This is a genomic window from Terriglobus sp. TAA 43 (genome assembly GCF_000800015.1).
Taxonomy (GTDB): Bacteria; Acidobacteriota; Terriglobia; order Terriglobales; family Acidobacteriaceae; genus Terriglobus.
Genome location: NZ_JUGR01000001.1, coordinates 3,399,595 through 3,457,265, shown reverse-complemented (window position 1 = coordinate 3,457,265; position 57,671 = coordinate 3,399,595). Strand labels below are relative to the sequence as shown.

General features: G+C 57.6%; 40 protein-coding genes, 2 tRNA genes and 3 rRNA genes. 24 read left to right on the top strand and 21 right to left on the bottom strand.

Translation table 11 applies throughout. The annotated features are described in order from the left end of the window. The first annotated feature begins 248 nt into the window (after positions 1 to 248). The 6 genes from M504_RS14640 to M504_RS14615 all read left to right on the top strand — a co-directional run bounded on the left by M504_RS14640 (position 249) and on the right by M504_RS14615 (position 5,118). The gene (locus M504_RS14640) at positions 249 to 1,283 is read left to right on the top strand and encodes an alpha/beta hydrolase (RefSeq protein ID WP_047492719.1); all 1,035 of its coding nucleotides are present in this window, start codon (positions 249 to 251) and stop codon (positions 1,281 to 1,283) included. Between the two features lie 46 nt (positions 1,284 to 1,329). Next, on the top strand, positions 1,330 to 2,007 hold the full coding sequence (tsaB, locus tag M504_RS21440; protein ID WP_052200749.1) for a tRNA (adenosine(37)-N6)-threonylcarbamoyltransferase complex dimerization subunit type 1 TsaB: 678 nt from the start codon (positions 1,330 to 1,332) through the stop codon (positions 2,005 to 2,007). Next, positions 2,007 to 2,480: a ribosomal protein S18-alanine N-acetyltransferase gene (gene rimI / locus M504_RS14630; protein ID WP_052200748.1), complete on the top strand. Its 474-nt coding sequence runs from the start codon at positions 2,007 to 2,009 to the stop codon at positions 2,478 to 2,480. Before tsaB ends, rimI begins: the two co-directional genes overlap by 1 nt. 52 nt (positions 2,481 to 2,532) lie before the next feature. Then, on the top strand, positions 2,533 to 3,168 hold the full coding sequence (locus M504_RS14625; protein WP_047492716.1) for a phosphatidylserine decarboxylase family protein: 636 nt from the start codon (positions 2,533 to 2,535) through the stop codon (positions 3,166 to 3,168). Position 3,169: 1 nt separating this feature from the next. Continuing rightward, on the top strand, positions 3,170 to 4,009 hold the full coding sequence (gene pssA / locus M504_RS14620) for a CDP-diacylglycerol--serine O-phosphatidyltransferase (RefSeq protein WP_047492713.1): 840 nt from the start codon (positions 3,170 to 3,172) through the stop codon (positions 4,007 to 4,009). Between the two features lie 113 nt (positions 4,010 to 4,122). Further along, entirely contained in the window at positions 4,123 to 5,118 is a 996-nt protein-coding gene (locus M504_RS14615; protein WP_047492711.1) for an Asd/ArgC dimerization domain-containing protein, read from the top strand. A 288-nt stretch (positions 5,119 to 5,406) separates the two neighbouring features. Here the strand turns inward: M504_RS14615 and M504_RS14610 are convergent, their stop codons facing one another. Next, positions 5,407 to 6,237, bottom strand: coding sequence for an alpha/beta fold hydrolase (locus tag M504_RS14610; protein ID WP_047495091.1), 831 nt, complete (start codon positions 6,235 to 6,237; stop codon positions 5,407 to 5,409). 307 nt (positions 6,238 to 6,544) lie between these two features. Between M504_RS14610 and M504_RS14605 the strand changes: the two genes are divergently transcribed. Then, positions 6,545 to 7,015: a hypothetical protein gene (locus M504_RS14605; RefSeq protein WP_156993797.1), complete on the top strand. Its 471-nt coding sequence runs from the start codon at positions 6,545 to 6,547 to the stop codon at positions 7,013 to 7,015. A 6-nt stretch (positions 7,016 to 7,021) separates the two neighbouring features. Here the strand turns inward: M504_RS14605 and M504_RS14600 are convergent, their stop codons facing one another. Beyond that, the gene (locus M504_RS14600) at positions 7,022 to 8,380 is read right to left on the bottom strand and encodes an SGNH/GDSL hydrolase family protein (RefSeq protein WP_047492705.1); all 1,359 of its coding nucleotides are present in this window, start codon (positions 8,378 to 8,380) and stop codon (positions 7,022 to 7,024) included. Positions 8,381 to 8,521: 141 nt separating this feature from the next. Between M504_RS14600 and M504_RS14595 the strand changes: the two genes are divergently transcribed. From M504_RS14595 to M504_RS14585, 3 genes are all read left to right on the top strand, one after another. Further along, the gene (locus M504_RS14595) at positions 8,522 to 9,850 is read left to right on the top strand and encodes a cell division protein FtsQ/DivIB (RefSeq protein WP_232296293.1); all 1,329 of its coding nucleotides are present in this window, start codon (positions 8,522 to 8,524) and stop codon (positions 9,848 to 9,850) included. Positions 9,851 to 9,934: 84 nt separating this feature from the next. After that, on the top strand, positions 9,935 to 11,164 hold the full coding sequence (gene ftsA / locus M504_RS14590) for a cell division protein FtsA (protein WP_047492698.1): 1,230 nt from the start codon (positions 9,935 to 9,937) through the stop codon (positions 11,162 to 11,164). A gap of 45 nt (positions 11,165 to 11,209) precedes the next feature. Next, positions 11,210 to 11,800 (top strand): hypothetical protein, encoded by a 591-nt coding sequence (locus tag M504_RS14585; RefSeq protein WP_047492695.1) that lies wholly within the window; start codon positions 11,210 to 11,212, stop codon positions 11,798 to 11,800. 70 nt (positions 11,801 to 11,870) lie between these two features. On the opposite strand, the gene M504_RS14580 is transcribed toward M504_RS14585, so the two are convergent. Beyond that, a complete protein-coding gene (locus M504_RS14580) occupies positions 11,871 to 13,196 on the bottom strand; it encodes a sugar porter family MFS transporter (RefSeq protein ID WP_047492692.1) in 1,326 nt (441 codons plus the stop codon). Between the two features lie 295 nt (positions 13,197 to 13,491). On the opposite strand from M504_RS14580, the gene ftsZ reads away from it, so the two are divergent. The 4 genes from ftsZ (at position 13,492) to M504_RS14560 (ending at position 19,038) form a co-directional block, all read left to right on the top strand. Next, entirely contained in the window at positions 13,492 to 15,099 is a 1,608-nt protein-coding gene (ftsZ, locus tag M504_RS14575; RefSeq protein ID WP_047492690.1) for a cell division protein FtsZ, read from the top strand. Between the two features lie 141 nt (positions 15,100 to 15,240). Continuing rightward, on the top strand, positions 15,241 to 16,626 hold the full coding sequence (locus tag M504_RS14570; RefSeq protein ID WP_084214356.1) for a penicillin-binding transpeptidase domain-containing protein: 1,386 nt from the start codon (positions 15,241 to 15,243) through the stop codon (positions 16,624 to 16,626). A 67-nt stretch (positions 16,627 to 16,693) separates the two neighbouring features. Further along, the gene (locus M504_RS14565; RefSeq protein ID WP_047492686.1) at positions 16,694 to 18,289 is read left to right on the top strand and encodes a bifunctional ADP-dependent NAD(P)H-hydrate dehydratase/NAD(P)H-hydrate epimerase; all 1,596 of its coding nucleotides are present in this window, start codon (positions 16,694 to 16,696) and stop codon (positions 18,287 to 18,289) included. Between the two features lie 32 nt (positions 18,290 to 18,321). Next, positions 18,322 to 19,038 carry a M15 family metallopeptidase gene (locus M504_RS14560; RefSeq protein WP_084214355.1) on the top strand — a complete coding sequence of 239 codons (717 nt, stop codon included), beginning with the start codon at positions 18,322 to 18,324 and terminating at the stop codon, positions 19,036 to 19,038. A 9-nt stretch (positions 19,039 to 19,047) separates the two neighbouring features. On the opposite strand, the gene M504_RS14555 is transcribed toward M504_RS14560, so the two are convergent. Next, positions 19,048 to 20,217, bottom strand: coding sequence for an FAD-dependent monooxygenase (locus M504_RS14555; protein ID WP_047492683.1), 1,170 nt, complete (start codon positions 20,215 to 20,217; stop codon positions 19,048 to 19,050). Positions 20,218 to 20,374: 157 nt separating this feature from the next. On the opposite strand from M504_RS14555, the gene M504_RS14550 reads away from it, so the two are divergent. Further along, the gene (locus M504_RS14550; RefSeq protein ID WP_156993795.1) at positions 20,375 to 20,881 is read left to right on the top strand and encodes a hypothetical protein; all 507 of its coding nucleotides are present in this window, start codon (positions 20,375 to 20,377) and stop codon (positions 20,879 to 20,881) included. Between the two features lie 15 nt (positions 20,882 to 20,896). On the opposite strand, the gene M504_RS14545 is transcribed toward M504_RS14550, so the two are convergent. Further along, positions 20,897 to 21,352 carry a peroxiredoxin gene (locus M504_RS14545; protein ID WP_047492677.1) on the bottom strand — a complete coding sequence of 152 codons (456 nt, stop codon included), beginning with the start codon at positions 21,350 to 21,352 and terminating at the stop codon, positions 20,897 to 20,899. A gap of 58 nt (positions 21,353 to 21,410) precedes the next feature. Between M504_RS14545 and M504_RS14540 the strand changes: the two genes are divergently transcribed. Both M504_RS14540 and M504_RS14535 read left to right on the top strand, forming a co-directional pair. Then, positions 21,411 to 23,120 (top strand): hypothetical protein, encoded by a 1,710-nt coding sequence (locus M504_RS14540; RefSeq protein WP_047492675.1) that lies wholly within the window; start codon positions 21,411 to 21,413, stop codon positions 23,118 to 23,120. 41 nt (positions 23,121 to 23,161) lie between these two features. Next, positions 23,162 to 23,836, top strand: a complete 675-nt coding sequence (locus tag M504_RS14535; RefSeq protein ID WP_047492673.1) for a ribonuclease HI family protein — start codon at positions 23,162 to 23,164, stop codon at positions 23,834 to 23,836. 352 nt (positions 23,837 to 24,188) lie between these two features. Here the strand turns inward: M504_RS14535 and rrf are convergent. The 6 genes from rrf to M504_RS14505 all read right to left on the bottom strand — a co-directional run bounded on the left by rrf (position 24,189) and on the right by M504_RS14505 (position 32,242). Beyond that, positions 24,189 to 24,305 (bottom strand): 5S ribosomal RNA (gene rrf, locus M504_RS14530). 147 nt (positions 24,306 to 24,452) lie between these two features. Then, a 23S ribosomal RNA gene (locus M504_RS14525) occupies positions 24,453 to 27,398 on the bottom strand. A gap of 280 nt (positions 27,399 to 27,678) precedes the next feature. After that, positions 27,679 to 27,754 (bottom strand) — tRNA-Ala (locus tag M504_RS14520). 53 nt (positions 27,755 to 27,807) lie between these two features. Then, positions 27,808 to 27,884: transfer RNA gene (locus M504_RS14515), tRNA-Ile, on the bottom strand. Positions 27,885 to 28,175: 291 nt separating this feature from the next. Beyond that, positions 28,176 to 29,675, bottom strand: a 16S ribosomal RNA gene (locus M504_RS14510). Together the 16S, 23S and 5S rRNA genes with 2 tRNA genes alongside form the textbook arrangement of a ribosomal RNA operon. 1,034 nt (positions 29,676 to 30,709) lie before the next feature. Beyond that, positions 30,710 to 32,242, bottom strand: coding sequence for a S10 family peptidase (locus M504_RS14505; RefSeq protein ID WP_047492670.1), 1,533 nt, complete (start codon positions 32,240 to 32,242; stop codon positions 30,710 to 30,712). Between the two features lie 102 nt (positions 32,243 to 32,344). Here M504_RS14505 and M504_RS14500 point away from each other — a divergent pair, with 102 nt between their 5' ends. The 3 genes from M504_RS14500 to M504_RS14490 all read left to right on the top strand — a co-directional run bounded on the left by M504_RS14500 (position 32,345) and on the right by M504_RS14490 (position 34,803). Further along, complete coding sequence (locus M504_RS14500; protein ID WP_047492666.1) at positions 32,345 to 32,956, top strand: DUF4126 domain-containing protein; 612 nt, start codon at positions 32,345 to 32,347, stop codon at positions 32,954 to 32,956. 63 nt (positions 32,957 to 33,019) lie between these two features. After that, on the top strand, positions 33,020 to 33,961 hold the full coding sequence (locus M504_RS14495) for a branched-chain amino acid transaminase (protein ID WP_047492663.1): 942 nt from the start codon (positions 33,020 to 33,022) through the stop codon (positions 33,959 to 33,961). A gap of 101 nt (positions 33,962 to 34,062) precedes the next feature. Continuing rightward, on the top strand, positions 34,063 to 34,803 hold the full coding sequence (locus tag M504_RS14490) for a class I SAM-dependent methyltransferase (protein WP_047492660.1): 741 nt from the start codon (positions 34,063 to 34,065) through the stop codon (positions 34,801 to 34,803). 34 nt (positions 34,804 to 34,837) lie between these two features. Here the strand turns inward: M504_RS14490 and M504_RS14485 are convergent, their stop codons facing one another. From M504_RS14485 to M504_RS14460, 6 genes are all read right to left on the bottom strand, one after another. Beyond that, positions 34,838 to 36,169, bottom strand: coding sequence for an NAD(P)/FAD-dependent oxidoreductase (locus tag M504_RS14485; RefSeq protein ID WP_047492657.1), 1,332 nt, complete (start codon positions 36,167 to 36,169; stop codon positions 34,838 to 34,840). A 68-nt stretch (positions 36,170 to 36,237) separates the two neighbouring features. After that, the gene (locus M504_RS14480) at positions 36,238 to 39,072 is read right to left on the bottom strand and encodes an IPT/TIG domain-containing protein (RefSeq protein ID WP_047492653.1); all 2,835 of its coding nucleotides are present in this window, start codon (positions 39,070 to 39,072) and stop codon (positions 36,238 to 36,240) included. After that, positions 39,069 to 39,677, bottom strand: coding sequence for a hypothetical protein (locus M504_RS14475; RefSeq protein ID WP_047492650.1), 609 nt, complete (start codon positions 39,675 to 39,677; stop codon positions 39,069 to 39,071). Before M504_RS14475 ends, M504_RS14480 begins: the two co-directional genes overlap by 4 nt. A 97-nt stretch (positions 39,678 to 39,774) precedes the next feature. Beyond that, entirely contained in the window at positions 39,775 to 41,220 is a 1,446-nt protein-coding gene (locus M504_RS14470) for a sodium:solute symporter (protein WP_047492648.1), read from the bottom strand. Between the two features lie 47 nt (positions 41,221 to 41,267). Then, the gene (locus tag M504_RS14465) at positions 41,268 to 42,317 is read right to left on the bottom strand and encodes a YihY/virulence factor BrkB family protein (protein ID WP_084214354.1); all 1,050 of its coding nucleotides are present in this window, start codon (positions 42,315 to 42,317) and stop codon (positions 41,268 to 41,270) included. A 116-nt stretch (positions 42,318 to 42,433) separates the two neighbouring features. Further along, a complete protein-coding gene (locus tag M504_RS14460; RefSeq protein WP_047492645.1) occupies positions 42,434 to 43,204 on the bottom strand; it encodes an ATP-binding cassette domain-containing protein in 771 nt (256 codons plus the stop codon). A 38-nt stretch (positions 43,205 to 43,242) separates the two neighbouring features. Between M504_RS14460 and M504_RS14455 the strand changes: the two genes are divergently transcribed. The 3 genes from M504_RS14455 to M504_RS14445 are packed head-to-tail and all read left to right on the top strand — an operon-like array spanning position 43,243 to position 45,668. After that, positions 43,243 to 43,620, top strand: a complete 378-nt coding sequence (locus tag M504_RS14455) for a CidA/LrgA family protein (protein ID WP_047492642.1) — start codon at positions 43,243 to 43,245, stop codon at positions 43,618 to 43,620. After that, positions 43,617 to 44,312 carry an LrgB family protein gene (locus M504_RS14450; RefSeq protein ID WP_047492639.1) on the top strand — a complete coding sequence of 232 codons (696 nt, stop codon included), beginning with the start codon at positions 43,617 to 43,619 and terminating at the stop codon, positions 44,310 to 44,312. Before M504_RS14455 ends, M504_RS14450 begins: the two co-directional genes overlap by 4 nt. Positions 44,313 to 44,366: 54 nt before the next feature. Further along, positions 44,367 to 45,668, top strand: a complete 1,302-nt coding sequence (locus tag M504_RS14445) for an MFS transporter (RefSeq protein ID WP_047492636.1) — start codon at positions 44,367 to 44,369, stop codon at positions 45,666 to 45,668. A gap of 3 nt (positions 45,669 to 45,671) precedes the next feature. Here the strand turns inward: M504_RS14445 and M504_RS14440 are convergent, their stop codons facing one another. Then, positions 45,672 to 47,525 (bottom strand): amidase, encoded by a 1,854-nt coding sequence (locus M504_RS14440; RefSeq protein WP_047492633.1) that lies wholly within the window; start codon positions 47,523 to 47,525, stop codon positions 45,672 to 45,674. A gap of 105 nt (positions 47,526 to 47,630) precedes the next feature. Here M504_RS14440 and M504_RS14435 point away from each other — a divergent pair, with 105 nt between their 5' ends. Then, complete coding sequence (locus M504_RS14435; RefSeq protein WP_232296292.1) at positions 47,631 to 48,908, top strand: glycoside hydrolase family 18 protein; 1,278 nt, start codon at positions 47,631 to 47,633, stop codon at positions 48,906 to 48,908. Between the two features lie 83 nt (positions 48,909 to 48,991). On the opposite strand, the gene M504_RS14430 is transcribed toward M504_RS14435, so the two are convergent. The 3 genes from M504_RS14430 to M504_RS21435 form a co-directional block, all read right to left on the bottom strand. Next, on the bottom strand, positions 48,992 to 52,513 hold the full coding sequence (locus M504_RS14430; RefSeq protein WP_084214353.1) for an efflux RND transporter permease subunit: 3,522 nt from the start codon (positions 52,511 to 52,513) through the stop codon (positions 48,992 to 48,994). A 60-nt stretch (positions 52,514 to 52,573) separates the two neighbouring features. Continuing rightward, on the bottom strand, positions 52,574 to 55,738 hold the full coding sequence (locus M504_RS14425) for a multidrug efflux RND transporter permease subunit (RefSeq protein ID WP_047492630.1): 3,165 nt from the start codon (positions 55,736 to 55,738) through the stop codon (positions 52,574 to 52,576). A 120-nt stretch (positions 55,739 to 55,858) separates the two neighbouring features. Beyond that, positions 55,859 to 57,607, bottom strand: coding sequence for an efflux RND transporter periplasmic adaptor subunit (locus M504_RS21435; protein WP_052200747.1), 1,749 nt, complete (start codon positions 57,605 to 57,607; stop codon positions 55,859 to 55,861). Between the last annotated feature and the right edge of the window lie 64 nt (positions 57,608 to 57,671).

The window sequence follows — 57,671 nt, the reverse complement described above, 5'->3', positions numbered from 1 at the left end:
ACGCGTCCCTATGGTCTTCAGTTGGAAGCGAACTGTTTATTCCATTCGCGGTGAGGCGTTGTCAAGAGCTTGTTTTGGGGTGTGATTACAGCCGGGATTCGTGACCGGAAGGGACGGGTGCAGGAACGAGACACGGAAAAGACCGAGCGAATGGCAGAGGTGAGCCGTCTTCTCTTGTGCATGCCTGTTGTTTATATGGTCCCTGGAACAGGGATGCGCTACGAAAGTGAGGTTTTGTGAGAAAGCTCTTGTTTCTTCTGCTTTTAACAGCGGGAGTTGCCGCCGCACAACTGCAGCAATTCAAGACTGTCGATTCGCCTCAGCCTGACGAGAACATCGATCAACCTTGCCGCTACGAGGCATCCTTCCCCGCCGGGAACAAGCCGGTGAAGGCGGCATGGGTTACATACGATCGAGGACCCGACATCACCGCGTTCTACTTCGATCCGGATGTGCTTGCTTTTGCGGCGAAGAACGATCTGGCGATGGTACTGGCTCACCAATGTCCAGCGACGCGAACGCCCGAGAAGGGCGAAATGGACATGTATCCCGAGCACGGTCTCGGGAGGTCGCTTTTCACCGCGCTTCACTCGCTCGGGGATGAGAGTGGGCATCCTGAGTTGGCGCAGGCCAAACTCATCGTCCTGGGGTTTTCCGGCACAGGCGCTTACTTCGGTCATTTTGTGGCGTATGCGCCGAAGCGTGTCCTGGCTGCGATTCTTACCAACCCCGGGCAAAGCGATCCTGACAACATTGACAAGATCAAGCTCGACGAAGATGGAGTGGCTGTGCCCGAACTCATCATCGCGGGCGGGCGGGACAACGTTGGCGGCGTGCTGAAGCCATACGCATTCTATGACCACCACCGCAGCGAAGGAGCGCCCTGGGTCTACCTGGTGCAGAACAACATCCCTCATTGCTGCATCAACAACACACGGGCTTTCATGCTCCATTGGCTCCAAGCGGTCATAGACCAGAGAAAACCTGACCCGCAACGACCTTTGTTGCCGATGGACCTCAAGTCCGGCTGGTACGGCTCCATTCAGCCATGCCCGACGCCATACAAGGACCATTGGGGGTTGCCTCTTTGGAATGTTTGCGAGGCGCACATTGAGCGCGCCGGGAAAACTTTGCCTAACAAAGAAATGCCTTCCGGTTACTTTCCGACAGAGGCCCTGGCACGCGAATGGCTAGCGTTTATCAAGCTGCCAGATCATCCAAAGACATCCTTCTCACGACCGAGCGACCCTAACTTTGGAGACCCAACCAAACTCAACCCTTAAATAGCGTGGACCGCGTTTCGCTACGACGGCTGGGTATCATCAGGGGATGGCCTGGTTGTTGCTTCTGGATACGTGTGGCGAAGGCGGCGGTGTTGGGCTGGCGCGTGTGGATGGGGCGACAGCTGCGCTGGTTGCCGAGCGTTCGTTGCCGGGGCGGGAGACTCAGGAGCGCCTGATGGTGGCTCTGGATGAAGTCTTTGGCGAGGCTGGCGTTACGGGTTCGGAGTTGGATGCCATTGCCGTGGTGCATGGGCCGGGGTCGTTTACCGGAGTTCGCATTGGGCTGGCGGCGGCGAAGGGGTTGGCGGATGCACTGGATGTGCCGTTGATTGCGATTTCGCGGCTGGAGTCGCTGGCTTCGCGATGGTTTGTGGAGTGCGACCCGGAATCATTGAATGAAACAGTGCAGGCCTGGCTGGATGCCGGTCGTGGCGATGTGTTTGTGGGGCGGTATCGCGGCAGTGTGTGCGAAGAGGAAGTGATGCTGCCGGGAGCGGCCGCTGTCGCTCGCGTGGGCGATGCGCCGGTGGTGGTGATGGAGGATCGGCTGGCGGAGTTGTTGTCGCGGGCGTTGCGGGTGAGCCCGGTGGGCGTTCGCGAGGCGTTGGGGATTGCCTTGCGCAAGTACGTGGCTGGCGAGTTTGCGGACACGGCACTGCTGGATGCGAACTATCTGCGGGTGCCGGATGCAGAGCTGGCGTTGCGGGCGCGACAGTGCGGGTAATGGTGCGCGCGGCTACGGCCGATGAGTTACAGCAGGTGTATGAGATCGCTCTGGCGAATCCTTCTGCACCGCAATGGACACCGGCGCAGTTTGGAGAAATTCTGTCGCCCGGCGAAAGCTCGGTGACGCGGGAATTGCTTGTAGCTATGGGAGATACGGCGGTGATAGGATTCGCCGTGATCTCCGCAGTGACAATTGTGTATCCGGTTGAAGCGGAGCTGGAGAGCATTGCCGTGGCTCCGGAATGGCACAGGCAGGGCGTGGGCAGTGCGTTGATGCAGGAAGTGTTGCGGTGGGCTGAATCTGTGGGCGCTGCGGAGTTGCGATTGGAAGTTCGTGTGAGCAACACCGGTGCTCAAAAATTGTATGAAGAGAGTGGCTTCCACTCCAGCGGAATGCGTCCAAGATATTACGCAAACCCCGTGGAAGATGCGGTTTGTATGATTCGCGGAACCAACGTCACAAAAGTGTAAGAGAGCCTAACTTCCGTACGGGAATCCGACGGCATAGGTATCATGGAGCAGTATGGTTCGTGATGGTATTTTCTACGCGCTTGGCCTAATCGTGGTCGCGCTTATCCTTTGGCGATTGACAGGATCTATTGGCATCAGCCTGATTCCAATACTGCTAGCGGTTTTCTTCTTGTGGTTTTTCCGCGATCCCGCGCGCCGCATTCCAACCGGACCGGGTGAGATTGTGTCGCCTGCCGATGGCAAGGTGACCGAGGCGGAGTGGATTGAGACGCCGGATGGCAGCCGCCTGCGGCTGAGCATCTTTCTGAACGTGTTTGATGTTCACGTGAATCGGTCGCCGATTGAAGGCACCGTGAAGCTGGTGAACTATAAGACCGGCCTCTATCTGAACGCGATGCGTGCGGACAGCAACGTGTTGAATGAACAGAACGTTGTGGTGATTGAGAACGAGAACTGCTCGATCCAGGTGAAGCAGATTGCCGGATTGCTGGCACGCCGCATTGTGTGCTGGGTGAAGCCGGGCGATACGTTGCAGCGTGGCGAGCGTTTTGGATTGATCAAGTTTGGTTCACGCGTGGATATCCTGATGCCGCCAGATGCGAATCTGCAGGTGAAGCGCGACGATCGCGTGAAGGGTGGAAGCACGGTGCTGGCAGTGGTTCCGACCAGAAACACGGTGGAAGGCTAACGTGGAGCCTCGCAAGGGAGGCCGGCCAAGACGCGGGTTGTATGTATTGCCGTCGATCTTTACTGGCGGCAATATTGCTCTTGGCTTCTACGCCATTACACAAAGCATGCGAGGGACGAGCGCGGATTACGCGGCGTTTGACCATGCTGCGCTGGCGATCGCGTTTGCGTTGCCGTTCGATGCACTGGATGGCCGCATTGCGCGCATGACGAACACGGAAAGTGACTTTGGTCGCGAACTGGATTCGTTGGCCGATGTGATCACGTTTGGTGTTGCGCCTGCGATTTTGGCATACACGTGGGGCTTCCGCATGTTGCCGCAGTTGACGTATCCGAAACTGCATCAGCGCCTGATTGCGTTTGGACTGGTCGCAGCGTTTCTGTTTTTGATCTGCGGTGCATGCCGGTTGGCACGGTTCAATGTATCGATCAACCCGAAGCCGAGCAATCCGGGGCGGCCGGGGCGCAGATACTTTGTCGGCATGCCGATTCCGGCAGCCGCTGGTGTGATTGCCAGTGTGGTGCATTGCTTCAACGGGTCACCGATTGATAATCCGTGGATTGCGCTGGTGTGGCTGTGCCTGCTGCTGTTCACCGGATTCCTGATGGTGAGCCGATGGCGCTTCTGGAGCGGCAAAGAGATCACGCTGGTGGATAAGCAACCGGTGCGATTGCTGGTTCTGCTGGTGCTGATGGCGGTACTGCTGGAGGAATTCTCAGAGTATCTGCTGATCAGCATGGCACTGGCGTATATGGTCAGCGGCATGTGGGCAAGGCTGATGTATGCGGCGCAGAGCCGACGGGCGCGTCGGATGGGAATGCCACTGCCGGGTACGAATTAGTACTTCGTACCGTTTTCGAAACGCTGCGCGTTTGAGCTTCACTAATCGACGCACGACGCATACGTTTTTGCTGATAGAGTCGCGTTTGGATTCCTGGCATCTGAGAGAGATATATGGCTAAGACGAATTACCGCATTGCGGTGGTAGGCGCAGGGTCGCTGTTGGGCAAGGAAATTGGCGACGAGATCGTTGAGAGCCCGCTGGCTTCTGCTGTGACGATCCTGCTGGATAACGAAGAGGCAAGCGGCACGCTGGAGTCGATGGGCGACGAGGCCGCGTTTCTGCAGACGATGGAGTCTGCGGCGCTGGAGAACATAGACGTGGCGATCTTTGCCGATACGAAGATGCTGCGTGAGTATGCCGGTACGGCGCGTGCCATGGGTGCGGCTGTGGTCGACGCGACAGGCACGGATACAGAGGCGCCGGTTCGGTTGCCACTGTTGCCCGATGCTGCTCCGCTGGATCTGGAGGCGGCGCAGGTGCGTGTGGCGCATCCGGTGACGACGATGTTGGCGCTGGCGTTGTTGCAGGCGGGGCGCGTGGCCTCGGTGAAGGCGGCGTATGCCACGGTGTTGCAGCCTGCGAGTGAGAATGGGCGCGCATCGCTGGATGAGTTGCAGCAGCAGAGCATTAATCTGTTGAACTTCCAGTCGGCACCGACCGAGGAGTTTGATACGCAGGTGGCGTTTAACCTGCTGCCCGCGCTGGGTGAGAGCGCGAAGAATCCGCTGGCGAAGACAGAAGAGCGCGTGGTGCGCGAGTTGCACTCGCTGCTGCCGGGCGGCCCCGTGCCAGTGCTGCAGTGGTTGCAGGCACCGGTGTTCCACGGATTTTCGGTATCGCTGTTTGTGGAGTTCGCACAGCCGGTGACGCTGGAGGCGTTGAGCGCGGCAATGACTTCCGAATCGATGGACCTGGTCAGCGAAGAGGGTGATCCGCCGAGCAATCTTTCGTCTGCCGGACAGGGGCAGGTGCTGGTGCAGGTAAAGGGCGAGGGGACTCGCTATGCGGTGTGGATGGCTGCGGACAATCTGAAGCTGACCGCGAGAACCGCCGTGGCGTGTGCGCTGGAACTGACGCGGTTACGACCGCTGGGCAAGGTGCAGTAAGAAAATTGCTACAGACATGCGAAAGCCCCGGATGCCGGGGCTTTTTGCTGTTTCATGATCCTCGTCCGCGTTAGCGAATGACGGGATGAAAGAAGATGAGGCAAAGAACGCCCACTACGCCGAGGCTGATAATAAACGGCTGCCAGAGGCGGTCCGGTAGGGACAGTTCTTCGTGATGGTGGTCGCTCATGAGATCTCCTTCGGGAACACTTTATATCGTACCCGATTTGTGGGCGGGCTTCGTACGCGTCATTTGAGTACGAAGCCCTTTTGCGGGCGATATTCGCGTTAGCTCTTGATGAATGCCAGGAGGTCCGGGTTGAGGACATCTGCGTGCACGGTCAACATGCCGTGCGGGAATCCGTCGTAAAGCTTCAGTGTGCTGTTCTGCAGCAGCTTTGCGGAAAGCGGGCCGGCGTCCTTGTAGGGAACGATCTGGTCATCTGTACCGTGCAAAACGAGTGTGGGCACGGTGATGGCCTTCAGGTCTTCGGTGAAGTCGGTTTCCGAGAAGGCCTTGATGCAGTCATAGTGCGCCTTCGCGCCGCCCATCATGCCCTGACGCCACCAGTTGTGGACTACAGCGTCGATCGTCTTGACGCCTTCGCGATTGAAACCATAGAAGGGACCGGAAGCTACGTCCTGGTAAAACTGCGCGCGGTTTGCGGCCAGTGCTGTACGCAACTGATCGAAGGCTTCGATGGGCAGGCCGCCGGGGTTGCTGTCAGACTTGACCATGATGGGCGGCACAGCGCTGACGAGAGCAGCCTTTGCCACGCGGCCGGGCTTGGAACGCGCCACGTAACGGGCGACTTCGCCACCGCCAGTGGAGTGGCCGATGTGCACCGCGTTCTTCAGGTCGAGAGCATCGGTGAGGGCGATCAGGTCTGCCGCATAGGTGTCCATGTCGTTACCGTCCCATGTCTGCGTGGAGCGGCCGTGGCCACGGCGATCATGAGCGATGACGCGGAATCCCTTGTCGAGGAAGTAGAGCATCTGGGTGTCCCAGTCGTCCGCGCTGAGAGGCCATCCGTGATGGAAGACGATGGGCTGTGCGTCCTTCGGGCCCCAGTCCTTGAAGTAAATGCTGACTCCGTCCTGCGTGGTGATCGTATCCATGGCGTTCATCTCCTTGTGATCGGTTAGAAAGAAGAGCATTGTGCCGCATTGAGGGCAGCGGTAGGGATCGCTTCTGGCAAGAGAATGACGCATCGGTTGCGCAACAGCCACAATCGATACATCCCTGCCGAGCATACCGAATGCGAATGAATAAGGTGTATCTGAAACTGCGCTAACCCGGAATATCGCTTTGGCCCGATGCGCCCTATGCTCGCGTGTCGCAGATTGGCAAAGCTCGCCAGGCGACGCATATGTCGCTTCCCGCGAAGTCAATCGCGTAGAGTAAACTTCCGTCTTGGAGGCGAATGTGAACCGGAACCCAATGCGATGGACCGTACTACCCGTGCTGCTTGGGGTCGCCACCACGCTCACCGCCGCTCAGCCCACGCCCTTCACGAACCAGTCGAAGCCGATGAAGGCGCACGTTCGCATTCTGGCTGTCAGCAGTTCGTCACACCAGAGCTTTGCGGGAGACCAGGACACCTACCTGGCTGACGTCAGCACCAAGGACAACGAGCACCAGTTTGTGAAGCTGGTTGACCAGTACCCCGGCTTTGGCCTGCCCATTCGTCCGGACCTGCTCCGTAATCAGCAGGTCTTCGAGATGGAAGTGACACGCGAACCGGAGTGCGATGCGCACGCCTCAGACATCTATCTTCGTCCGAGCGACTCGGTCCTCTACGACGGCAGCGTCCGCGACACGCTGAACACGCATGCCGCAGACGCGATTCCCTGCTACAAGACTCTGCACCAGACGATCAAGCTGGCCAAGAAGTAGCTTTAGCTACTTGCGGAACAGCTTCAGATCAATTCCTGCAGCCATCGCTGTGTAACCTGCGTCGGAAGGATGCAGGTGGTCGCCTGAGTCGTATTTCGGGTTGAACTGCAGCGGATGTTGCGGATCAGCAATGATCTTGTCGAAGTCGATGACACCGTCAAACAGCTTGCTGGTGCGGAAGAACGTGTTCACGTGTTCCCGGATCTGTTCGCCGTCTTCGCTGTAGTACTTCGCGCCTTGATCCGGCGTCATTGTCGCGGCGATGATCTTCAGGCCTGCGGCATGCGCCTTGTTGGCTAGTGTCGTATAGGCGTCGAGCATTTCTTTCTCGGTGATGGCGTCCACCGGCGCACGATGCATGTTGCCAATGTCGTTGATGCCGTCGAGGAGTACGACATACTTTGCACCGGGCTGCTTTACGACGTCGCGGTCAAAGCGATCGAGCGCGCTGGGGCCTGCGCCAAACTTGAGCACGCGGTTGCCGCTGATGCCGACGTTGAGAATGCCGAGTCGCTTGGTCTTCTTGTTGGCTGCGAGGAGTGGAGCTAGCTGATCAGGCCAGCGGCGATTTGTATCTGGAGTGGAGCGCGCGCCGTCGGTGATGGAGTCGCCGATGGTGACGATCGCGGCGGAGTGGCCCTCCTTATTCACCTCAACGTTCTTGAGGAAGTACCAGGAGCTGGTTTTGATGACACCGGGAGCGGCGGCGGTCTTGGTGTCTGCTCCGGGCTGGGGCTTCACGATGGGTTCCTGCACCGGCGATTCGCTGCGCGACAGGCTGCGCACGGGGGCGGACACGTCCGGGGGCTGAATGCCGGGAGGGACGGCTGCGGGTGTCTCAAACTCCGGCGCTGCCACGTCGCCGCCGGGAGCAAACCAGGTGGTCGTCATGCCGAGTGCGTGGTAGGTGATGGTGGGCATGGTCTGTGCCGGAATGGATGTCGTGATCACGACGTCGGAGAAGATAGGCACCGTCTCCTTGACGGCATCGGAGTAGGCAAACTGGCCGGGAGCGATGGTGATTTCGGGGCTGCCCGCGAAGGTGAGCGCCTTATCGGTTGCGGGCAGAATTCTTGATCCCGCAGCCAGAAACGCCACGTGTGCGGCGCGGATATGTAGCGGCGTGGTGCCGAACTCGTTGGTGAATGCGACGCGCAGGCGTTTGCCGCCCTGGCTGATGTGCACGACCTGCCGGACGGCTACATCGTCATAGCCCAGCGGCAGCTTCGCCTTGTCAGACGGCTGCGTGAGCGGCATGGCCGCGCTGGTCCAGGTGCCCACCCAGTCTGAGTCTTTCTGAGCAAATCCTGCGGCGGGAAGAAGGGAGGCCAGGACACACAACGGCACAGCAAAGGAAAGTCGCATGGGCGGAATTGTATTTGGTCGCAGCTACCGGCGGTCGAGGGATTGCCCAGGTAGGTTCCCGCAGACCATTGTTTCCGTGCGAATGCCGCATCACAGCACTGTAAGATGGCCGCAGGCGATTCTCCGCGGCCCTGCTCAGGCATGCGGAAGCTTCAAAAGAATGGCGGCGCGGTTGCTGCAGTCCTCGATGACGAGGACGACGTGGCGGCGCGTCCCGGGCCAGTCCCCTTCCGCCGACCAGCGGTCGAATCGGTGCGTCCGCGTCGTGAGATGGTGGACGACTTCACGGAAGACGCCGATACGGAAGCGTTCCTGCGCGCCAGTGGGCGCAATCGTCGCATTCGCCGTGGTCTGATCCCCAAGACTCGTAATGGATGGATCATTGCGGGCGTGTCTGTTGGCCTGTCGCTGGCTGCTGTCGCCGCGGGTTGCTATACCGCGATGCGCTACATGACGACGAGCGATACCTTCCGCATCACTTCGTCGCAGCAGATGGAATTGGATGGCAACAGCCACCTTTCGCGCGCACAGATGCTCAGCGTCTTTGGTGAGGATGTGGATCGCAATATCTTCCACGTTCCTTTGCAGGAGCGGCGCGCGCAGTTGGAGCAGATGCCCTGGGTGGAGCATGCAACGGTGATGCGACTGCTGCCGAATCGTTTGCGTGTGCATGTGACAGAACGCGTTCCCGTGGCGTATCTGCGGCAGGGTGGAGACATTGGCCTGATTGATGCCAGCGGTGTGGTTCTGGATATTCCACCGGATGCTCCGGGCAACTCGCGTTATACGTTCCCCGTGATCACGGGAATTAAAACGGCGGATGCAGCAACGTCGCGCCAGCAGAAGATGCAGCTTTTTGCGGCATTTCTGAAGGATCTGGATTCGGATGGCAAGAACACGTCGTCGCAATTAAGCGAAGTGGACTTGTCCGACCCTGAGGATGTGAAGGCGCTGATTCCCTACAGCAATCAGGACGTGATGGTGCACTTTGGCACGCAGGACTTCCTGAAGCGCTTCCATAAGTTTCAGGAACACATTGCTGAGTGGCACACCACGTATCCGCGTTTGAGCGGTGTGGACATGCGCTACGAACGGCAAGTGGTGCTGCAGATGCCGGCCAAGGATTCCACCGTGGTCAGTGGGCCTGCGGCTGTTGACGCTACCGTTGCACAGAATCCTGCGCCCTCGCAGAAGAGTGCACCAGTTCAATTGGCGAAAGCCAGCGCACCTGTGAAGACGCCCGCTCCTGTGACGAAGGTTAACGTTCCAGTGAAGGCTCCTGCTCCTGCGGCGAAAACGGTGGCGGTGAACACGCCTGCACGGCCAACGGCGCCTGCTGCGCATAAGCCGTCGACCAAGGCACAAGAAAAGGAAGCCGCAACGCGTAAACGAGTGGAAGCGATTAAGGCCTGGATGGCTAAGCGGGAGAAGGCTCGTAGCGCTGCGAAGGCAACGGCAAAGGCTGAGTAGTCGTCAGGGTGGATACCCCCTCCTGTAAAAGCCAAAAGGGGTTGCAACACCGCAGTATCATGCACGAAGGAGTCGTGGCGTTCTGTGAAAGAGAAGAACGACAATCTGATCACCGTACTGGACGCCGGTAGCCAGAAGAGCTGTGTGCTGGTGGCGGAGTTGCAGGACGGCGTGCTGCGTTATCGCGGCCACGGGATTGAACGCTCCAAAGGTATGCGCAAAGGACTGATTGCGGAGCTTGGCCCTGCGGCCGACGCCATCAATCGTGCTGCACTGACAGCGGAACGCATGACGCGCATTGGGATTGAAACAGCCGTGGTGGGCATTGGCGGCACGCATGTGAAGGGCATCAATTCACGCGGCGGTATCTCGATGGGTAGCCGCATGCGCGAGATTACGCGCGAAGAAGTTCGCGCCGCGGTGGATCGTGCACGTTCGGTCGCGCTGCCCGCAGACCGCGAGATTCTGCACCTGTTGCCGCAGGAATTCATCCTGGATGACCAGCCCGGCATTCACGATCCGATTGGGATGGTGGGCACCAAGCTGGAGGTGAATCTTCACCTGTCGACGTGCAGCGGTGGCGTGGCGCAGAGCGTCGTGACGTGCGCCAATCGCGCGGGATTGGAAGTGGTGGATACGGTCTACGAAGGCATCGCTTCCGCTGAGTCCGTTCTGAGTGCAGATGAGCGTGAGCTGGGCGTTTGCCTTGCGGATATAGGCGCCAGCACCACGGAAATGGTGGTGTTCTTTGAGGGATCCGTCGCGCATACGGCTGTGCTGCCCATCGGTGGCGATCACTTTACGAATGATCTTGCCGTGGGCCTGCATGTGAGCACGGAAGAGGCTGAGCAGTTGAAGTTGATCTATGGCAACTGCGTTGTGACCAGCGTGCCTTCGCTGAACGAGATTGAAGTGGGTGGCAACCTGTCTACGGGCGGATCAACCGCGCCACGCCTTGTCCGCCAACGTTTTCTGGCAGAGATTCTGGAACCGCGTGCGCGCGAGTTGTTCACCATGCTGCGCGACAATCTTCGCCAGGGCGGTGTTTTGGAAGCGCTTGGCACAGGTGCCGTGCTGACCGGTGGCGGCGCGAAACTGGCTGGCCTGCTGGATGTGGCAGAGAGCCTGTTGCGCACGCCCGCACGTATCGGATCGCCGGTACCGCTGTCGCGGATGCCGCAGGAACTGGCCGGACCGGAGTTCGCCACCGCCATTGGGATGCTGCTGTACACCCATCGCACCCAGGTGCGACGCGCCAGCGAAGAGATGGGCCTGAAACAGAAGCTGAAGTCGCTATTTGCAGGTAGCTTCTAAAGGACTCCCCGGTTCCTGCTGCCATGCAGGTAAACTCAATAGCATATGAAGTTGAAGTTCCTGCATCTGGTTCTGGCGGCAGTTGCCCTGCCACTCGTCACGATTCATGCAAATGCCCAGATAGGCGTCTACGGCACTGTTAACGTGGAACGTGCGTCGGGCGTGGCCTGCAAGGACGCTCCTCTGCCCTGCTCGTACAACGATGGCGTGGATCGCGCGATTGGCGGCGGAGGCGGCGCGTACTACCAGTGGAAGCAGATGGGACCGGCCCTGTTGGGTGTCGACGTGCGCGGAGACATTTACAAGAGCAACAAGTCCGCCTCGTATGTTCTGTCTGGCAAGAATGCATTCCGCATGGACGGCGCGCTGGGCGGCGTTCGGGCTAGCTTCTCCGCGGACAAGGGCTTCCTTACGCCCTACGGGGAAGTGCTCTTCGGATGGAATCGGCGTGATCGCATCGATAACTTCTTCGCCTACCGCGTTGTGGGCGGACTGGATATCAACCTGCTGCCGATCATGGCCGTTCGTCTGCCCGAAGTGGGCATTGGCCAGAACATTGGCATGGGCGGCGTGAAGTCCAATACTGTGCAGTCTTTGAGCGTTGGCATCGTCTTTCACACACTCCGCAATCGATAAGCTTCAACAAGCTGATAACGCAAGAAGGCCCGGCGAATGCCGGGCCTTCTTCATTGCCATACACACTTCGTTAGTGGCTCAGATGCGCTGAGATATCTTCCAGTGACACGTTGCTTGTCTCTGGATACATTGTGCTCACCAGCACCAGGTCCAGCACCATCATGGCTGAGAAGAACCAGAAGGTTGCAGCGCTGGAGCGGCGAAGCATCACCGGGAACGCGTACGAGATGATCGCATTGAAGATCCAGTGCGATGAGCTTCCCAGTGCCTGTCCCTTTGCGCGAACCGCCGTGGGGAAGACTTCGCTGATGTAGACCCACACCACTGCGCCCTGCGAGAACGCGAAGCACGCGATGTACGCCATCAGCAACCAGACCAGCAGGCTCTTGTGCGCGTCCATGTGGAAGATGAGACCCACCAGGAAAAGGCAGATCACCAGACCAACAGTACCGGTCAGCAGCAGTTTCCTACGGCCAATTTTGTCGATCAACGACATGGCGATCAACGTTGCCACCAGGTTGGTTGCGCCCACTGCGACAGACTGTCCTGCGCTGGAGATGCTGGTAGCGCCGCCGAGACGGAAGATGTCGCTGAGGTAATAGAGGATGGCGTTGATGCCGGAGAACTGCGTAAACGCGCCCACCGTTACGGCAACAAAGATGCCGCGCGCATGCGCCTTGCGGAACAGCGGCATGTGAGCCACGGCTCGTTCTTCGTTGATTTCGTCTTCAATGCGCTGGTAACGCTTTTCCGGATCGGGATCGCCAATCAGGTTGAGCACTTTCAGAGCTTCTTCCTTGCGGCCCATCATGGCCAGCCAGCGCGGGCTGCGCGGAATGCCGAACAGCGCGATGACAAACAGAGCGGCAGGAATCGCCGCTACACCAAGTTGCCAGCGCCACTCTGTTGCACCAAGCTGCAGCAGGCCGATGGAGTAGTTCGACAGGTAGGCGATGAGAACGCCCACAACGATGTTGACCTGGAAGAAGCCCACCAGACGTCCGCGATATTGCGCTGGTGAAAGCTCCGAAATGTACATGGGGCCCAGCACACTGGAACCGCCGATAGCCAGGCCGCTAAGAACACGGAAGACGATGAGTGAAGGCCAGCTCCACGCAAAGGCGCAGCCCAGTGCTGCAACGAAATACAGCGCAGCCATGATGCGGAGGCTGTCGCGACGCCCAAGCTTCTGGCCGGGAATGCCTGCGGTCAGAGCACCAATGACGGTGCCAACGAGCGCGGAGGCCACAGTAAAACCGAGTCCGCTGGGCGACAGGTTGTAAAGCGCTGTCAAAGAGGCGTTGGTGCCAGAAACCACGACCGTGTCAAAACCGAAAAGCAAGCCGCCGAGACCGGCCACTGCTGTTGCGCGTATTACCTGCGCATTGATCTGCATACGCCTCCGAAAAACTGCCTGAAAGTGTTCACTGCGCACTGTACATGGACGAACGCATTCCGCGAAACTTCGGGGCTGTCTTTCCTGTAAGGCCCACTTCAAAGGCTTCAATTTTCAGAAATCGCATGGGAGGAATCAAGTATGGAACTCTGTGCGAGATTCGGCGAGGTTTTGCACGAGCATCCTCACTGCCTGACGTGACAGAATCACAGAAAGCGCATTGTGCAAATGCGCAAAGCTGTTTCGCATTTGCGATTGTGTGTTTCCCCCTGCCGGAATGAAGGAGTCCCCGACCATGATGCCCGATGAAGATCTGCGAATTCACTACCACGACGACATGCAGCGCGGCGCGCGCATTAAGGTCATCGGCGTAGGCGGCGGCGGCAACAACGCTGTGAATCGCATGATCGCCGCAGGTGTGGAGGGCGTGGAGTTCATTGCAGCCAACACAGACGTGCAGGCTTTGAAGACCTCCATGGCTCCGGTGAAGCTGCAGCTTGGTGTGAAGCTCACGAGTGGGCTGGGCGCGGGTGCAAACCCGGACGTGGGCCGTCGTGCGGCACTGGAAGATTCCGACAAGATTATTGAAGCGCTGGAAGGCGCGGACATGGTGTTCGTGACCACTGGCCTTGGTGGTGGCACAGGCACTGGCGCTGCGCCGGTGATTGCATCGCTGGCCAGCGAAATGGGCGCGCTTACGGTTGCCGTGGTGACGCGGCCATTCTCGTTTGAAGGCAAGCGCCGCATGATGCAGGCTGAGCGCGGTCTGCAGGAGTTGCTGGAGGCCGTGGATACGGTCATTGTGATTCCGAATGAGAAGCTGCTGGCAGTGGCTAAAGACGCCGGCTTCTTTGAGTCGTTCCGCATTGCTGACGATGTGCTTCGTCAGGGCGTGCAGGGTATCTCGGACATCATCACGATTCCCGGCATCATCAACCGCGACTTTGCCGACGTGAAGACGACGATGGCAGGCATGGGATACGCCGTGATGGCTACTGGCGTCCGTAGCGGCGACAACCGCGCACGCGAAGCAGCCACGGCGGCCATGGCATCGCCCCTGCTGGAGGCTGGCGCCATTGACGGCGCACGCGGCATTCTCATCAACATCACTGGTTCGTCGTCCCTGAAGCTGAGTGAAGTGAATGATGCGGCTGTGCTTATCCAGGACGCTGCTCACGAAGATGCCAACATCATTTTCGGTGCAGTGCAGGATGAAAAGATGGGCGACGAGATCAAGATCACCGTCATTGCCACCGGTTTCAAGGAGCCGAAGCAGGACGGACTGGAGCGTCGCGAGCGTCTCCTGGAACCCGGCCCGGCCCGTTCCGTAGCTGCTGCAGAGCAGGGCTACGTTCCGCCGATTCAGCCACGTTATGTGGCACCGCCACCCGCCCAGCAGCAGCCCGTGACTCCGCCTGTTCGAACGGTTCCGCAGCAGACATTCCCCGTGTCCCAACCGACCTTCGGGACGCCCACGCCCGTAGCGCAGCAGCCGCAGAACTTTGTGCCGCAGAGCGAAATGCCGCAGGCGCCTGCCTCGAGCCAGCCGCAACCCATTCGTTCCGAGGGAGTTCCGGCATTCCGTGCGGAGGCGCAGCCATCTGCCGCTCCGGTTAATCCGATCTACACCACCGCGCCGGAGCAGCCGCAGACGTTTAACGCTCAGACGGAGCCCTCAGAACTGGTACCTGTGCCGGCCAGCGTCTTTGACGACGACTTTTTCCTTCGGCCTCGCCGGGCAGACGGCACTTATGTGGTGGAAGAAACCACAATTCGGGTGGAAGAGACCACGATTCGTACGGATGTCCGCGTGCCCTCGTTTGGGGGGCTCGCGCCTGCTGAACCGCAAGAAGAGCACGACGAACTCGATATCCCCGCATTTTTGCGCCGGGGAAGCCTGTAACTTAGTCTGGAAACTGCCCGGCTTGGGCTCCAGACGTCTAAATTTCAGGGACCGGGAGATCTGCGGCAGGGGACCGCAGACCGGGCGTCCTTCCCGCCTCGCGACGATTGCGAGGCGAGTCTATGAAGGAGTTTCGTGCCGATGCGTTTTCTTTCACCTCTGCGTGTTGCGGCCTGTTCCCTGCTTGCTCTTTCTGCTGTTGTGGCCACACCGGCCATGACGAAGAACACGAAACAAGCCCGCCACAGCAAGTCGCAGTTGGCACATAGCTCCACGGCGCACACATCCACAAAGAAGACTCGTAAGGCGGCTACTGCTACCAACGTGGTCGTGGTGACGCACGGCAAGCGCCGCGTGGTTCGCCGCGTCCGTTACGTTGAGCACTTCAGCGCACCGTCGTTTGCCACGAACGTGGACAACATCACGCTGGGCGATGTCACCTCCGGAGAAGATCCGCTTGTCCGCGCATCGTTGATTCAGGCACTTGGCAACATGAACGGCACCGCGCTGGCGATTGATCCGCAGAATGGCCGCGTTCTGGCGATGGTGAACCAGAAGCAGGCGCTGGGACCCGGCGCAGAGCCGTGTTCCACCATCAAGCTGACCGTGGCGCTGGCTGCGCTGTCCGAAGGCATCATCACCAAGGACACGCCTGTGAACCTGGGCCATGGTTACAAGATCGACCTGACCTACGCCCTTGCCCGGTCGATCAATCCGTACTTTGAAGAGCTGGGCCGCCAGATGGGCTTTGAGACCGTGAAGCACTATGCGAACCAGTTTGGTCTGGGCGAGCTTGCGGGCTACAACATTGCGGGCGAGCAGCTTGGTGTGTATCCCGATCATCCGCTGCCGGAATCCAAAGGCGGCGTGGGCAGAATGTGCTCCTTCGGCGAAAGCGTGGAGATGACGCCGCTGCAGCTGGGCGCGATTGTGGCAGCCATTGCGAACGGTGGTTCGCTGTTCTATCTGCAGCACCCCACTACGCCTGACGAGATTGCCAACTTCCAGCCACGCCTGAAGCGCACGCTGAACATTCAAAAGTACATTCCAGACATGCTGCCGGGCATGGCAGGCGCGGTGGACGCTTCTTACGGTACGGCGCGTAGTCTGCGCACCAACTTCAGCGAATTTCCTATCCTGGGCAAGACGGGCACGTGCTCTGACAATGGCACGCGCTTCGGTTGGTTTGCGGGGTATGGTGATGGGCCCAATGGCCGCATCGTAACGGTCTTCTTCCTCACCGGAGGACGGCCTACCTTCGGACCGAAGGCTGCAGAGCTGACCGGTGTGTTCTATCGTGCGCTTGCAGACAAGAGCTACTTCCAGCAGCACGCCGTTCCGCAGGTAGCGACATCGCCGGCGACCGATCCGTCAGCCGCTGCGACAGCCGTTCCTGGACAGAGCCCCACTCCTGCAGCGTTGCCCACCAGCAGTCTTCCTGCAACGGAGACAACGGGAACACCTTCAACGGCTCCGCTGCCAACGGGATTTGCGAAGCCCTGCGCCGTGAATGCAACCACCTGCTAATACGACGCATTTTGAATGACAGGAGCCCGGCGCATTGCCGGGCTCTTTCTTCTTAGAATGGAGCAGCATGAAGATCCTGACCGCAGCCGAGATGTCCGCCGCAGACCGCGCTACCGCCGAACGTTTTGGAGTTCCCTTTGGCGAACTGATGGAGCATGCCGGAACGGCCGTGGCGAAGTTCACGCAGCAGCAGTACCCAACGGCGAAGAACATCCTTGTACTTGCCGGAGCTGGTAACAACGGTGGTGATGGATTTGTTGCGGCGCGTGTACTGCTTCAATCTGGCCGCAACGTGGAAGTGCTTCTGCTGGGCGACGCCGCGAAATTGAAGGGCGATGCGGCTGCAGCGTATCAGTCGCTGGATGCATCCGCTATCCGCGTGCTTGCAGATGAAGCTGCCGTAAAGGAGACGCTGCCGAATGCAATTCGTGAAGCCGATGTTCTTCTGGATGCCCTTGTTGGCACAGGCTTCACACCGCCGTTGCGTGGCTCGGCTGCTATAGCTCGCGATATCGTTGCAGATACAACGATTCCAGTTGTCGCGGTTGATCTGCCCAGCGGATGGGATGCAAACCTTACGGAGACGTATGCCGATGGAGCGTTTCGCGCGAATGCAGTTGTAACCTTTACTGCGCCGAAGCTTGCGCACGCATTCGGGCATCTGACCGCGCCTGATGTGTTTGGCCCTGTTGTTGTTGCGCCGATTGGTTCTCCCGATGCAGCGATTGAAAGTGAGCAAAAGCTCACATGGACGGGCGCAGCGAAACACATCTTCGAAACGCCACGTCCTTTCGAATCGAATAAGGGCATGTATGGTCATGTGTTGCTGATTGGCGGTGCAGCAGGCAAGGCAGGCGCGCCTTCCATGTCATCGTTGGCTGCTCTGCGCGCTGGTGCAGGTTTAGTCACAGCTGCCGTGCCAACGTCGATTTTGAACACCGTTGCGCTGATCACGCCGGAGCTTATGACTCATCCGCTCAGCGAAGACGCAACCGGCTCTGTTGCGCTTGCGAACCTTCAGTCGAAAGACCAATGGCTGAAGAAGATTTCTGTTCTCGCTATTGGTCCTGGGTTGGGCACGAATGGCGAAGCGTCAGAGTTTGTGCGGCGTCTTGTATTGGAAAGCGATATTCCGCTGGTGTTGGACGCTGACGGTCTCAACGCATTCAAAGATCAGGCTGCATTACTGAAGGAAGCTTCACGTAACGGCACACGCACCATTGTTCTCACGCCGCATCCTGGCGAGATGGGAACGCTGCTTGGAATCACGGCAAAACAGGTGCAGGCGGATCGATTGAATCTGGCACGCAGCTTCGCACAGCAGCATGGCGTGACACTGGTGCTGAAAGGTTCTCGGACACTTGTAGCGCATCCTGACGGTTCGATTGCAGTGAACACCACGGGCAATCCATCCATGGCGAAGGGCGGTTCCGGCGATATCCTTACCGGCATTGTTGCTGCGTGTCTTGCGCAAAAGCCTGATCAAGTTCGCGAAGCTGTAGCGTCTGCCGTTTATCTGCATGGGCTTGCGGGTGACTTCGCTGCGCGCGAGATGGATCAACACACCGTGCTTGCTACGGACACGGTCGCTCATCTCAGCAGAGCTTTCCGCTATCGCACGGCAGACAGCATTGGCGATTGGATCTGCGGTTTGCACGATTGATTCTGCGGCCATCTCATGCAAACATCAGCACCATGAAGCGAACACTTCATTTCTTCTGCAGCGCTGTTCTTGCATGCGCCACACTGCATGCGCAGGCACCTTCGTTTCGCATCACACCGCTGCATCCCGTGGAGCAGCTTCGCGCCGAAGCGCTTCAAGAGCAGCCACCGAAAGAAGCTGGCAACTTCCGCGCGCCTGACCTCGTTGAACTCATCACGCTCGATCCCACCATCAAGCTCGACATTCGCTATGCGACTTCGAATAACTTCCTTGGAACGCCGGTCTACACGCAGGCTCGTGCATTCCTGCAGCGGCCTGCAGCGGAAGCTGTAGTGCGCGCCAGCAATGCGCTACGTCCGCTTGGCTATGGGCTGATCATTCACGACGCATATCGCCCTTGGTACGTGACGAAGATCTTCTGGGATGCGACGCCGAACCATCAGAAGATTTTCGTTGCAGATCCAAAAGCCGGATCGAAACATAATCGCGGTTGTGCGGTAGACCTGTCCCTTTACGATCTGAAAACGGGCGAGGAAGTGACCATGCCCAGTGGTTATGACGAGATGACCGAGCGCGCCTATGCTGATTATTCCGGCGGCACCGCGGAAGAACGGCAGTTACGCAGTGTTCTTCGTCACGCCATGACGAAGGAAGGGTTTGAGGTTAACCCAACCGAGTGGTGGCACTTTGATTACCGCGACTGGAAGCAGTACCCCATTCTGAATATCCCGTTCGAGAACATTCGATAGGAAACCTACCTAACGGTTATCGATTTCAGACATGCGCCTTGCCATCGCTTGTCCCATGGCAGGCACATGTCCCGCCAGTCCCAGAATGGCTTCTCGCAGCAGATGTGTCAGTGGGTTCTGAGAAAGCACCAGCTTCGTCATCTTGTCCGTTGTATTCACGACGGAATGCGCGATCTTCAAACGCTTCTCTTCCCATGAAGCCAATTCCGATTCATCGCCAGTACGGATCGCTGTTGCCAGTGCACTTGCGAGTGAGACTGCGTCCTGCACGCCAGTGTTCATCCCTTGCCCACCGGCAGGCGAGTGCACATGCGCTGCATCGCCAGCGATAAGCACACGGCCCTGCCTCAGCTTGCTCGCCACCCTATGTTGAATACGGAACCGCGAAGACCACACCACGCGATACACCTTAGCACCGGAGACGGTTCGCGTATCCAGGATGCGCTGACAGTCGTCCACTGCAGGATTTTGCGGTGCATTTTCCTGCGTGGCGATGATGCGCCAGATGTTGTTTGGCAACGGGGCTATCAAGGTGATGCCTTCGTCGCCTAAGAACATCTCAAGCATGTTCGCGGTTGCATGCGGTGAAAGCGGCCAATCCATCTCGACGTCTGCCAGCACGAATGACTCTTCATAATTGCCGCCGGTGAAGGCAATGTCCGTAGCCTGACGTACTGTGCTGTGCAATCCATCACAGCCAACCACCCAGCGTCCGCGCAGCTCCTGCACGAGGGTGCCAGCGGCCGTATAAGTCACCGTGGCAGAATCTGCAGACTGAGTGAGCGAAGTGACCTCAATGGGGCGATGAATACTTCCACCCAGCTCCCGCAGCTTCGCCACCAGAATTTCTTCCGTCAGATTCTGCGGGAGAGCCAATGCAAACGGATACTTCGTTGGCAGTTCATCGAACGCAATGGTTGCCTTGACGGCTCCGCCCTTTTCCCGCAGATGCCCCGCACGCAACGGAATGCCGCGCGCCACCATGATGTCGCTAATGGCAAGTGGCTCCAGTACTTCCAGCGTACGCGCGTGAACAACCGTGGCGCGAGATGTATTTGCACCCTCCGCGACCCGGTCAAACAACATGGGCGCAATGCCAAGACGCCGCAATTCCGCCGCCAGTGCCAGCCCCGTAGGCCCTGCGCCCACAATGATCACGTCTTCCATACGTGTTGCCATGCGTCCAAGTCCCTCCGTGCACTCACGTTACGGTCATACGACCGACTTCGTCACGACCTTTATAGAACGGATGCCATTACGGGGACAGTTGCAGAAGCAACAGTGGCGCCAGAATGCGCGACAACCCGACCGCCGGCAGGATTCATCCCAATGGCTGATGCGAATTGTTTTGCACAGTGCATTCCTGCTGTTTTTTGCAAGCGCCCTTTCGGCGCAGACCGGTTCCCTGTCGGCGGCGCCACCGGCACAGGGTGCGCTCTCGATCGTGGGAGACCGCGACTCCTCCCTGCCGATTGTGACCATGCGCAATACGTTGGGCATCGCCACCGGCACGCCCATTGAGGTGCGCCTGGACGCAGAAATAGACAGCGCTCGAGCCGTCAACGGTCAAAAGCTGCAGGGCAAACTGGTCAAAGCTGCTGGCAAGGCTCCAGCGGGCAGTCCGGTGGAACTAACCGTGGTTTCTGTCGCCGCAGCCGGGCAGATGTCCAGCGCAGGCGAACTGAGTCTACAGATCGTGCGAATGAACGGTCAGGACGAGTTGAGCCAGGTGATTACAGAGCAGGGCAAGCGAGGGGCACGACTGACAGCCGATGCTGCCCCCGCAAAAGGTACGGAGGCAAGCATTTCCCCGCAGCAGACTCTCATCTTTCCGGCCTACTAAGGCTATTCCAGACAGCTATGCCTTGCGGATAGCCTCCAGCATCTCTGCTGCATGGCCTTCGGGCTTTACCTTGCGAAATTCGGCTGTGAGTTTGCCTTCGCGATCAAACAAGAACGTGGACCGCTCAATTTTGATCACGGGCCTGCCATACATGGTGGCGTCGCGCACCACATCAAACTGTTTGGCCACAGTCAGTTCCGGATCGGCCAGCAACGTATAGGGAAGCGAAAACTTTGTGGCGAATTTCTTCTGTTTCGACTCTGTATCACGCGAAATGCCCAGCAAAACCGCGCCCGCGGACTTCAGCTTGCTGTAGATATCGCGAAATTCGCAGGCTTCCACGGTGCAGCCCGGCGTGTCGGCACGTGGGTAGAAAAACAGCACCACGGGCGACCCGCGAAACTGTGAAAGTGAGACGCTGTTGCCGTCCTGGTCGTTGAGCGAAAAGTCTACGATGTCGCCAATCTTCATAGTTCCTAGCTTACGCCGCGTATGCTGTTGAGAACGTTTCGCCGTCCAATGGAGTAGTATGCACGCCCGTAAGTTCGCCGTCCGATGGCTCTCTGCCGCAACCGTGTTGTGCTCGCTGCCCCTTGCGGCGGTGGCGCAAATGCACAAGGTTGCGAAACCGGATCAGGTGACGCGCGCCGTCGCGCTGTACGAATACGTTGGCGACGACCCCATAAAGCCAAAGGCAGCCCGGCTGATCCCGGTGTCGCTTTTCATTGGCGGTCATTATGAGGATGCTGGGATTTATCTGGCGCGCCCCGTCCCCTTTGCCCTGGAATCCGGCATCCGTTACGACCTGCAAAAGAGCGGCACACAGCAGAACGTGTTCGACCTGATCGCTTCGCGAAATTTTGCAGGAAGCGCTATCGCCGCGAATCTTCCCTTTGACGATGGCTGGTTTGGGTACGGACGAGTATCAACGCCAAAGGCGCCAAAGGCCGGACGCATCCGACCGAACTGCGGCAACGCCCACGTGGTGCAGGAAGCCCCCAAAGACGATGGCAAGCCACACTTCGGTTCCAAGTCTGCTGATACTAAAACCATCGATCCCAAGGCGACAGCAGCCGCAATTCCGGATGAATGTCGGGAAGAAGATACTCCCGCCAAAGTGACGCTGGACGACTACGGTTCGGGCAAGAAGGATAAGGACGCCGCTGATCCAGAGCGTCCCACGCTGCACCGCTCGCCGGAATCCTCCGCACACAACACCGGAGATCAGAGCAAGGCGAACAAGAAGGACTCCAAGAAGCCACCCGAGGCGACCGTTACGCAGAACAATGCTCCTGCCGACGATCCGGATCGCCCCACCATCCGCCATCGCGCTGCCGAGGAAGATGATCCGAATGCGCTTCCGCCAGACCCCATGGAACTGGCCAGCCGTAGCACCGCAAAGGCCGCCGAAACACGCGCTGCGGGGCCGACTGACGCTCGCTCTTCTGCGAACGAGACGGTAGCCGAAAACGGCACGATCTCCAGCGGTGACACTATGTCTGGTGGTCCTGTCCTGCGACGCGGCGCTATCACCACGGCGAAAGACGACACCCAGGCGGTCGTGAAAGTAAAAGCTGCGGCTGGCTCGACTCTTTCGACACCGCTGGAGTCGATTGTTGCTGTCAGTGATGCGAAAGACCGCCCACAGCACGATTTCACCTACAAGTTTGCGAGCAATACCGAACGTGCTACGGCTTTAAGCGCCCTGGAAGATCTGGCCCGCGCGGTCGTGCTGAATCCTGCACTGGCGACCGACGCCTTGGAAACGACCGCAGCGCCTCAGGCTCCTGTAGCAAGCCCGACTAAGTCCGCGAAAACAGTGAAAGCACCTGCCGTTCACACCCGGAGTACAAAACCCACGAAGGCTGCCCCTGCACCTTCTCTCTCGTTCGCAGACGAACAAATGGGTGCTTATCAGCTCTATTTCAGCGCGCCCGTCAGTTACACCTTCTTCGCGCGGGTTCCTGCGACAGATTCAACGCCAGAGCGGTACGTCACAGTTGTAGCGAATACCGATCCTGACGGCACACTTCATCCGGCAATGCGAACGGTCACCGATAGCACGCACCTCGACCGGATTCCACGTTATCGTCCCATTGACGTGGTGGACGCTGACGCGACCAATCGCGCCGAAATCCTCATGGAGCTTCGTCACGGTAGCTCGCGGCAGTTTGCCCTCTATCGTTTGCTCGGGAATAAGACGGACCAGGTGTTCATTAGCGGGACTACTGTCTTATAGGACATGGAGAATAGGTACGAGGTACCTGTTTTAATAGATCGATGTCTACTGGAGATCTATTCGCGTCCCCCCAGCCCTCAGCCTCCCGCAGCACTGCGGCCATTACTCTTCTGGCGCATTGCGATGGAGGCGCAAGGGGTAATCCCGGCCCTGCAGGCTACGGCGCTGTTATCGCAAAAGAAGACGGCGTTGTCCTTGCAGAGCTAAGCGAATTCCTAGGGTTCAAAACTAATAATTTTGCTGAATATAGCGGCCTCCTGGGTGTTCTCCAGTGGGCTTTGGATAACGGATATAGCCGTGTCAAAGTCGTAAGCGACAGCGAGCTCATGGTGAAACAGATTCAAGGCAAGTACAAGGTCAACAGCCCTGATCTGCGACCGCTCTTCGAGGAAGCCAAGCGACGGATCGCTCGCCTGGAACTCTTCAATATCTCGCACGCTCTGCGGCACAAAAACAAAACAGCAGACCGTCTTGCCAATGAGGCCATGGATCGCGGCATGGGGAAGACGGCGGCTCCTCCCAAAGCCACACCCTATCCACAAAAGGCTGCGGAACCAGCAGCACCGCGCCGCATGGATCCCGCTCCTCAACGGTCCGAAGCCTTAGCTCCACCTCAGGGTGAGATGCTGCGAGGCTTTGTCCGGGACGGTGCCATTCATCTTCTGGGTGGCAAGAGTCTTCCGGACGGTGTCTTCGTCAAGATCATCCGCGAATAAGTAGAAAGTCGGCACGATAAGCCCAGGGCTTCCGATAACTCGGGAGCCCTTATTAATGCGGATGCCCACTTTTGGCGGAAGAGGGAATCGTTCTGCGCGCGAGCAATCAAGCACGCCCACGTGTAACACCTGAATCACACCAAGTCAGATCACATAGAAATCGATTGTTCCCTTTGCCTTCTTTGCTCGTCGCAGGCGAGTAAAGAAGGTTGTTTTTCATGGGAATTCAGCCGCAGCACCGAGGTCCGCGAGTCACAATATGTCCCGCACTAATTATCTAAGTCGATGACATCGATTTAATAACTGCACAAAAACGAAAAGCCCACTCCGAAGAGTGGGCTTTTCAATGTAATGCTGGCGATCACCTAATCTCCCACACAGCTACCCGTGCAGTACCATCGGCCCAGCGAGACTTAACTTCCGTGTTCGGGATGGGAACGGGTGTGACCCTCGCGGTATTATCACCAGCAAATTGTCGAAACTCGCATGTGCGAGGTTTCACGACTGAATAGATTGAGTAGACGATATACCAAAATTTGGATTTGTCTTATATAACTACTTGGCTTGTATTGAATTATCTCTCTAGGTCGCAGAGTTTCTGCGCAGAGTAAATTCTATGATCAAGCCGAACGGGCGATTAGTACTGGTAAGCTACATGCATTGCTGCACTTCCACATCCAGCCTATCAACCTGGTGGTCTTCCAGGGCCCTTCTTATCCCTTACGGGTTGGGAGATCTCATCTTAGGGCATGCTTCCCGCTTATATGCATTCAGCGGTTATCATAACCGAACTTCGCTACCCAGCCGTGCCTTTGGCAAGACAACTGGAACACAAGAGGTTCGTCCATCCCGGTCCTCTCGTACTAAGGACAGCCCCCTTCAAATCTCCTACGCCCACAGCAGATAGAGACCGAACTGTCTCGCGACGTTCTGAACCCAGCTCACGTACCGCTTTAATAGGCGAACAGCCTAACCCTTGGAACCTTCTACAGCTCCAGGATGCGATGAGCCGACATCGAGGTGCCAAACCATTGCGTCGATATGAACTCTTGGCAATGATCAGCCTGTTATCCCCGGCGTACCTTTTATCCGTTGAGCGATGGCCCTTCCATACAGAACCACCGGATCACTAAAGCCTGCTTTCGCATCTGCTCGACTTGTAGGTCTCGCAGTTAACCACACTTATGCTTTTGCACTCGACGGCTGATTTCCAAACAGCCTGAGTGTAGCTTCGCGCGCCTCCGTTACAATTTAGGAGGCGACCGCCCCAGTCAAACTACCCGTCTTACTATGTCCCTCTCCCCGATAAGGGGAGGAGGTTAGAGTCACAACAATCGCAGGGTGGTATCTCACCGTTGGCTCCTCCGAATCCGAGAACCCGGAATCAAAGCCTCCCACCTATCCTGCGCAGCAATTGCCGTAACCCACAGTAAAAGTATAGTAAAGGTGCACGGGGTCTTTTCGTCTAGCTGCGGGTAACCGGCATCTTCACCGGTACTACAAGTTCGCCGAGCAACTCGTTAAGACAGTCGTACGATCGTTACTCCATTCGTGCAGGTCGGAACTTACCCGACAAGGAATTTCGCTACCTTAGGACCGTTATAGTTACGGCCGCCGTTCACTGGGGCTTCAATTCAGAGCTTCGCTTGCGCTAACCCCTCCTTTTAACCTTCCAGCACCGGGCAGGAGTCAGCCCCTATACGTCGTTTTAGACTTTGCAGAGACCTGTGTTTTTGTTAAACAGTCGCCGTACGCGTTTCACTGCGGCCACCTCGGGCTATTAACCCTACCGTGGCGACCCTTCTCCCGAAGTTACGGGTCTAATTTGCCGAGTTCCTTAACAAGCCTTCACTCGAGCGCCTTTGGATATTCTCCTCGTCTACCTGTGTCGGTTTGGGGTACGGTTCCCAATCGTTCTCCTTAGAGGTTTTTCTTGACAGCGTGAAATCAGCAGCTTACACCCTTAAGGGCTTGCTTTGCACCTCACTGTTAAGACCAAACGGATTTGCCTATCTGGTCCAGCTTACGTGCATCGACCGCCATAGCCATATGACGACCTGCCTATCCTTCTGTGTCACCCCATCGTAATAACGACCAATTGGGAGGTCCGGAATATTAACCGGATGTCCATCGCTTACGCCTTTCGGCCTCAGCTTAGGGACCGCCTAACCCTGAGCGGATTAACCTTCCTCAGGAAACCTTAGACTTTCGGCGTGAAGGGTTCTCACCTTCATTATCGCTACTTATGCCGGCAGGGTCTCTTCTCGAAACTCCATACGTCTTCTCAGTCGTACTTCATTGTCGCGAGAATGCTCTCCTACCACGCACACCAAAGGTGTGCATCCGCTGCTTCGGTATATAGTTTTAGCCCCGTTGTATTGTCGGCACCGGACCGCTTGACCAGTGAGCTATTACGCTTTCTTTAAAGGATGGCTGCTTCTAAGCCAACCTCCTGGCTGTCTGAGCGTTCCGACTTCCTTTCCCACTTAACTATAATTTGGGGACCTTAGCAGGCGGTCTGGACTGTTTTCCTCTCGACTGTGAAGCTTAGCCCCCACAGTCTGACTCCCGGGCTGGTTGTCATTGGCATTCGAAGTTTGGCTGGATTCAGTAAGCCGGAAAGCCCCCTAGTCCAATCATGTCTCTACCACCAACGCAAATCACCCGAGGCTAGCCCTAAAGCTATTTCGGAGAGAACGAGCTATCACGGAATTTGATTAGCCTTTCACCCCTACCCTCAGCTCATCCGAGCTTTTTTCAACAAACACCGGTTCGGTCCTCCAATGGGTGTTACCCCATCTTCAACCTGGCCAAGGGTAGATCATCCCGCTTCGCGTCTATTCCTGCCAACTTAACGCCCTATTCAGACTCGCTTTCGCTGCGGCTCGCTCACGCTTAACCTTGCTGACAAGAATAACTAGCCGGCTCATTATGCAATAGGCACGCGGTCAGACATTCCCTTACGGGCATAGTCCTCCCACTGCTTGTAGGCACACGGTTTCAGGTACTTTTCACTCCCCTCAAAGGGGTACTTTTCGCCTTTCCCTCACGGTACTGGTTCACTATCGGTCAGAATCGAGTATTTAGCCTTACGGGATGGTCCCCGCGGATTCAAGCAGGGTTTCTCGTGCCCCGCCTTACTCAGGTACCTGCTTCGAGTCCAGATAAATTTCGTTTACGCGCCTGTCACGCTCTGTGGGGCCCCTTTCCAAGGGCTTCGACTATCTACTGGATTGGTAACTCTACTGTTGCAGGCCCTACAACCCCCGTGTTACCGAAATAAAACGGGTTTGGGCTATTCCGAGTTCGCTCGCCACTACTATCGGAATCGAGGTTTCTTTCTTCTCCTGGGGGTACTGAGATGGTTCACTTCCCCCCGTTCGCCTGAGCCCGCCTATGTATTCAGCGGGTCATACATACGGTTTGCGTATGTGGGTTTCCCCATTCGGAAATCTCCGGATCAACGCCTGTGTGCGGCTCCCCGAAGCTTATCGCAGCTTGCCACGTCCTTCATCGCCTGATTCTGCCAAGGCATCCACCGTGCGCCCTTAGTAGCTTGTTCATAGAATTTACTCGCACGCAGATTACTCTGTTGCGAGTGTCCATATTATTCGCCTTGTTACTTATCCTAAAGACACATTCATTACTAAATCTTCAGTTTTGCAGAGACTACCTGCAAGCTGAAGGCTCAGCCTTGTAGTTATGTTTACCCAATCTATTCAGTTGTCAAACATCACACACGCTTCTGCGTGCTGCACCCTGGGGTGCTGGACGATGCTCTGTCCAAGGCTCAGACCATTTGGTCTCAACCTCATCCAGATCCTTAATCTTTTCGAGAGTATTGGTGGAGCTGACCGGGATCGAACCGATGACATCCTGCTTGCAAAGCAGGCGCTCTCCCAACTGAGCTACAGCCCCATTCGCACCAACTTGATTAGAGTATCTCCGTTCAAGGAGGCTCGTCAAGAGGATGGTGGGCCTGGGTAGATTCGAACTACCGACCTCACCCTTATCAGGGGTGCGCTCTAGCCAACTGAGCTACAGGCCCAGGTCAGAGGTATGCACCCGATAACTTATCGCTACCGGGTGCAGCCCCTAAATTCCCTTGAGCTCCCTGCCGAAGCAGTTGGCTCTCGAAAGATTTTCGAGGACACAGTTGAACGTGCGGATCGACTAAGTCAATCGTTGACCATCGTGTAGATAATCATTAACCAAAGAGAGGCTTAGTTCAGACTCTTACTTAGCCGAAGCTTCGTAAGGTGTCCGGGCCAGAAGAAACTCACTCGAGGTGCTCGCGATACGCGAGACGCTTCTTCTTTCCGGATCGGTTTCTCTTTAGAAAGGAGGTGATCCAGCCGCAGGTTCTCCTACGGCTACCTTGTTACGACTTCACCCCAATCATGAATTACACCTTGGGCGGCTGCTCCCTTGCGGTTAGCGCACCGACTTCTAGTGCAACCCACTTTCGTGATGTGACGGGCGGTGTGTACAAGGCCCGGGAACGTATTCACCGCAGCATTCTGATCTGCGATTACTAGCGATTCCAGCTTCATGGAGTCGAGTTGCAGACTCCAATCCGAACTGAGGCCGGCTTTTTCCGATTGGCTCCCCCTCGCGGGTTCGCAGCGGTTTGTACCGGCCATTGTAGCACGTGTGTAGCCCTGGACATAAAGGCCATGAGGACTTGACGTCATCCCCACCTTCCTCCCCGTTATCCGAGGCGGTTTCGCCAGAGTGCTCAACTAAATGGTAGCAACTGGAGATAAGGGTTGCGCTCGTTGCGGGACTTAACCCAACATCTCACGACACGAGCTGACGACAGCCATGCAGCACCTATATACGGGCCTATTGCTAGGCGCACCTATTTCTAAGTGATTCCCGTACATTTCGAGCCCAGGTAAGGTTCTTCGCGTTGCGTCGAATTAAACCACATGCTCCACCGCTTGTGCGGGCCCCCGTCAATTCCTTTGAGTTTCAGCCTTGCGACCGTACTCCCCAGGCGGATTGCTTATCGCGTTAGCTTCGACACGGCAGGATTGGGTACCTGCCACATCAAGCAATCATCGTTTAGGGCTAGGACTACCAGGGTATCTAATCCTGTTTGCTCCCCTAGCTTTCGCGCCTCAGCGTCAGTAATGGTCCAGTGAGCCGCTTTCGCCACAGGTGTTCCTTCCGATATCTACGCATTTCACCGCTACACCGGAAATTCCACTCACCTCTCCCATACTCAAGCCCGGCAGTTTTCGGTGCAGACTTCGAGTTGAGCCCGAAGATTTCACACCAAACTTGCCAAACCGCCTACGCGCCCTTTACGCCCAATAATTCCGAACAACGCTTGCCCCCCTCGTATTACCGCGGCTGCTGGCACGAAGTTAGCCGGGGCTTCTTCTATAGGTACCGTCATTATCTTCCCTATCGAAAGGAGTTTACGTCCCAAGAGACTTCATCCTCCACGCGGCGTTGCTGCGTCAGGGTTTCCCCCATTGCGCAAAATTCCCCACTGCTGCCTCCCGTAGGAGTCTGGACCGTGTTTCAGTTCCAGTGTGTCCGTGCGCCCTCTCAGGCCGGATACAGATCATCGCCTTGGTGGGCCATTACCCCGCCAACTAGCTAATCTGCCGCGAACTCCTCTCCAAGCGCATTGCTGCTTTGACTCGTAAGTGTTATGCGGTATTAGCTAAGGTTTCCCTCAGTTATTCCCCACTCGGAGGTAGATCATTCACGTGTTACTCACCCGTGCGCCACTTTACTCAGGACCGAAGTCCCTTTCTCGTGCGACTTGCATGTGTTAGGCACGCCGCCAGCGTTGATTCTGAGCCAGGATCAAACTCTCGTTTGAATACTGGTTGGCTGCGCTACAGGACGGAGGTCCGTAGCTCTCAGCCGCCCCGCAGCGCTCGAAAAGGCTGCGAGGATAAAACTAGTGAGATTGACTAAACCGTAAGGTCTAATGCATCTCACGACTGGCACGTTCAACCATGTTGTCAAAGATCCTAGTCAGATCAGGCCTAAGCCGTCTGCTTTGGATCAAGGACGCTGTCAGTCATCGACTCGACAGTTGTGTCCTCGAACTTGTATGAGCTAGTGTCTTATACGCTTTTCGCGTCTTGGCTACTTGCTCGCTGTATTCTCGCTACTTCGTAGCTGAACCGCGTCGCTTTCGCTCTCGACTGCCTTGCTGCAACTTCTTAAGAGTATCTCGTTTTCGCTTGCTTGTCAAGCCGCTCGCCTCTATACTATTAAGCTCGTTTGCTCGATCCTCTTGGTCGACGCTAGCCCCGCGGGCAACGCTTACTTAGCAGTATGGAAACGGCGGCGACTTAGCTTTCTTAGCGAAGACGCACTCTACGCAAGTCGCGCAGACATTTACCGCTCACAATCTTAAAAACATCTCAAGCGCAAACTGCGATTAACATCGCAAACGTTTGGCCCGGGGCTTCTGCCCCTTCGAAACCTTAATTACAGTGCTTGGGTTTGTCGATTGGGTTACCGGAACTTTCGCTCTCGGTTAACCACTGCGTGACAAACGCTTGGACTGACTTGCTGCTCTTTCGAGTCTTACGCTGCAGGCTGCCTTTCGGCTACCCACTCGACCGCTTCATACTGACCGCTTGTCGACTTTTCTTTTATATCAAGCCTTTCGGCTCTTGTCAACTTGCAGCGTTTCGCTTGCCGGTTGACTTTTCATTTATACAAACCGCTTTGGCTTGTGTCAAGCGGCTTGTTTCTTACCACTTGCTTGCTACTTTCGTTTCGCGCTCAACCGCTGCGCTCGACTTGATTGACATTACAGGGTCGCCCGCCTCAGTGCAACCGCAGACGTGGAAAAGGCTGCGGAAAACATCGCCGCAGCCTCGCATAACTTACTCCAAATTAATGACTTGTAAAAAGTTCACGGGCATCCTGCTTCAGGCTCTTCTGACTGCCGGGACGCGTGTAGAACATGTGTCCACCGGGGTATTCATGGATCAGAATTCTTTGTGCCGTGGCCTGCGGTATCTGATTCACGGTCACAACCGACCCCATAAAGGGGCAGGAGAGATCGTTCCAGCCATGCGCAATCAAAACATGCAGCTTTGGATCGGCTGCAACGGCTTGCCGGAGCTGGGTTCCGGACCCGCTGCGCTCATCCTGTCCCGCACGATCCCACATGCGACCTACCTCAGAGCTAAGAGCGTTATATCGAGCATCGATCTTCCATCCCACGGTCTGGGTGACGAAATTGACCATGCTTTGCGTCAACGGAGCGATGATTGTGTCCAGGATGGGATCGCTGGTCTTCTGATCGCGGTTATAGGGAAACGGATCCAGCGCCGTGACATTCGAGTCATACACGCTGCCCAGCTTTCCTTCCTTGCGATGAACCTCTCGCAGGAAGACACGCGGCTCAATGCGACCACCCTCAGCACGCACGAAATCAGGATCGAGCCCGGTAAGCTGTGTCACCTTCGCAACCATGCGATCCTTCGTGCCAGGATCGGAGCTGCCACGAATCAGGTCCGTAGCGTATTCCCCCTCGGCATAGTCCATGACATCCTTCATCGACGCGGACGTCAGTTTCCCCTGGCGCTCAAGATTCGCAGCAGCCATAGATGGCATGGTGACGATCCACGGCAGCGGAGACAGATCACCGTTATCGGTAATGCTGGGATTCAGGTACGGCGACACGAGCACAACGCCGTTCAGCCCCACTCCAAGCTGCGTTTGCAGATAGCGCGTGATGCGAGGACCACGGAAGCCGCCATAGCTTTCGCCAACCAGATATTTGCGCGACATCATGCGGCCGTTCTTCAGCAGCCAGTCATAGATGATGCGCGAGAGATAGTTCACATCGGCAGTTGGCGCGTAGAAAAGCTTCTTCGACTCTGCTTCGGAAACCTCAGAACGGCTGAAGCCCGTGCCGATGGGATCAATGAAGACCAAATCGGTAAAGTCCAGCCATGTGCCGGGATTGTCGACCAGCGTGGGCGTGTCGGAAGGGGAAGAGTTGTCCTCGCCAAACGGAACACGCTTGGGGCCGATCGCTCCGAAGTTCAGGTAGACGCTGGCAGCACCGGGGCCACCATTGAGTGCAAACGTCACCGGGCGATCCGCGCCCGGCACAGTGTAAGAAGTGAAAACGACTTGCCCAGCCACCTTGCCATCTGCATTCCGCACCGGCAAGGTGCCAACCGTGACGGTGTATTTCAGCGGCTTGCCATCCACAGTAATGCTCTGTTCCACATGCGCATCCCGGGGAAGCGCCGGAAACGATGGCTTGTCCTTCGCATCCTTGGGTGCATCTTTTGCGGCGGCGGGTGGAGTTCCCTGCGGCGGTTGATCGCCCTGTTCCTGGGCGAAGCAGGAGGCAGAAACACACAGTACCGCGGCCAGTGCCAGGTGATGAGAAAGCAAGGAAAATCGCATGCGTAACACGGTATCAGCAACTTCCTCCAAGGTGCGATAACACGACAGTGGCCTGCTCCCCCGTTGAGCAGTAAACTGAGGCCCGCCGCATCGGAGGCCATCGTGAGCTTCACTCCCGGTAACCTTGCCGCGCTGATCATTGCCGCCAGTTTCTCTGCTGGTCTGAATACTTACGCCACTCTGCTGACGTTGGGATTAGCGGCGCACACGCGCTGGGTGCAACTTCCGCCTGGGTTGGAGGTCGTTGGCAACTGGTGGGTGATCGGGGTCTGCTCCGTGCTTTTTCTAGCAGAATTCATTGCAGATAAAGTTCCCGCCCTGGACGTAGCCTGGAACGCACTTCATACCGTCGTGCGCATTCCCGTAGCGGCGTTGCTCGCTTATCGAGCCACAGAACACCTCACACCACCGATGCAGATCGCCGCGATTGCTGCCGGGGCGGCCATTGCCGCTTTAGCGCACACATCCAAAACCGCGCTTCGTGTGGCCGTTGCACCGTCGCCGGAACCCTTCTCGAACATTGCGCTTAGCAGCACGGAAGACGTGGCAGCCGTTGGCCTGACATGGTTAGCCACCTCGCGTCCGTGGGTTTCCGCGTCCATTGTGCTTGTGCTTCTTGCCATCGCTTTGTTCGCCATCCGATGGGTCATACGGCTCTTTCGACGGGCCTTCCGCAGCAGTGTCACTGCTCTTCCGCAGCCGCCCATGCCATAAATCCCAAGGAACCATTGGGTATACTGACCTTCACCGGAAGCTCTCTTCCGGCCGGAGCGATTCATGCCCATCCAAACAACTGACAAAATTTGGCACAACGGCACCCTGATTCCCTGGGCCGATGCCAACATTCACGTGATGTCTCACGTGGTGCATTACGGCTCGTCCGTATTTGAAGGCATCCGCGCCTATACACAAGGCGAGAAGGCGGGTATCTTCCGACTTCGTGAGCACATGCAGCGCTTTATTGACTCTGCGCGCATCTATCGCATGCCCCTTCCCTACTCACTTGATGAGCTTTGCCAGGCAGTTGTCGATGTGGTTGATGCGAACGATGTAGCTCCCTGCTACATCCGTCCTGTGGCTTTCCGTGGATATGGTGAGATCGGTGTCAACCCGCTGAAGTCGCCGGTTGAGATCTACATCGCAAACTTCCCCTGGGGCAAGTATGTTCCCGGAAACCAGGGCGCGGATGTCTGCGTGTCCAGCTGGAACCGTCTTGCGCCGAACACGATGCCGTCGCTCGCCAAGGCCGGCGCCAACTACATGAACTCCCAGTTGATCCGCATGGAAGCTGAGATAAACGGCTATGTGGAAGGTATCGCGCTCGATCGCAACGGTTATCTCTCGGAAGGATCGGGCGAGAACCTGTTCCTCATCCGCGAAGGCAAGCTCTTCACCTCGCCACTGGCGAACAGCGTACTCAACGGCATCACACGCGCGTCGGTCATTCAGATCGCGAAAGACTTCGGCATTGAAGTTGTCGAGCAGTCGCTGCCCCGCGAACTCCTCTACCTGTGCGATGAAGCATTCTTCACCGGCACAGCTGCAGAGGTTTCGCACCTGCGCTCAGTGGATCGCATTCTCATCGGCGACGGCTCCATGGGTCCTGTGACGAAGAAGCTGCATGATGAATTCTTCGCATTGGTCAACGGCACCAAGAGTGATCGTTACAACTGGCTGACGCCCGTTAATGTGAAGGTCGCAGAAACCGTCGGCGCATAAACTTCGTTTCATCCAAATACAGAGCGGGCAGCCAACATGGTTGCCCGCTTTGCTTTGGTCGCAATGCTAGACTCGGAACCACTTCATTCGTGAGTCAACCGATGCCCCCAACACACGCTCCCGGAACGGACTACGGCGTCGATGCACCCGCCGTCATGCGCAACCTGTTTCTCGTTGGTTTTGCCTGCCTGTTGGCTGGGCTGCTACTGCCTCCTGTGTTGCATCTTGGACCGATTGCGTTACGAACAAGGCCATCGTTTCTTTGGCCCGCGGGATTTTTCATCGGCGAAGCTGTGCTCTTCCTGCTCTATGTGAAGTACGGCAAGTTCCGGCATCGCGATTTCATGCTCAGTAAACACATGTGGCATGGGGATGAACAAGTACTCGATGTGGGCTGCGGACGCGGTCTCTTGCTTGCGGGTGCTGCGAAGAGGCTCACTACAGGCCACGTCACTGGCATCGATATCTGGTCTACAGAAGACATGGGCGGCAATGCCGAAGCTGCCACACAGAAGAACCTGCAACTGGAGGGCATTGCGGATCGTTGCACGCTCGTTGGCCTGCCCGCGCAGGAGATGCCGTTTGCAGATGCCAGCTTCGACGTTATCGTTTCAAATCTCTGCCTGCACAACATCTATGACAAGCCCACACGCACACAGGCTCTCAATCAGATCATTCGCGTTCTGAAACCAGGTGGCACGGCAGTCATCAGCGACTACAAACTCACCGGGGAATATGCCGACCACTTCCGCAATGCTGGCTTGAACGTGACAACACAATGGGGCAGCTTCGTCACCACGTTTCCGCCTTTGCGAGTCGTGATCGCAAGAAAGCCCGCATAAATTGCGGGCTTTTGCAGCTTCTATGAACGTGCGCTTACGACTGAGAGATGGGTTTCGTGGTCAGCTGGCCTTCAGGATGGTCCTGCACATCCCATCCCGGCAAGGTCTGGTCACCCACGATGAGCCGCGAACCTTCCTCAAAGAACGCATACGTATAGGCCCAGTTGCGGAAGACCGAGAGGCGATTGCGGAAGCCAATGAGAAAGAAGATGTGTACCACCAGCCACGTAAGCCATGCGGGAAACCCGCTGAGGTGTCCCTTGAACGGCCACTTTACATTCGCCACGGCGGCGCTACGTCCAATGGTGGCCATGTCGCCTTTGTCCGCATAGATGAATGGCTTCTTCATGTGCTCGCCACGCACTTCCAGCGCGATAGAGCGCCCTGCATACTCGCCCATCTGCATCGCGGGCTGAGCGACTCCGGGAACAGGCTTGCCTTCGCTGATGGCGGCTGCAAGATCGCCACAGACGAATATCTCCGGATGTCCCTCTGGATGAAGCTGACCATCCACAATCACGCAACCGCGTCTATCCAGCGGTACGCCCAGCAGCGCTCCCAGCGGCGAAGCCGCCACACCTGCCGCCCACACCGTCACCACTGCGTCTATCCGTTCGTCGCCAACCATCACGTAGCCGGGCTTGACATCGGTCACGCGTGTGTTGGTTCGAACCGTCACACCCAGCGCCGCAAGCTGTTCCACTGCCTTATTCTGCAGGTCTTCAGGATATGCACCCAGAATGTGCGGCGAGCCTTCCAAGATCACCACCTGCGCCTTCGCCGGATCAATATGTTTGAAATCGCGACGGATATATAGTTTCGCGATATCGGAGATAGCGCCTGCAAGCTCCACACCCGTAGGCCCACCACCGATGACGACGAAGTTCAACGCCGGATGACGTCCCGTCTCCTGCATCTCGCCTTCGGCAAGTTCAAAGGCAAGCAGAACGCGGCGACGAATCTCCACAGCATCTTCAAGCGTCTTCAATCCCGGCGCCAGGGGAGCCCAGTCCTCGCGGCCAAAGTAGGAATGTGTTGAGCCTGTGGCCAGGATCAGGTAGTCATACTCCAGCATCACACCGCTCTTCAAGGTGACTCGCTGCGCAGCCACATCGAAGCCCACAACTTCATCCATCAGAACCTGTGTATTGGGGGCACGAAGAATTGCGCGAATGGGCTGCGCAATCTCATTGGGCGACAGCACTGCAAGTGCCACCTGATAAAGCAGTGGCTGAAACGTGTGGTGATTGCGACGATCCACCAGCGTGACGCTGACGTCCGCGTCCTTCAATGCTTCCGCGGCCTTTAATCCGGCAAAGCCGCCACCCACAATTAATACCCGCTTGCGTACACCACCTGTTGGCATTCAGGTCGCTCCTTTTGCTGGTCACCCTGTCAGATGCACGAGGACCTGCCTTGGTCGCTACCGAGGGGTCAGGGCATCTTCAACAGCGTAACCGTAACGGCCCCCTGTGTCCCGACAGATGCTGTGATCTTTGTAACGGCGGCGGTATTTGCATATTGCAGTGGCGACACTGTCACCATTCCGTCATCATCGCTGATGACATTGGACGTGGTTGTGCCGTAGACCGGAGCGGTAGGGCATCTGCCACTGGTGCAGGCAGGCTGCCATCCCGATACAGCTTGATACACGGCAACGGTAGCACCGGCAACAGGATTACCGGATGTATCCAACACGCGAAGCGCCACGTTGCCCAGGGAATCCGTTGCAGCCCCACTCTGCGCATCGCCGCTGACCACCGCTGCACGCAGATTGGCAGCAGCAACTCCAATCAGATTCTGCGTACTGCACACCGTGCTCCACGCGCATGCCTGCACCGTTGCGGTCTCGCCATCGCGTAGAGATCCGTTCGCGGCGATACTGGAAAGCCCTCCTGCGCCGACCGCGGATGCAGACGAGGACAGTCCAGCACGCAATGTGGACGCGGTCCACACCACCGATGTACCTGCGGCCGCCGCGCCGTTCTCCGTAACATCGACAGCAGGAGTGAAGACGGCGCCGGAACCTGAGGCAACGTATTCGGTAGGACGCAGCAATGTAACGACGCGTGCCACCGCCGTCGCCGTAAACGAGGCCTGAACCGTGGAGCCTCCCGAAGACACAGCATTCACCGTGATTGCACCGGTAGCACTCGGTGTAACGTACGTCTGAGCTGTGCCGCTGGCGTCCGTCACCAATGTGCATTGCGCAAGATTGCAGGCACTGACGATGCTTCCCGTAGACGCGGAAACCGTGATCTGCCCGTTGCGAACTGCAGCGCCATTCGCGTCGTTCAATTGCAACGCAAGCAAGCTGGGCGTACCCACTGCGACCGAAGCCGCGGGCTGCGAAGTCATTGCAAGGACATCAGACGGAGCGCCGCCGTAAGTGATCGCGCCCGTAATCGTCGTAGATCCACCTGTAGCGAGATCGGTGACCGTAACATTCTTCGCGCCAGTGGAGCCAAGAGCCGGGGCGATGACTCGAATGGAAGTAGCGGAAAGGCTGACAACACTTGCAGCCACACCGCCAACAGTGACCGTGTTGCCCGGCGCGAAACCCGTTCCGGTGACAACAACTGTTCCACCCGAAGACGAAAGCCGCACTGGTGATACTGTATCGGCGTAAAGAACGCGAGCTCGAAAGGTGTAATCCGCGCGACCATCACCACGCGCGTCAGCAATCGCCAAGCGAACGTTTTCCGTTGCAGCAAACGATGCGCGCAACTGCGACATCCCAGGACGTGCTCCATTGAAGGCAACCGTCTGCGCAGCAAGTCCCGGCTGTGTACCCGTCACATCCAATCCATGCCATATTCCTATCAACGGCATAGCCTTTGTGCTGGTCGCGTTGCCATTTTCATCGGTGGCCGTCACCTCCACCGTTGCGGACCGCCCCGCTTTCACCGCAAACCCCATCCATGACGTGTGACCAACACCACAGAGTCGCGAAGACCATGTGCCATCCAATGGAACAGTACCTGGTGCGCTCTCTGTCCCATCCTTTGCAGTGGAGCAGTCCGACGCCGCATCAGGAACTATGTAGGAAATGAACGAATTGGAGCCTGGCGCAAAGCCTCCGTAACTAAGGGAGACGGCAGATCCAGAAGGCGTTGGATCTCCCATCTGGTAGGGCCCTACGGCATACGCCCCTTTGTAAAGCGGGTTCACAGCCTCGGAGGCGATCGTCACGTAAGTACCTGTACTAAGCGGAATGGCACCAAAATTGAATGACGATCCAACATCGCCCAGGATTGGACCATGAATCCCCTGCGTGTCCCCGGAAGCCCCCGTGACTGGATTGCCCCGGTCGAACGACATGTTGAAACCTGTGACATTGGAGACAGACTGAAAGGCATCCACGCCATAGCTTCCCCATCGCTGGAAGCGCGTAACGGTGAGGTTCACTCCGCCTAATGGGCGCGAACCGGGGGCCAGGAAATTGCCATACATGTTCATCATGTTGGCGGCGGCATACGATGTTGTGCTGTCTGCATACAACAACCACATGGCCGCAATGTCATCTTCACGCAGTGTGAACGGCTGCGGTAGACACTGATACGTGTATGGCCCGCAGATGATATCGATCGGATGCATGATGGGCCAGTGCATCTGTTGCGCGTATGTCGGCGCCGGTGCGCCTGTAAAGACGTTGTCGTTCAGCTGTGACCAGCCAATCCCCAACACCCGTCCAAACGCACGCATCAGTTGATATTGAAGCTGCAGCTGTTGCTCCGCCGCCGCCCCGCTGCATCGACCATTCACCACAATCCGTGCATGTGCAATCTTTCCCGGCTGAATGAATAAGTCCACCAGTTCTGTCACACCATTCGTACGACAACTGGCAGGATCACTCGCTCCAGAACCAAGGAGAGCGTCCGTAATGGAACCGTCCGCATCCAGCACTATGGCAATCTGTTTCGAGGTGTAATTGCTGCTGGAAACGTCCGTAGGCCAGATGGGGCCACTGGAACCCATGTATACATTGGTCGAATTAACATCCTCAGCAAGCGCGCCGCCATTCTTCAGCGTGAACGGCAATCCGCTGAGGTTCCACACAGATGCGGCGGCATCCACCAGCGACACGGCAGCAGCATGATTCACGGCAGAGCTCAATGGTCCGGCATCAACGAAGTACTGCACATCGTTGCGATACCAGTTCATGACCTTGCCCACATTCGTCCACTGCGATCCTGCGACCCATCGCGGATTGGACGCGTGTAAGACATTCGCACAGAAGAATAGGATGAAGAGCGTTGCTCGCTTCACTGTGCGACCTCCAGCCGACGCCACGCACGCAACATGGAAGTCACCACCGCGCGATCCATCTGCGAAATGTCGCTTTTTGCGGTCGGTTCAACTGCTGCGAACGTCTGGGCTGCGGGTTGCACAGTGTTGTGAGCGGGAGCTGCAACCTGCACGGCCAGCCATCGCAGATCAACGCTTCCCTGCACGCTGTCACCGTGCATGACAAAGGCACCCACGCCCCCTGCAGGCGAAGCGTAACCGCACGCCGAATTTGCGCGCAACAGCATCAACCGTTGCTCTTTCACGACGTAACGCGAAGGCTCATCCACCCAAAGCCCGGCCCACTCGCGCAACACATACGTCGCGCCATCGCTCACGCCACGGATGCCCTCTATCACCTGAAAGCGCACAGTGACAATCTCGTCATTGCGTTCCACCGCAGTGACTTCGCCGGTAAAGATCACATCTGCACTTGTGTAGAGGGAATGCAGTGCATCTTCCAGTGTCGACGGCGGCGAAGGCAAGCCATCCGTATCCCCTACCGGCATGACACTGTTCATCATCGCTGCGGAACGCGACATATCCGCAAGGCTCTGTTGCGCACGCATTGACACCGCAAGCGTCATCCATACCCCTGCCACGATCAGAGCCCTGCCGTGCAAATTCAAATGAAAGCATCGCATGTGTCCTTTATCGACACACTGCGGCGCAAACTTCAGCCCGTCACACCTGGAACGGCTGCAACTGCTCCTCCGTTGGCTTCGGCGTCATCAGGCTCACTGCAAACAACGCCAATAGACTGACCAAAAGCGCCGGAAGAATTGCATCGCGCTCTGCAATCGCAGCAGGAAATACACGATGTACCCACGCACTATCCCAGCCCACCGTCACCACGGTTCCCAGCGCAATCGAAGTCACCGCGGCCGCGGCCGTAGCACGCTTCCAGAAGAACGCTGCCAGGATCACCGGTGTCAGTGCGGCAGAATAAATCGTGTACGCATAGAGACTCTTTTTCAGCACGCTCTCCGTGCCGAGCGATTGCCAGAGTGCCCACACTCCCAGCAACACCACCATCAAGCGCGACACCAGCAGCACTTCCTGATCGCCCGCTGTCGGGCGCAGATAGCGAACAAACACATCGTTCACAAGATTCGTTGCCGGGCTAAAGAGGTAGTTGTTTGCCGTCGAGATGATCTTCGCAAAGATCGCGCCCATCATCAGCGCACCCAGGAACTCCACCATCGCATTCCCGCGCAGTCCGTTCATCGCAAGATAAGCAAGGATCTCGCGCGGATGCTGGCTCACTTCGCCCGTGGGGAACATCGCAGATCCCACCAGCGCCAGCGCTACAATCGCCGTCTCCAGGACTACCGTGCCAATCACCCAGCCCACTACGGCATTGCGCGCATCGCGCTCACTCTTCGCAGAAAAAAACTTCTGATACATAGACTGATTGCCCAGCATGAGCAAACACGTAGGCAGAAACAACTCTGCTGCCTGCACCGGTGTAATGTCACCCAGTACCATGAAGTGCGTTGCAGGAAGCGCGGCATGCACTGCATGCCATCCGCCCGTCAGATGAATCAGGATGGGCAGCGACAACAGGATCGTTACGGTTGCCAACGATCCAATCACCACATCCATGTACGCGACAGATCCCATACCCGCAATCGCCGTGAAGACAATGACGAATCCCGCAATGATGTAGCGTCCGGCGATAGCGCTAATGCGATCCGGGAAGATGAGATGGAGAATGTCGCCGCCACCGATCAACTGATAGCTGGTGATTGCCGTATAAGTGAACAGTACTGCAATCACACCAAGCACACGCGCCGTTTGGTTATAACGAGCCTCAAGCAAATCCGGAATCGTGAACTTTGCAAACTTACGCGCGCGTGGTGCGATGAAGAAGATCAGCGCCAGGCCGGCCCAGCCGCCGCCACCCTGCCACAGCGCTGCAAAGCCATGGCGATACGCATTCTCCGCGCCACCCAGCAGCGACCCTGAACCAATCCAGCTTGAGAGCAGCGTGAACACCAGCACAGCCGCAGGCAATGTCCGCCCAGCCACCAGGTAATCCGCTTTCGTACGCACCTGCCGAACGCGTGAGAGCGACACTGCAAGCAGCGTCACCACGATCAGCCCAATCACAATTCCATAAAGACTCATGTGCGAATGAGTCTACTCCGGCGGAAGCGCTAGGAAATCGCCAAGGCCTAACTTGCCGCCTTTCCCGGATTCAATTCCACCTTCGCGACAGCAGATGCAGTCGGCACCTCGCCACTGGCAATCTTCTTTTCTGCCGCGGCGCGTTCAATCTCTGAATTCACTTCACCGCCCAACAGAATCATCACGCCCGACAGATAAAACCAGAGCAACAGGATGATGACAGCGCCAAGCGATCCGTATGTAACGGAATAACTGTTGAAGTAATGCAGATACACACGCAGGGCAACCGAACCCGCAATCCATCCGAGCAATCCAACAACGCCGCCGGGTGTAAACCAACGCCATACCCGGTGCTGCACATCAGGGCAGCAGTAATACATCACCTCAAACGAAAGAATCACCAGCAATGACGCCACAATCCAATACAGCACACGCAGGATGATCGCCAGCACCCAAGCGCCGCGAAACAAGTGTGCAAGATAATTCGCAGCGAGATCACCGCCGAACAGAACCAGCACAGAAGCAAGAATCAGCGAGCCCACAACCAGCGTGAGACCCATCGCCTCCACGCGAGCCTTCCAGAAAGGACGCGACTCCCGCACGCGATAGACAGAGTTCAGCGTGTCCTGCAGTGCGGAGATACCAACGCTTGCAGAGAACAATGCGAACAGAAGTCCAAACGTAACCTTCCCAGGCGTAGACGCGCTCGTGGTCTGACGAAACGTCTCCGTGACCAGCGCGAAAGCGGTAGGCGGGATTAACGTCCCAAGCTTGTTCAACAACGCAAAATATAGATGCCCTGACGACTTCGCGATCAATCCCATCAAGGATGAAATCGCGATCAAAGCGGGAAAAATAGCAGAGAAGAACGCATACGCAAGCTGCGATGCACGGCCGAAAAGGTTGTCGTCATCAATGCCCTTCCACGTACGCTTCGCCACTTCTTTCAGCGGAACGCCTCGTAGATCCCACATCCTATGGATCGGCGAACTCTGCACCATTGCCCATGCGTTCTTCTCCATTGCATGTAGGCCCCATCCGCGTTCGGCTGCCCTCTGCTGCGGATTCTCGGGTGTGTGTGCGGTCGGCTGCGTCATTGCAGGTTCCTCGTATGCCGTGGGGCATGAAACGGACGCAGAGGTCCGTGGGGATTCGAGTTCCTGCGTTGTTCAGATGCGAGAAGCCGTCAGACTGTCGTCCACAGAGAAGTGGTTTAGAGCCCGGCAAACTCTGGGGTCGCCGCGATCAAGGCCTGCGTGTACGCTTCGCGAGGATGTTCGCAGATGCTGACCGCATCGCCCGCTTCAACCAGTTCACCGCGACGCATCACTGCCACGCGGTCGCACAAATACCGCACCAACGGCATGGAATGCGAAATGAATAAGCACGTCAATCCTCGCGTCTTCTGCAAATCACGCAACAGATTAATCACCTGCGCACCCACCGACACATCCAGTGCGCTCACCGGCTCATCCAGTACCAGGAACTCCGGCCGCAACGCCAGCGCACGCGCAATGTTGATGCGCTGCCGCTGACCTCCGCTGAACGCATGCGGATACCGATCCAGCGCGGAAGCATCCAATCCCACCTCGCACAGCATGGCGGTCAATGTTTCTTCCATTGACCGCCCCTGCAGCGTCTGTTCGCCGTGAATGGCAAATGGCTCCGCAAGGATGTCGCGTACCCGCATACGCGGATCAAGAGCAGCAAAGGGGTCCTGAAACACCACGCCCATTCGGCGCCGCAGCGCCTTCATCTCGCTGCGACCAGCCTTCAGTACATCCATCCCATCAAAATGAACCGTGCCCTGCGTTGGTTCAATCAACCGCAGCACCATGCGCGCCACAGTGCTCTTACCGCTGCCGCTCTCGCCCACCAGCCCTAGGATCTCTCCCCGCGCAATGGAAAGCGAAACACCGCTGACCACGCGGCTGTTGCCGTATTCCTTCACAAGCCCTTCGGCAACCAGTAGCGGAGTACTCATAGTGCGGATGCTATCAAACGCGCTACGCTGGTGTGCGTATGGCAACGCTTCGATCCTTCCTGATACTGCTCGCCGCGCAACTGGCAGGCGAGGCGTTGCACCGCGCGCTGCATCTGCCGCTGCCCGGCGCCGTGCTGGGCATGGCGTTGCTTGCAGTCATCCTGCTGCTTCGCAAACGCGAACCAGACGCAGCGCTGGTGCAAACCTCCAACGGTCTATTGCGCTGGCTCGGCTTGCTATTCATCCCTGCTGGCGCGGGCGTCGTGGCGAACCTCGGTCTGTTGCGCTCTGCATGGCTACCCATTACCGTGGCGCTTTTGCTCTCCACCGCGTTGACTGTGGCGGCGACAGCACTCGTCATGCAATGGCTGCTACGTCGCGGCCAACGCGTCGCCATCACGTCGGAGCAACGATGACACTGCGCACTGAACCACTGCTGTGGCTCCCACTGACGATTTTGTTTTATCTGGCAGGCGCATGGTTGCAGCGCCGCACACGATCCCCATTGGCCAACCCGACGCTCATCGGCATCGTGCTGGTCGGCACTTCGCTCTGGCTGCTGCACATCTCTTATGCGCAATACTTCTCCGCCGTGCAGCTACTGCACTTCCTGCTTGGACCGGCCACCGTGGCGCTCGCCATTCCCGTGGTGCAATCGCTGGAGCATCTGCGACGCGGCCTTCTGCCCACGCTCGCCGCTCTCTTCGCCGGTTCCGTAACAGGAGCAGTCAGCGCCTACGCCCTGGTTCGTCTCTGTGGAGGAAGCCGCTTTCTTGCGCTTTCCATGCTGCCGAAGTCGCTCACAACTCCCATCGCTATGGGGGTTTCGGACACCATCGGCGGCAGCGCGTCCCTCACAGCCGTCTTCGCCATCCTTGCCGGCATCCTCACCGCCATTGCACTGCCCATGCTGCTGCGAACGCTACGTGTCCATCATCCGGCAGCCACTGGACTAGCCGCCGGGACCGCCGGAAGCGGCATTGCAGCGGCCAGCGTCATCCCGCTCGGCCCTGTTCCGGCAGCCTTCGCGGGCATCGCCATTGGCGTCAACGGCTTGATGACTGCCCTGCTGGCTCCGCTGCTTGCCCGGATCTTTACTCACTGGTAAGTTATCTTGCCACTTGAATCCGGCACACTCCGGCAAGCATCATGGAATGCATCCATGACAAGCGCCGGATCGACCAAGCCCATCAATACACCCGCACAAGTGCTGTTTGCCTCGCTCGTAGGCACCACCGTAGAGTTTTTCGATTTCTATATCTACGCCACAGCGGCCGTTATCGTATTCCCGCTCCTGTTCTTCCCGGCAGGCGATCCCACCGCGGCGACGCTTCAATCGCTGGCGACCTTCGCGATCGCTTTCATTGCTCGGCCCATTGGATCGGCTCTCTTTGGCCACTTCGGCGACCGGATCGGACGCAAAACCACGCTGGTCCTCGCGCTTTCCACCATGGGCCTCTCCACCGTGGGCGTGGGGCTACTGCCTACGTATAAGACCGCGGGTGTCCTTGCATCGCTGCTGCTGGCGTTGTGCCGCTTTGGACAGGGCATTGGACTTGGTGGCGAATGGGGCGGCGCTGTCCTGCTTGCTACGGAAAATGCACCACCGAACAAACGCGCCTGGTATGGCATGTTCCCGCAGCTTGGCGCTCCCATCGGCTTCTTCTTCTCCAGCTCCGTTTTTCTGGTGCTTTCGAAGTGGCTCACGCCCGCGCAGTTCCTATCGTTCGGCTGGCGTCTGCCGTTCCTCGCCAGCGGCGTGCTTGTACTGCTTGGCCTCTACGTGCGACTCACCATCACGGAAACGCCCGTGTTCGCTGAATCCATGGCACGCCGCGAAGCCCAGCGCGTGCCCATCCTCTCCGTGCTGAAGAACCACTTCGGTACAGTCATTGCGGGCATCCTCACCAGCCTCTCGGCGTTCGTCGCCTTCTATCTGATGATCGTCTTCACGCTCACATGGGCAACGACCGCCCTCGGCTACTCCAAGCCGGATTTCCTGAGGATGCAGTTGGTCGGCGTGCTTTTCTTTGCGCTGGCCATTCCAGTGGCGGCTCTACTGGCAGAGAAAGGCCGCAAGCCTGTCATGATCGCCATTAACGTCGCCATCGGTGCCTATGGCTTCGCCTTCGCGCCGCTATTTCAGGCAGGGCACGGTGGTGCACAACTGATGCTCATACTTGGACTCACACTGATGGGCCTTGTCTACGGCCCACTTGGCACAGTCCTCTCTGAACTCTTCCCAACGCCTGTACGCTACACCGGCAGCTCTCTCGCCTTCAGCATTGCAGGCATCGTGGGCGCATCGCTCGCACCCTACATTGCACTGTGGCTCGCGAAGCACTACGGACTGAAGTACGTGGGCTACTACCTCACTTCATCCGCCGTGCTCACCATGATCGGCCTGCTCGCCATCCGCGAAACAAAGCACAGCGATATGGCCGCAGCCGTCCAGGCTCCGTAGCCTTTACAACGCAGGATGTGCCAGGTGGAAGCGCGTCTTCTCCTGGTACATCCGCGCAAAGGCCAGCAGCCGCGCGTCGTCATAAAGCTGGCCAAGGAACGTGACGCTCACCGGCGTCCCCGGTCCCCCAACATTCATACGCCCACCATCGGTGGTGTCCTGAGGCAACGGTGCATCCTGATCGCGCAAGCCGTTCGGGACAATCACTGCAGGATGCCCGCTTAGGTTAGTTGCCGTCAGTTGCGGTCCGCCACTGGGCGTAACGATAATGTCCACCGACGCAAATAGCTTGGCCAACTCCGCAATGATCAACGACCGCGCGCGCATAGCCTGCACATAATCCACACCGCTATACATGCGTGCGGTGCGGAACTGGTTCGGCCAATCGTTGGGCGACTGCTCCGTCAACAGATTCACGCGACCATTCCGCGTAATCTCGTCGAACGCCGCAGCGGCCTCCACACCCAACACTTTGCTGATGGATGAAAACGGCAGCGCAGGCAGCTTCACCGGAATCAACTTGATGCCCATGCCGCGCAAAACATCCAGCGCCGCGCGATCATATTTGCTGTCATAGCGCTGCCGCTCAAAGTTGCGCTCGCGCTGTTCCCGTTGCGCCGCCGTCTCGTCCTTCTCCGCAGCACGCGGTGTTGGCTCCGCGAATGCACTCTCCAGATAACCAATCCGCAACGAACCCAACTCCGTCCTGCCTGCTTGCATAAACCGGACATCCGATCGCACAGACAAATCCTTCTCATCCGCACCAGCAATCGCAGCCATCACCAGAGCAGCATCCTGGGCGTTGTGACAGATTGGCCCAAGCTTATCCATGCTCCAGCTCAACGCCATCGCGCCCGTGCGCGGCACAAAGCCAAATGTGGGTCGATGTCCCGTCGTACCGCAGCGAGTACTTGGCGAAGAGATCGACCCCTGCGTCTCCGAACCAATCGCAAACGCACAGCATCCCGCAGCCACAGCAGAAGCAGGTCCCGCAGACGATCCACTCGATCCCTGCTTCGGATTCCAAGGGTTGCGTGTCTTCCCACCAAACCAAAGATCGCCCTGCGCCAACGCACCCAGTGTCAACTTCGCAATCAACACCGCGCCCGCTGCATCTAGGCGCTGCACTACCGTGGCGTCTTCGTCGATGACTTGATGCTCAAACCCGCCTGCGCCCCACGTCGTGGGATAGCCCTTCACAGCAAGCAGATCCTTAGCGCCCCAAGGAATGCCATGCAGAGGCCCACGCCACTTCCCCTTCGCAGCCTCCGCATCCAGCGCGGCAGCCTGCTTCAACGCGCGCGCGTCCGTCGCCGTGATCAGTAAATGCAGCTTCGGATCAAGCCGACGCAAGCGTTCCAAATAGAACTTCACCAGTTCTACTGCGCTGATCTTTTTCGCACGCAGCAACGCGCCCAGTTCTCCGATGGAAGCGAAGGCCAACTTCTCCTTGTCCGCAAGCAACGCTGCATCTGCCTTCTCATGGACTTGCTCTACGGCGGCAGCGGCTTTCGGCATCACAAATCCCACCGGACGCGGATCAAACACATCCGCAGGCGCAACGGAATTTGGAAGATGGAGATCGCGAATCGCCTGCAATCCCTTGAGCTGCGTGATCACGTCGCCCAGCATCATCTTCTTCTGCTCATCCGTCAGCGTGATGCCCGCAATCGCTGCGGCCGCGGCCAGCATCTCTAGCGTGATTGCAGGGTTCTCACTAATCCTGGGCGCTTCATACTTGGCCGCCTGTTGCGCAGAGGCACTCTGCGCCATCAATCCCAACAACGCACCGGGAAACAACGTCTGCCCCAATCCCGCGGCGCCACACCGCTCCAGAAACTCTCGCCTGTCCATCATGCCCTTCACTCTACCGCGCTTCCCTGCGCAGCGACATGCAAATTCGCATCTACGACACACAGAAACAAGCGCCGTTCCGCCCGCAACGCGCGTCTAAGCCTGAGAATGATGCGTTTCCCTACAGCACTCTGCAACGGCATGGCGATGACGTGCCTGCTGGCCTCTCTCTGCGCCGCGCAGTCTCCAACGACGCCGGTAGTGACGAAAGCGCCGCTACACACCCTTCCGGCGCAGCGAACCGAAATCGTTGGCTATTTCCCGCAATGGGGTATCTACAACCGCCGTTATATCGCGGTCGATCTCATCCACAGCGGAGCCGTACGGTCGCTTACGCAACTGGACTATTCGCAGGCCAACATTAGTAACAATGCATGTGCCCTTGCCGATTCCAAGGCAGACACGGAGATGATCTTCAAAGCAGAAGACTCCGTTGATGGCGTAGCCGATCAGCCGGATGCTCCCCTGCGTGGCAACTTCCATCAACTGCAACTGCTGAAAGCGCGCTATCCCAAACTGCGCATCCTGATCTCCATCGAGGGCAGACCCGACCTCTTTGCCGAAGCCGCCAGGCCTGAAAACCGCGTGGCCTTTGTGCATTCGTGCATCGCACGATTCCTCGAAGGTCATATCGCCCCTGGCATCGAGGCGCCGCATCTCTTCGACGGCATCGATGTGGACTGGGAATATCCCGGCGCTGATGATGCCGACGACTTCTACGCACTGATGGCAGAGTTTCGCCGCCAGATGGACACCATCCGATTGAAATCAATGGCGCTGCGTGCAGGTACTTCGCAACGCGGCTTCACGCTCTCCATCGCCAGCGGCGCTGCGCAGAAACACATCACTCCCATCGATTGGAAACGTGTCGCCGCCAGTGTCGATCAGATTGGCGTTATGGCTTACGACTACTACGGCCCCTGGGCGCGCGATACGGGATTCCATGCGCCACTCGCCTCTGCCAATCCCAAAGCGGAGACTGTGACCACCACCATCAACGCGTACCTCGCCAGTGGCGCACCTGCGAAGCAGCTACTGCTCGGCGTTCCGTTTTATGCCTATCAATGGCACAACGTCGCGCAGGGAGGCAGCTACGGACTGAACAGCAAAGGCGACCCCGTTCGCGGCAATCTGAATCAATCCACCGCCGCCACGCTCATGCAGAATCCAGGCGCGCATCTTTATCGCGATCCTCTGTCGCATGCCCCCTGGATCTACGATGGAGACAACTTTCTCACCTTTGAAGACGCCGTCTCACTGCAGGCAAAGACTGCTTTCGCCCGCGACAACAATCTCGGCGGCATTATGGTCTGGGAGCTGAGCGGCGACACGAACGATGCACAACTCCTTCACGCCTTATCGAAGGACGCTCCCGCAACAAAGTAAGTTCAGAACACTAACTTGTTCGCAAATGCGAAGAGGATGCCAGCGATTGGCATCCTCTTCGCGTTTCTATTCACAGTGAACGATTAATCGCCAGCAACCGGCTCCAACTGTCCATGCGGCTGCGTTACCTTCTTGCGCGTCAACTTGCGGCTCAAGCGCTCCACACGCTCGCGCCAGCGGTCGAAGTACAAGTAAATTACCGGCGTGGTGAACAGTGTCAGACACTGCGACACAATCAGACCACCGATGATGGTGATACCCAGAGGCCGACGCAGTTCCGAACCAACGCCCGTACCAAACGCCAGCGGAACACCGCCCAGCAGCGCAGCCATCGTCGTCATCATGATGGGACGGAAACGCAGTAGGCAAGCCTCATAAATGGCCTGCTCTGCTGTCTTGCCATGCTCACGCTCGGCAACAATCGCAAAGTCGATCATCATGATCGCGTTCTTCTTCACAATGCCGATCAGTAGCAAGATTCCGATCATCGCGATGACCGACATGTCCACCTGCGTCAGCAACAGTGCCACGACAGCGCCCACGCCCGCAGAAGGCAGCGTGGAAAGAATCGTCAGTGGATGGATGAAGCTTTCATACAACACGCCCAGCACGATATACACCGCAGTGAGAGCCAACAGCACCAACACAGGAACCGTGGAAAGCGAATCCTGGAACGCAGCCGCCGTTCCCTGGAATCCTCCAGTAATGTTCGCCGGCATGCCAATCGCATTACGCGCGTTCTCAATCGAAAGCGCAGCGTCTGACAACGCCACACCCGGCGCCAGGTTGAACGACAGCGTTGCCGATGGCGACAAGCCCTGGTGGTTCACCTGCAACGGAATACGCTGATTTTCAAAGTGCGTAATGGCCGACAGCGGAACCTGCGTTCCATTGCTGGTCTTCACAAAAATCTCGCGCAACTGTTCCGGGGTGGCCTGCCATTGCGGCGCCACTTCCATTACCACGTGATATTGGTTCAACGGCTTATAGGTAGTGGAAACCTGCCGCTGGCCAAACGCGGCATTCAGTGTCTGATCCACCGTCAACGCGCTAATGCCGAGTCGCGATGCCGTATCTCGATCGATCACCAGCTTCGCTTCCAGTCCATGGTCCTGCTGATCGGTCGCCACATCGCGAAGCTGCGGCGTCTTCATCATCTGCGCCATCATCAACGGCGCCCAGTGATTCAGATCAGAGACGGAATCCGCAGACAGCGTGTACTGATACTGTGTCGCCGACTGGCGACCACCAATATTCAGCTCCTGCTGCGATTGCAGGTACGCTATCACGCCCGGCGTTCGCGACAATTTCGGACGCAGACGATTGATGATCTCATCTGCATTCGACTTATCCTTGCGCTCATTCAACGCCTTCAGAGAAACAAACAGATTGCCCTGGTTCGAAGCGCCACCACCAGGTCCACCGCCGCCGACAAACGCCATCACGTTTTCAATGTCAGGATCCTGCTTCATGATGGTCGCCATGTCGATGATCTTCTGCTTCATCACACCAAACGACACATCTTGTTGCCCCTGGATACGACCACCCAGACGCCCCGTATCCTGCTGCGGGAAGAACCCTTTCGGAACAATCGCGAAAAGATAGATGTTCAAGCCAAACGTAACAAGCCAGATAATCAGCACGGGCAGCTGATGCCGCAGCACCCAGCTCAAGCCGTGCTCGTATTCCTCGCGAAGCCAGATAAAGAACTTCTCGCTCCACAGATACAGCTTGCCATGCTTCCGCGCGCTGTGTGGCTCAAGGAACTTCGCTGACAACATCGGCGTCGTCGTCAGCGAAACCACCAACGACATCAAAATGGCAACCGACAACGTGACGGCAAATTCGCGGAACAGGCGGCCCACAATGCCACCCATCAGCAGAATCGGGATAAACACAGCGATGAGCGAAATGCTCATGGACAACACGGTGAATCCGATTTCCTTCGAACCCACCATCGCCGCGTGATACGGATCAAGCCCCTCTTCCAGATGGCGCGAGATGTTCTCGATCACCACGATCGCATCGTCCACGATGAAGCCCGTCGAAATGGTCAGAGCCATCAGCGACAGGTTATCCAGCGTGTAACCGAGCAGATACATGATGCCGAACGTGCCAAGGATCGACAGTGGCACGGACACCGATGGAATCAGAGTGGAACGCACTTCGCGCAGGAACGCGAAGACGACCAACACCACCAGCACGATGGTCAGGATCATCGTCTGGGTAATGTCTTTCACTGACGCACGCACTGTCTGCGTACGGTCCAACGAAACCTGAAGCTTGATCGCCGGATTGATCGACGCCTGCAGCAACGGAAGCTGCGCCAGCACGCGATCCACCGTCTCAATCACGTTCGCGCCCGGTGACTTGAATACCGTCAGCAGGATGGCCGGTTTGCCGTTGAACTGACCATAAGTCAGGTTGTTCTCAACGGAATCCACCACCTCTGCCACGTCACCAATGCGGACAATACCCACGCCCTTTGAAGGAGTCGGCGCAGTCTGATTCGAAGTGAAGTTGCTAACAGCCGCAGAGGCATAGCCAGCGCCGCTATTGATGTTCGCGTTCGCGCCCACCACGCTCGCGGTATTGGCGCTGCTGATCGCGCTGGCCACATTCGATTGCAGACCATTGTTCGCCGTCGCATTTGTAACCGAACCGCCGGTGACCGCCACGATGCGAGGACGATACGCATTCGCGCCAAAGAGTTGATCCGTCGTTGAAACGGACCAACGCTGGTCATCACCGTTCAGATATCCAGTCGGCTCCAGGACATTGATCGTCTGAATGCCCGCCGCCAGCTGCAGCAGGGACAGGTTGTACGACGTGAGCTGGTTCGGGTTCGCTTCCACGCGTACGCCCGGTTTTGCGGAACCGCCCACAAACGTCTGACCCACGCCTTGAATAGCGGCGATCTTCTGCGCCAGGATGGAGTCCGCTGCATCGTAAATCTGCGGCACGGTCAGCGTGTCGCTGGTCATCGCCAGAATCAGAATCGGCGCTTCCGAAGGATTGATCTTGCGATAGCTCGGATTCTGCGGCATGTTCGCCGGCAACTGCGCTCGCGCCGCGCTGATAGCAGCCTGCACATCACGCGCTGCACCGTTGATATCGCGGTTCAGGTCGAACTGCATCGTGATGTTTGCAGATCCCTGCGACGACGTCGACGTCATCTGGTTGATGCCCGCGATACGCGAGAACTGGCGTTCCAACGGCGTTGCGACCGACGATGCCATCGTCTCCGGATCACCACCCGGAACGCTGGCGCCCACGCTAATAACCGGGAACTCTACATTCGGCAGCGAGGAAACCGCCAACATCTTGTATGCCACTGCTCCGGCAAGGATGATGGCGAACGAAAGCAGGAACGTAGCAATCGGACGCTGAATAAACGGTTTGGAAAAATGGACGCCCGCAATACTACCGAGCGGGTCGGACTCGCCTTCAGCAGAACCTGCGTTTCGGCGTTCTTCAGCTGCCGTTGCGTGCTCATGCGGAGAGTGGTCCCCACCACGCACAAAGCGGTCATCCAGACGGGCGCGATCCCCCGGACGCACGTGCTCCGTGGGTGTCTTATCGCCGGGTTCGGGTGCTGTATTCATTGCATCGGTCCTTGTGTTGGACAGGAAAAACCAGTCGTTGGCACAGTCGAGGGTGCGCTGTTAATCTCCGGTCGCATACTGCGGTTCGTCCTCATGCAGATGCTTCAGACGTTCACGGTCGCCTTCTTCCGTTCCCAGATACTTGCGTCCAATGCGGTCAAAGAACAGGTACACCACCGGCGTCGTATACAGCGTCAGGACCTGCGAAACAATCAGGCCGCCGATGATCGTGATACCCAGCGGACGACGCAGTTCTGATCCGGTGCCCGTGCCCAAAGCCAGCGGTACACCACCCAGCAACGCGGCCATCGTCGTCATCATGATGGGGCGGAAACGCAGCAAACACGCCTGATAAATCGACTCTTCCGGCGACTTGCCGCCTTCACGCTCAGCTTCCAGCGCGAAGTCAATCATCATGATGGCGTTCTTCTTCACAATGCCGATCAGAAGAATGATGCCGATCAACGCGATCACCGAAAGGTTTGTCCCGGTAATAAACAACGCCAGGATGGCGCCCACACCCGCGGACGGCAGGGTGGAAAGAATCGTGATGGGGTGAATGTAGCTTTCGTACAGAACACCCAGAACGATGTACACCGTGATCAACGCAGCCAGAATCAGGATGGGCTCATTCGACAACGAAGCCTCAAACGAAGCGGCAGTTCCCTGGAAGTTCGCATTCACACTCAGCGGCATGTTCAGCTCTTTTTCCGCCTTGCGCACCTGCGAAACTGCGTCGCCGATCGAATATCCCGGCGCCAGGTTGAACGAAATGTTCACTGACGGGAACTGTCCTTCGTGCGAAATAGCCAGCGTGACCTTCTTCTGCTCAAAGTGCGTGAAGGCCGACAAAGGAACCTGCGTTCCGCTGGACGACTTCACATAAATGCTATCCAGCGCCTTCGGGCTCTTCTGATACTGCGGCGCCACTTCCAGAATCACGTGGTACTGATTCTGCTGCGTAAACATCGTCGACACCTGGCGCTGACCGAACGCGTCGTACAGCGTGTCATCAATGTTCTGCGGCGTAATGCCCAGTCGCGATGCGGTATCGCGATCAATCACCAGCGAAGCTTCCAGACCTTCCGTCGTCTGATCGGAAGCGACATCTGCCAACGCGGGCAGCGTCTTGAACTTCTCCACAATGCGATTCGTCCACAGCACCAACTCATCGCTGTTTGCATCTTCCACGGAGTACTGGTACTGCGTACGCGCCGTGCGGTTTTCCACCGTCAGATCCTGCAACGGCTGCATGTACGCCTTGATACCTTCCACCTTGTCCAGGTTCGGCTGCATGCGACGAATGATGTCGGAAGCGCTCATCTTTCGCTCTTCACGATCTTTCAGGTTGATCTGAATACGGCCAGAGTTCAGGGTCTGATTCGTCGCATCAATGCCGATGAAGGATGAAAGCGAATCCACATCCGGATCCTTCAGGATGGCGTTCGCCAAAGCCTGCTGACGTTGGCTCATTGCGCCAAAGCTGATGTCCTGTGGCGCATCCGTAATCGCCAGGATCACACCCGTATCCTGCACAGGGAAGAAGCCCTTCGGCACCCACATGTACATCAGCAGGGTCAGAACAAAGGTAGCTGCGGTCACCAGCAAGGTGAGTGTCTGATGACGCAGCACCCAGCGCACACCGGTAGCGTAACGAGCGATGACCCAGTTGAAGAAGTCTTCGCTGACCTTGTAGAACTTACCCTTCTCGTGTTCCGGAGTGTGCTTCAGCAGCTTTGCCGCCATCATCGGCGTCAACGTCAGCGAAACCACGGCAGACACAAGAATCGTCACCGACAGTGTCACGGCAAATTCGCGGAACAGTCGTCCCACGATATCGCCCATGAACAGTAGCGGAATCAGCACAGCGATCAGTGAAATGGTCAGCGACAGAATCGTGAAGCCGATCTGCTCCGATCCCATCAGCGCCGCTTCCAGTGGTGAATGTCCCTCTTCGAGATAGCGGTCGATGTTTTCGACCATCACGATGGCGTCATCCACCACGAAACCGGTCGAAATCGTCAGCGCCATCAGTGAAAGGTTATTCAGCGAATAGCCCAGCAGGTACATCACCGCGAACGTGCCCACAATGGACAGCGGCACCGCGACAGCGGGAATAATCGTCGCGCGCCACGAACGCAGGAACAGGAAGATAACGAAGACGACCAGGCCGATGGTCAGCACCAGTTCGAACTTCACGTCCGCAACGGAAGCACGAATCGAACCGGTACGATCGGTCAACGTCTCCAGCTTTACCGATCCCGGAAGTGTCGCCTGCAACTTCGGCAGCAGCGCCTCAATGCGATCCACTACGCCGATGATGTTCGCGCCCGGCTGACGCTGAATGTTGATGATGACGGCAGGCTGTGTATTCGGATTGCCGTCCTCATCACGACGTCCCATCCATGCGGCCTGGAATGCGTTTTCCGCACCGTCGACGGAATTTGCCACGTCGCTCATGCGAACCGGTGATCCGTTGCGATACGCCACGATGACGTCCTGATAGTCCCTCGCGGACAGCAACTGGTCATTCGCGCCGATCGTGTAGCTCTGCAGACGGCCGTTCAGGTTGCCCTTCGCCTGATCCACGTTCGCTGCAGCCAGCGCCGTACGCAGGTCTTCCAGCGACATGCCGTAACCAGCTAGCGCCGTCGGATTCGCCTGGATACGAACACCGGGCTTCTGTCCGCCCGCAATCGAAACCAGACCGACGCCAGAGAGCTGGGAAATCTTGTTGGCCAGAATCGTGTCGGCCAGATCTTCCACCTTCGTTAGCGGCAGGGTTTGCGACGTCAAAGCCAGCGTCAGAATCGGCGCGTCGGCCGGGTTCACCTTGTTGTAGATCGGGGGATTCGGCAGGTCCTTGGGAAGGTAGCTGCTGGCAGCGTTAATCGCCGCCTGTACATCCTGCTGCGCCACGTCGATGGATTCCGCAAGATTGAACTGCAGCGTAATGATCGATCCGCCGCCGGACGACGTGGACGTCATCTGCGTCAGACCCGGAATCTGGCCGAACTGGCGTTCCAGCGCACCCGTAACGGCAGAGGTCATCACCGTCGGCGATGCGCCGGGATAGTAGGTCTGCACCTGGATCGTCGGGTAATCGACCTGCGGAAGGGCCGAAACCGGAAGCTGCGTGTAGGCAACGCCACCCGCCAGCAAAACGGCAACCATCAATAGAACTGTGGCAACCGGACGAAGAATAAATGGCCGGGACGGACTCATGCGCGGAGGCTCCGGAAAGGGTAAACAGGCCGGGACGGGGCGTTAAGCATCCCGTTCCGGCCTGGAACATCAGTTGTCAGCAGCATTGCCGCTGAGTGACCGGCATCGCTGCCGGGAAATCTACTGCTGCGGGCGACGACGACCCGAACCCTGGCCGCCCATTTGGCCATTCGCGCCTTCACGGTTCTGGTTCGGACCGTGGCTCGTGCCAAGCCCGCTGCTATCCGTGCTACCGGCTGCCTGGCCACGACCGCGACCCGGCGCCATGGCCGGAGAAACGTCGGAATCACGGCCGTTGCTGAAATCGCCCTTGCCCGGATTCGGATTGCTCTTCTGGGCATCTGCATTTTGGGCTGCCTTGCGTGCCGCCTGCATATCGTCTGAAGGACGCGGGATCACACGGCTACCTGGCTGCAGTTTTTCCTGGCCATCCGTAACCACCTGAGCGCCCGCCTTCAGGCCGCTACGCAAAATCACGTTCGTACCCTGCGTGCTGTCCACAACAACCTGGACCACATCCACAGGGAAGTTCTGGTTGCTTGGACGAGCACCACCGCCTGCCTGGCCAGCCCGCTGTCCGCCCGCGCCACCCGACGCATTCGCGTCTGGCGATCCCGGACCGGCTGCGGTATTGGCGCCACCTGCGGGTGCATTCGCGCCACCACCATTGGCATTGCCGCCGCCGTTACGTCCACCACGTCCCGCGCCACCACCAGCACCGCCACCGGCAACCGGGTTGGCCTGTCCCTTGGTGCGATCAATCGCGTAAACAAACGTGCCACCATTACCTGTCTGAATCGCCGCAGCTGGAATTACCAGCGAATTGGGACGATTCTCCAGAATCAGGTGAATGTTTACGAACTGGTTCGGATACAGCTCATTGCCTTCATTCTGGAAGACTGCCTTCAGCTTCGCTGTCCCGGTCGTCGTATCGATCTGGTTGTCCACTGTCAGCAGCGAACCAGTCGCCAGCTTCTGCGAGTTGGAGCGATCCCACGCCTCAGCCACCAGCTTCTGACCACCGCGCATGTGAGAAAACACCTGCGGAATCTGGTCTTCCGGCAGCGTGAAAATCACGGAAATCGGCTGCACCTGCGTAATCACCACCAGCCCGGTCGTCGACGATGCCGATACGATGTTGCCCACGTCCACCTGACGCAGACCCACCACACCATTAATTGGTGACGTGATGCGTGTGTAGTTGAGATTGACCTGCGCAGCTTCAATGGCAGCCTTATCGGCGGCCAGAGTACCCACGGCCTGCCCTGCGGTCGATTCCTGCGTCTGCGTGCTTTCCTTGCTGACCACACCAGCCTGATACAGCTGGGTATAGCGCTGCGCCTGCGCCTGTGCGTACACGGCATTTGCCTGATCGCGCACCAGGTTACCCTTTGCCTGCGCCAATGCTGCTTCATAGGGACGAGGATCGATCTCGATCAACAACTGCCCCTGCTTCACACGCTGACCTTCGGTGAAGTTCACGCGGGTGATCTGGCCATCCACACGGCTGCGCAGCGTCACGGTGTTGTATGCCGTCACGGTGCCAAGCGCCTGCAGCGAAATTGGCATTGTCTTCAACGTGGCAACGTCATATGCCACAGGCACGATCTGCCCTGCGCCGCCACCACGGCGACCGCCCGGTCCGGCTGTCTCCTTCGGCTTGTTGGTCACGATGCGGTATACAACAAAGCCAATCGCGCCACCCACCAATAGGATGATAATCAGGACGCGCAGCCACGAACCGCCCTTCTTCGGCTCCTCCGGATGCTGAGACGCATCATTGGCGAGACCGGTCGAAGAAGGCGAAGCGTGAACCGGCAGCGCCGGATTCGAAGAAGAGACTGGGTGCTCGCTGGCAGTAAGCGACATACGTTTGCGTAGAACCGTCCTGATTTTTTCAGATGAGGTGTGTCACCGGCGTGCACGGGAATCC

What these genes read in the sequence shown, in the direction of transcription:
- M504_RS14460 (WP_047492645.1), bottom strand. Translation starts at nt 43,204, where the DNA reads ATGAGTACTCCGCTACTGGTTGCCGAAGGGCTTGTGAAGGAATACGGC.
- M504_RS14565 (WP_047492686.1), top strand. Translation starts at nt 16,694, where the DNA reads ATGAAGATCCTGACCGCAGCCGAGATGTCCGCCGCAGACCGCGCTACC.
- M504_RS14440 (WP_047492633.1), bottom strand. Translation starts at nt 47,525, where the DNA reads ATGATGGACAGGCGAGAGTTTCTGGAGCGGTGTGGCGCCGCGGGATTG.
- M504_RS14505 (WP_047492670.1), bottom strand. Translation starts at nt 32,242, where the DNA reads ATGCGATTTTCCTTGCTTTCTCATCACCTGGCACTGGCCGCGGTACTG.
- M504_RS14610 (WP_047495091.1), bottom strand. Translation starts at nt 6,237, where the DNA reads ATGGATACGATCACCACGCAGGACGGAGTCAGCATTTACTTCAAGGAC.
- M504_RS14615 (WP_047492711.1), top strand. Translation starts at nt 4,123, where the DNA reads ATGGCTAAGACGAATTACCGCATTGCGGTGGTAGGCGCAGGGTCGCTG.
- rimI (WP_052200748.1), top strand. Translation starts at nt 2,007, where the DNA reads ATGGTGCGCGCGGCTACGGCCGATGAGTTACAGCAGGTGTATGAGATC.
- M504_RS14570 (WP_084214356.1), top strand. Translation starts at nt 15,241, where the DNA reads ATGCGTTTTCTTTCACCTCTGCGTGTTGCGGCCTGTTCCCTGCTTGCT.
- M504_RS14490 (WP_047492660.1), top strand. Translation starts at nt 34,063, where the DNA reads ATGCCCCCAACACACGCTCCCGGAACGGACTACGGCGTCGATGCACCC.
- M504_RS14430 (WP_084214353.1), bottom strand. Translation starts at nt 52,513, where the DNA reads ATGAATACAGCACCCGAACCCGGCGATAAGACACCCACGGAGCACGTG.
- M504_RS14435 (WP_232296292.1), top strand. Translation starts at nt 47,631, where the DNA reads ATGATGCGTTTCCCTACAGCACTCTGCAACGGCATGGCGATGACGTGC.
- M504_RS14545 (WP_047492677.1), bottom strand. Translation starts at nt 21,352, where the DNA reads ATGAAGATTGGCGACATCGTAGACTTTTCGCTCAACGACCAGGACGGC.
- M504_RS14550 (WP_156993795.1), top strand. Translation starts at nt 20,375, where the DNA reads ATGCGAATTGTTTTGCACAGTGCATTCCTGCTGTTTTTTGCAAGCGCC.
- M504_RS14580 (WP_047492692.1), bottom strand. Translation starts at nt 13,196, where the DNA reads ATGCAGATCAATGCGCAGGTAATACGCGCAACAGCAGTGGCCGGTCTC.
- M504_RS14540 (WP_047492675.1), top strand. Translation starts at nt 21,411, where the DNA reads ATGCACGCCCGTAAGTTCGCCGTCCGATGGCTCTCTGCCGCAACCGTG.
- M504_RS14455 (WP_047492642.1), top strand. Translation starts at nt 43,243, where the DNA reads ATGGCAACGCTTCGATCCTTCCTGATACTGCTCGCCGCGCAACTGGCA.
- M504_RS14595 (WP_232296293.1), top strand. Translation starts at nt 8,522, where the DNA reads ATGCGGAAGCTTCAAAAGAATGGCGGCGCGGTTGCTGCAGTCCTCGAT.
- M504_RS14585 (WP_047492695.1), top strand. Translation starts at nt 11,210, where the DNA reads ATGAAGTTGAAGTTCCTGCATCTGGTTCTGGCGGCAGTTGCCCTGCCA.
- M504_RS14485 (WP_047492657.1), bottom strand. Translation starts at nt 36,169, where the DNA reads ATGCCAACAGGTGGTGTACGCAAGCGGGTATTAATTGTGGGTGGCGGC.
- M504_RS14425 (WP_047492630.1), bottom strand. Translation starts at nt 55,738, where the DNA reads ATGAGTCCGTCCCGGCCATTTATTCTTCGTCCGGTTGCCACAGTTCTA.
- M504_RS14535 (WP_047492673.1), top strand. Translation starts at nt 23,162, where the DNA reads ATGTCTACTGGAGATCTATTCGCGTCCCCCCAGCCCTCAGCCTCCCGC.
- M504_RS14600 (WP_047492705.1), bottom strand. Translation starts at nt 8,380, where the DNA reads ATGCGACTTTCCTTTGCTGTGCCGTTGTGTGTCCTGGCCTCCCTTCTT.
- M504_RS14475 (WP_047492650.1), bottom strand. Translation starts at nt 39,677, where the DNA reads ATGACGCTTGCGGTGTCAATGCGTGCGCAACAGAGCCTTGCGGATATG.
- tsaB (WP_052200749.1), top strand. Translation starts at nt 1,330, where the DNA reads ATGGCCTGGTTGTTGCTTCTGGATACGTGTGGCGAAGGCGGCGGTGTT.
- M504_RS14450 (WP_047492639.1), top strand. Translation starts at nt 43,617, where the DNA reads ATGACACTGCGCACTGAACCACTGCTGTGGCTCCCACTGACGATTTTG.
- M504_RS14445 (WP_047492636.1), top strand. Translation starts at nt 44,367, where the DNA reads ATGACAAGCGCCGGATCGACCAAGCCCATCAATACACCCGCACAAGTG.
- M504_RS14470 (WP_047492648.1), bottom strand. Translation starts at nt 41,220, where the DNA reads ATGAGTCTTTATGGAATTGTGATTGGGCTGATCGTGGTGACGCTGCTT.
- M504_RS14495 (WP_047492663.1), top strand. Translation starts at nt 33,020, where the DNA reads ATGCCCATCCAAACAACTGACAAAATTTGGCACAACGGCACCCTGATT.
- M504_RS14560 (WP_084214355.1), top strand. Translation starts at nt 18,322, where the DNA reads ATGAAGCGAACACTTCATTTCTTCTGCAGCGCTGTTCTTGCATGCGCC.
- M504_RS14465 (WP_084214354.1), bottom strand. Translation starts at nt 42,317, where the DNA reads ATGACGCAGCCGACCGCACACACACCCGAGAATCCGCAGCAGAGGGCA.
- M504_RS21435 (WP_052200747.1), bottom strand. Translation starts at nt 57,607, where the DNA reads ATGTCGCTTACTGCCAGCGAGCACCCAGTCTCTTCTTCGAATCCGGCG.
- ftsZ (WP_047492690.1), top strand. Translation starts at nt 13,492, where the DNA reads ATGATGCCCGATGAAGATCTGCGAATTCACTACCACGACGACATGCAG.
- M504_RS14555 (WP_047492683.1), bottom strand. Translation starts at nt 20,217, where the DNA reads ATGGCAACACGTATGGAAGACGTGATCATTGTGGGCGCAGGGCCTACG.
- M504_RS14625 (WP_047492716.1), top strand. Translation starts at nt 2,533, where the DNA reads ATGGTTCGTGATGGTATTTTCTACGCGCTTGGCCTAATCGTGGTCGCG.